Origin of the sequence: Bradyrhizobium sp. WSM1743 (assembly GCF_000473065.1) — a bacterium.
GTDB lineage: Bacteria > Pseudomonadota > Alphaproteobacteria > Rhizobiales > Xanthobacteraceae > Bradyrhizobium.
In genome coordinates, this window is the sequence record NZ_AXAZ01000044.1 from 1 (window position 1) to 57671 (window position 57671).

Sequence of the window (57671 nt, forward strand, 5' to 3'; positions counted from 1 at the left end):
GAAGTGAGGAGCCCATCGATGACGTAACCAACATCCCTTACCCGCCGAGGTCTGCGAGAGGATGAGACGACCATGGAGGACGGTCTTCCCGGCGCATGCGAACACTGGTGACCCGAATGGCCCGCTCGAGGCCTGTCCGCTAATCAGCTCGAATGCGCGCTGATATCCATGATGGCCCGGAGCCCAACACGCTCCAATCAGAGGCCGGATACATTGATGCAAGACCGCATCTGCCAGGTTGACGAAACCGCTTGCAACGCGCGGCCGGACCATACATCGGGTCACGACTTGACGCAGATTGACCTCGAGCGACAGGCCGTGAGATGCCAGTTTGTCTGGCGGGAATTTCTCCAAGTAAGCTTCCAGTTCATCAATGTTCGTGATGACCGTCTGTCCATGACCGCCGTCGCCCAACGGCTCCTTCACGCGAACCGGCCCTAGCGCCAATAGCCGCTTGACCGCCAGCCTGGCACCGCCGGCGTCAAACGCAGTGTAGCCCGGCAGAGCCGCATCACGGACACCGTCTCCGAAGGCAAATGACCAGCCGCGCGGCCGGGCCGCATGCTTGGCGACAAGGGGATGCGTGATGGCTTTCGTCCTGAGGCACCACGGCGCCGTAGAGTTGATGCGGAGACTGAATTCCGAGATCCCGCGCCTCCTCGAGCATGAGCGTGTCACTGGGAACAAAGAAAAGACCAGCGGCCATATGCGCCTTCGGGTCGTATTCACCCACAAATCGACAGCCTTTTAGCCGCGCGATGCTCTCAGCCACCGCGGAAAGCGTGACCTTCTCGTGGGTGTACATCGGCGCGCCCAGACGAGGGAAGAGGCAGGCGACCGCGCCGATACCGTGCTGTTCGCGCCCAATCTCACGAACCGCCGATGGCTGCGCGTGGCGCGATCTATGCTGAAGCAGATGAGGGAATATGGGTCGATCCATGCGCCACCACCTCGGCAACCGAGCATTGGTCAGTGCTTGGACGGAACCGTCTAACGGGGAGACTGCACATCCCCATTTAGATAACGTAGATCACTGCAAGATGTGCCAAGGGTCAAAGATCATATGCTCATCGTCAGCGCGCTGAAGCGCTTGCATGTCTCGGTCTCTTTCGAACTCGCGGATGGAGAATGTATTGCACTGCAAGGCCCATCGGGCGTCGGCAAGAGCTTGCTGCTCCGCGCCATTGCCGATCTTGATCCAAATGAGGGTTCCGTTGCGTTGGATGGGATGTCGCGGGAAACGATGTCGGCCCCTGTTTGGCGCAGGCAGGTGACCTATGTAGCTGCCGAACCTGGCTGGTGGGCTGACACGGTGCAGGAGCACTTTACCGACTGGGATCTGGCCGCTCCGTTGGTGGATCGGTTGGGGCTGCCAGCGAGTTGCGGAACCTGGCCGATCCGGAGACTTTCTACCGGCGAAAAGCAGCGCCTTGGCCTCGTACGGGCTCTGTTGCTGCAGTCGCGGGTGCTTCTGTTGGACGAGCCCACCTCGGCGCTTGACGCGGCATCGACCGCATCCGTGGAGGCCCTGGTTGCCGAGCGCGTGTTTGCTGGCACAAGCGTCCTATGGAGCACTCACAACAGTGGTCAGGCTCGTCGCGTCGGATCTCGTCTGTTGGTGATGGCGAGCGGCGGCCAGATCGAGGAGCACTCGCGTTGAGTTACATCCAGCTGGCTTACAGCGATCTCATATTGCCTGCGCTCCTTGTTGTCATGAATGGCGCGCTCTCGCTCGCGCTGCACCTGAAGCTTGAGCGGCAGCTTGCCCTCGCGAGCATGCGAATGGTGATCCAGCTCATACTCGTTGGATATGTGCTGACGTTTCTGTTTGCCGCGGTCTCTCCGTTCTGGACGGCACTCGCCGCCTTCATCATGGTCTTGTTCGCATCGCGAGAAATCGTCGCCCGTCAGAAGCGACGGCTGGAGGGTCTTTGGACCTACGGCTTGGGGGCAGGCTGCACCTTGCTCGCCGCCGGTACCGTCACGACGTTTTCGCTGCTCTCGCAACTTCGTCCTGAGCCCTGGTATCATCCGCGCTACGCGCTGCCGCTCCTGGGAATGATCCTGGGCAACACCATGACTGGAGTGAGCCTGGGCTTGGATGTACTGGTAAATGGGGTGATGCGCGAGCGAGCTGCGGTGGAAGCTTGCCTCGCGTTGGGAGGTACGCGCTATCAGGCGCTCCTCCCGGTGATCCGCGATGCACTGCGAAGCGGCTTCATGCCGACCATCAACGGCATGGCTGCAATTGGCCTGGTCTCTCTACCAGGGATGATGACCGGCCAGATCCTCGCGGGCGTCGAGCCCGTCGATGCCGTCAAATACCAGCTACTGATCATGTTTCTGATTGCAGGCGGAACGGGTTTGGGCACGCTTGCGGCAGTCATCGGCGGCGGACGTTTGCTAACTGATCATCGGCACCGATTGCGCCTGGATCGGATCGCCTCCGAAAAGTGATCGCGTTATCGTAGATCGAGGAGATCACGCAATACGTTCGGTATGGATTGCTCGCGCTCGAAGAGATCGATGATGTCATCGGCGGGGACTCGTCCGGTCTCCAGCCTGGCACGAAAATGATCGAGCGGCCGGCAATCGAAACCCCAATGGTCCAGCGCGCTCGGCGCCGTTGACAGGACTTCATGCGCGCGCTCCCGGGCGCCTTCTGCTTGGAGGCCAAATCGGGCAACCTGTCCCATGTCGTAGATCCGGGTTTGCTCCGTCGCGCGGCCCAAGATCTCTCGTCGAGGATCAAGGCAAGCCACAGCAGAAAGTACGCCTGATAGTCGAGAAGATATGACGTCATTTCGAGCGGTTTGAATTCGAGACGCAGGTTTTCCTTTGGATGAATGGAAATAGCCGGTGCAATGGTGCTGCGGTGATAGGTGCGGACAGATTTTCCGACGTTACCGCGGATGCGCCAAAGATCACCACGATATAACGGCGAGGCAACGGTGAGGGCGGTGAGGGCAGGGGCGTAATAATTCACCTTGGCATGGAGTTCGTGCAGGTCCAGTTGTGCCGCCACGTCAGGCGGAACGCTGACATTGATGTCCGGGCCGTAAGTCGTCATCGCCTCCATGGCCCATTGCCAATGGTCGTAACGGCGCTTGTTCTGCGGACCTTCGAAATGGTCCTCGATCGGATGAAAGGAGAGCGTTGCGGCGCGGTATCCGCGCTCCGACAAAGATCGTTGCATCCGGCCGTGAAGCGTGGCGAACGTGGCAACGCACTCCTCAACCGAGGTGCAGATCGGAGTCCGAATTTCGACGCCCTTTGGCAACAAAGCCGTTGGCTTCAAATCCGGGCCGGGAAGCTGATAGCCTTCGACCACGAACGGCATTCTCTTGCGGTGAAGCGGGATGAGGTCCAAGCCCTCTTGATCGAAATCGCTGACGCCAATCGCTTCCAGAGCGAGATTGAGCTCCTCGAATCGAAGTTCGGGATGCCACAGAGGACGGCACGAAACGGCTTCAACCAGCAGAAACTCTGCTTCCAAGCCGAAACGAAATCCTGAACCATGGCCGGTCATGTGCTTATCAATTCCACGAGGCGCGACATGCCTCATCCGCGAGACGTTGCCCTATCGCGTTTTGACAACGGCGACCTGAGGTCAGCTTCCCACTCGCAGAGATCAACTCGTTGTGAAGAGGTCGCGGTTGGGCCAAGACGCATTGCTATGCACAACGACGGTGTTTCGCATGTGCGTGGCGGAAGCCAGCCAACCTTCACGGCTCCAGGCCGATCTAGTCCAATATGACTTCATTTCGAACGATAGAACAGCGCGCGTCCTGTTCGAATGAGCTGGAGTAGAATATCGTAGTCGCCGACGTTCGCGGTCAGAACAACCAGGCCTAGCTTTTGCGCTTGAAGGAATACCGCGCAATCCTGTAGCGCGCGAAGCTTGCCATCCTTCTCGTAGCCTTGGAGGCGGCAGAGTATCCCCGACAACAGCGCAGCACGTCCGAGAACCTCGGTGTCCGGCGCAAAAATTCGATGTGGTGGCATTGCTCTGATCTGCTTGCCAATCACCTCAATGACAGTGGCGGTTCGCGTGTCGGATGGATCCAATACGCCGACCGTGCGCATCAGTTCCTGGATGGCGACAGTCGAATGATTGACCTGTCGCTGCGTGATCAGATCGTCCAGGATTTTTGGCGAGCGGCCTTGCATCTGATCGATGTATACGGAAGTATCAAGCAGGAGCCCTTGTCCGCCGATTGAGCTCGGATTGACGAACGGCAGGTCGTTGTCACTTCGTCGTGCCAGAGTTCTTTGCGGATCGAAGCGCGCCCACCGCTGGGCAGCGTCGAAATCAAACTCCGCCACCTTAAAAACCAAGCTTCAGCTTCGGGTCGACCTGGGCGCGAGACTCCTTGAACGCGTCCGCGAAGTTGTCTTCAAGCGCGACCGTCGCTAGAGCAAACTCGATCAAGTCTGTATCCGTCTCGATGCCCGTCTGCCGTTTGGCCTGCCTCACCAATGCTGCGCTCACCCTGCCGCCGATACGGCCGCCTTTTTCGTTCAGGAGGCCCGACTTTTCCGCCGCGTGCATAACCGCCTCGAATCGCGCCTTGCTCACGACAAACCGGCCCGTCGTGGCCTTCCGATGAGAAGACTTCTGCCCGAAGCCGCCTTTCGCCGCGCCTGCCGCTCGCTTGCCCTGGCGGGTTGGCGATTTACCCGCTGATCCCTTTGTCATGGCAATTGCCCATGTTCGACAAAATGCACTTTTGTCTAACACGGCGGGTTCCCGAATTTCAAGGCGCGTGCTGAAGCCTAAAGGCTCCGCCCAGCGAGCCACTGTGAGTGATTGTCCTATGGCTCAGCGATGAGACACTCGAACAGCGATCCTCAGTGCCACTCGCGGGTGGCTTCACTCCGCGCACGATCGACTTTCCATCCGATCTCAGCCCGTGGCGTCCTTAACCGCCGCTTCAAAGGTTTTTGCTTCAAAGGCTGGCATGCTTTGGATCCGGCCCAGACCCTGGTTGGAGTACCAGACGGAAAACGCAAGGACCGCCTCCGGCTTCGGGGCATCGACGACGTCGACGAAATCGTAGTAGCCCTGCGTGTAGTGGATCGACTCGATCTTGATGCCAAGTTTGTCGAGCTTCGCCTTGGCCTTGCCAACTCGCTCCGACTGCTTGCTTGCCCACTCCGGGCTCAGATTTCCGAGCAACACGTATTTCATGACCGCCTCCACGGCAGGTTGGTCGATTTGCGCGAAGGAGGCTTGGAATTATACGTCTTTTGACGAGGCGTGCCTACGGCCAAGACAGCCGCCCGTTCGCACGGCACTCTCCCAATCTGGGAACCCGAATGCTGTGGCGAAGGCGGACGGCGCCGTGCCACATCCGGGACGTCAAAACCGCGTGGCGGAGCGCTCATGGCGCTCGGGCCGTGGCTGAGCTCGATGCCATGGTCGATTTTCACGACATTAGCTCAAGATCCGACTTGAATGCGACCAGGAAGCGAGCGGCTTCGCCCCCGGTCACGATGCGATGGTCAAAGGTAAGCGACAACGGCAGCATACGCCTCACGGCGGGCTGGCCCCGATGCGCCACCGCCCGCGGGGAAATCCGCCCCGCTCCGATGATGGCCGCTTGCGGCGGCACGATGATCAGATTGGCAAACCGGCCTCCGATCATTCCGAAATTCGAAAGCGTAATGGTCGCGCCGCGCAGCTCTTCCGGGGGAATCGAGCGGGCGATCGCGTCAGCCCGCAGGCGGTCGAGACCGCCGCGCAAGTCCGGCACGCTGCGCTCTGCGACGTTGCGCAACACGGGGACGATAAGTCCGCCCTCTGTATCGACGGCAATCCCGAGATCGACGCGCGCAATCAGGCGACGCTCTCCCGTGGTGGAATTGTACCAGGCATTGAGCGCGGGTTGTGCCTTGCAGGCGACGGCGATGGCCCGCACCAGGCGGATTGTCACGTCCTCGCCCGTCGGCCAGTCGTCGATGTCGGCTTCATCCGTCACGGTGGCGGGGACGATTTGCGCATGGGCTGCCGTCATGCGTTGGGCCATCGCGCGTCGCATGCCGCGCATGGGCTCGGCGAAGCCGGATTCGGACGTGCTCTTCGCGGCCCGTTCGACGTCGGCCCGCGTGATCGTGCCGCCGGGCCCCGTGGCCTCCACGGTCTCGAGATCGACATCGAGCTTGCGCGCGAGTGCGCGCACAGCCGGAAACACATGAGGCTGCCCGGTCGGTCGCTCGACAGAAATTCCTGCGGCTGGCGGATGTTCGTCCCTGCCGAGTTCGCCGACAATCGTGCCGGTGTCCTGCTCGGCGCCCTCGGCAAACTCGACGAGCGGCGCGCCGACCTTCACGATGTCTCCCTTGTTGCCGAACAGGTGCTCGATGCGTCCGCTCGACGGCGATGGGATCTCAACGACCGCCTTGTCGGTTTCCACGGAGAGGAGCGGCTGATCGGTGACGACGTGATCGCCCTCGGTGACATGCCAGGTGACGATCTCCGCCTCTTCAAGGCCTTCTCCGAGGTCCGGCAGCACGAACTGGCGCATGGGACAACGTCCGTCGAGATTAGCTGAATTGGCACGCTTTGCGTGTAGCGGTCGTGATGCGTTCAACAGAAGGCATATAGTGCTGCTCGAGGCGTGCCATCGGAATGACGGTGTCGTAGCCGCTGACACGCATCACCGGCGCGAGCAGCGAGGACAGGGCATGCTCGGCGATCGTCGCGGCGATCTCGGCTCCAAATCCGCCGGTGCGCGCCGCTTCGTGCACAATGACGCAACGCCCGGTCTTGACGACCGAACTGAGCACGGTGCTTTCATCATATGGCTTCAGGGTGGCAAGATCGATGACCTCTGCAGCGATGCCCTCGGCGGAGAGCGCATCGGCCGCGGCGATGGTCTCCTTCAACACCGCGCCCCAACTGATCAATGTGACGTCGCGGCCTTCCCGCAAGACAAAGGCACGATCCAGCGGCAAGGCTTCGCCATTGTCCTCCACCTCGCCTTTCGCCGCACGGTACAGGCGTGTCGGCTCCAGAAACACCACCGGGTCCGGATCGCGGATCGCGGCGAGGAGAAGACCATAGGCGCGTTCGGGCGAGGAAGGCGTGACAACTCGCAGGCCGGGAATATGGGCGAGCATCGCCTCGGTGCTCTCGGAATGATGCTCGGGCGCGCGAATGCCGGCTCCATGCGGCGTGCGCAGAACCATTGGGCAGGTGAGGCGTCCCTGGGTGCGATTGCGAATTCTCGATGCATGGTTCACCAGCTGATCCAGGCAGGGATAAATAAATCCCATAAACTGGATCTCGCCGACGGGTTTGAGCCCCTGCGCCGCCATGCCGACGCAAAGACCGCTAATGAGAAGCTCGGCAAGCGGCGTATCCAGAACGCGCTCCGGTCCAAAGCGCTTCTGCAGGCCCACGGTGGCGCGGAAGACGCCGCCGTCGACACCGATATCCTCTCCGAGAACCACCACGCTCGGGTCATCCTCCATCGCGCGTCCGAGTGCCAGGTTGATGGCTTCCACCAGCGTTATCTCAGCCATCATGCTCTCCCGAGAGTTCACGACGTTGCGCGACGTAGGCCTCGGGCAGGTCGGCGTAGAGGTGATCGAACATCGTCTCGGGACGGCGTGGCTCTGTCGCCAGATAGCGCTCGACCGCCGCCTCGATACGCTCATGGCACTCGGCCGCCAGCTGCTCCTCGTCTGCCTTGCTCCACATTTTTTGGCGAACAAGATAAGACCTGAGCCGCGCAACCGGCTCTTCCTTCCAATGAGCCTGGACGTCTTCCGCCGAACGATAGCGGGATGCGTCATCGGAGGTCGTATGATCGCCGAGCCGATAGGTGACCGCCTCGATGAAGCGAGGGCCTTTGCCCTCGCGGGCCGCGGCCATGGCCTCTGCAGCCGCAGCGCGTAGCGCCACCACGTCATTCCCATCGACCTGCTCACCGGTGAAGCCCGCGGCGATGGCCTTTTGCGCCAGCGTTTCTGACCCGGTCTGCAGCCGCAACGGCACCGATATGGCCCATTGATTGTTGGTGGCGACGAATACAATCGGCAATTTGTGCGTGCCGGCGAAATTCATCGCTTCGTAGACGTCGCCTTTCGAGGTGGCGCCGTCGCCGAACATGCACACGGCGACACGCCGCTCTTTGCGCAGCTTGAAGGCATAGGCGACGCCGGCGGCATGCGGCGCCTGAGATCCGACGGGAACGCAAAACGGGAAATCATGCACCGGCCCCGAGAAGTCATTGCCGCGTTCGTCCCCACCCCAAAACAACAGAATTTCCTCCAACTTGACGCCACGCCAAATCAGGGCGCCATTGTCGCGATACGAGGGGACCAGCACGTCTTCTTCTTGCATCGCACTTGCAATCCCGACCGAGACTGCTTCCTGCCCGAGCGAGACCGCATACGTCCCGAGGCGGCCAGTGCGCTGCAATGCGACGGCCTTTCGGTCAAACTGCCGTAGCAGCACCATGGCGCGATACAGTGCGAAAAGTAGCTTGGAATCGGTGGCGAAGGCGGGGAGCAGTCGGTTTGCCGAGCCGTCTGGCGCAAGGTAATTGCGGCGGCGCACCTCGAAGCGCGCGATCACGGGGAGCTCTTCGCTTGCCCTTCTGCTGGCCACGCTCTCCCTCCTGGAGTGACGAGTGCCTGCGTCCCGGAGTTCATCTGGTGATTGGGCCGTGACGACGCAATACCGTGGCGAGTCCGCTTCGGCGCAGAGTCGGGGGAGTGGCGCGCGACCGCGACATAAAAATTTCCCGCTAAATGCGCCGCCGGCGCGACAAGGCACCCTAACCTTGGGTGAGCTCCGGCTAAGCTGCTGAAAATCAGCTGGAAAGGCCCGCCCTCCGAGCGCACCAAGGGTCCTTGGACCGCCTTTACCGCGCGCGGCGAAGCACTTTGGGGTCGGCGGCCCTGCGCGCGACGGGCTGCGCCTCAATCCAACTCGATCACCCCGGACGAAACCGATGGCCAGCGAGGCTTGTCCTGCGTCTTTCGCACCGAGTGGCTGCTCCTCACGCGCATGTCGCATAAGTGACAAGCGCATACTCGCGGCAAGAACGCTCAAAATTGATCGCCAGTGTCATGTGAGACTCTTGCAAGCCACCAGTGACATATTGATGTCAAGGAACGTTCGTAGACTACGTGCTTCTTGTGGCATCCAGGCCAGGGTTCGGGACGGTCGTCATTCGCCTCTCGCGATGCTGATGGCTTGCCGGAGCAATTGATCGGTGTCACGTCGCGTGCCGTATCTGGCTGTGTGTTTGATGTTTGCGGCCGTTGCAGCCGAAGCGGAGCCCAGCGGCGCAATCATTGGGTCGACGCGCGCGAACTCAGAAATGTCCGTGCCGATGTCGTTCGACATTCCGGCCCAGCCGCTCGCCTCCGCACTCGATCGATATGGCGATGCGACTGGCCGCGAAGTCCTCTACAATCCGGCACTTGCGCAGGGCCGCAGCTCTGAAGCCGTCAAAGGCAGCTTTGAGCCGGAGGTGGCGCTACAGCTGCTGCTTGCGGGCACCGGTCTTGCCGCCCGCTTCTTGAAAGACAATTCGTTCGTTCTGGTTCCGGCGCCAGTAGCCCCCGGACCGCCGGAAGGCAGTGCTGCCGCTCTCACGCGCCAATATTATGGTGTCGTTCAGGCGAGGTTGCGCGATGCTCTGTGCCGACCAACGAGGCGCGGCCGGGAAGCTATCGCATCGCGGCTCTGGTTTGGATCGCGCCATCGGGGACCGTAGCCAGGTTCGAACGACTTGGATCGGCTGGCACGGCCGAGCTCGACCGCGATATCGACAATGCACTTCGACATTTCAGTGTGGGTGCCCCGGTGCCCCCGGGCTTTGCACAGCCGGTACTGATCGTGGTCCTGCCGCAGGCTTCCGGCGTCACAATGAGTTGTGGTGTGACGGCCCTGCCGAAGGCGGCCGGAGGCGTGCGGTGACCGAAGCCTCCGTGGCGATGCTGCGCCGCCTGCTGCTCGACCGATATGACGATCTGAAGCGGGGGTTGACCCGCCGACTGGGGTCGTCCGAGATGGCGGGCGACGTCCTGCACGACACCTGGCTGCGCCTGGCCCGCACGGACACGACGATCGGCACCTTGCACAATCCGGTCAGCTACCTGCTGCGCATGCTCTTCAACGTGGCACATGACCGTCGTCGCGCTGAGAAGCGCCGTTTGACGAAGGTCGACATAGAGCATCTGCTCGAGGTCGCCGACGAGACGCCTGGTCCCGCGGAAGTCGCGGAGGCACGATCGGATCTGGACGCGATGGTCACCATACTCGCCGAGCTGCCGCCGCGCCGTCGCACCATCCTGCTCGCGGCCAGGGTCGACAACATGGCGCGGCAGGAGATTGCGGATCGGCTTGGCGTATCCTTGCGCCTCGTCTCAAAGGAGCTGCAACTCGCCCATGAGTATTGTCTGGCGCGGCAAAGGCAAATGAGAGAGACGGATTGCGCACCGGACCGGCGAAATTCGTCATTGAATCGAGACCTGTCGCCGCGACGCGGTGATCGCGACCATGATCTGGCTGAATGACTCCATGACTCAAGGACAGATACAAAGGCTCGATCTGCTGCAACGCGAGGCAATCGCGTGGGTCCAGCGCATCGATTCCGGAGATGCGACGTCAGCCGATGCCGAGACCTTGCAACGATGGTGTACCGCGAGCCCGGAGCATGCGGCTGCCTTCGCCACGGCGAGCGGGGTATGGCGCGATATCCGCCGGGCCGGCGCGAGCATCCCCCGAAGCCAATTCGAGGCGTTGCCGGTCCGGCAGACGTCACGCCCGGTACTCGACCGCCGCCTCGTTCTCGGTGGCGGGCTGGCCGCCGCCGCGGCCGCCTGTGTTGCTGTTGCGAACCCGCCGCTCGGCCTATGGCCGTCCCTTCGCGAACTGAATGCCGACTACAGAACGGCCGTCGGCGAACAGCGGCAGGTCAGGCCGGCAGAGAACGTCTCGGTCCGGTTGAATACGCAGACGAGCATCGCGGTCCATCCGGCTGACGGGGAGGGTGATCGCCTGGAGCTGCTTGCAGGGCAGGCGCTGTTCGAAATGGTCGAGAGCGTTCGCCCGCTCGTCGTGTTGGCCGCGGACGGGCGTTCGATCGGCAGCCATGCACGATTCGACGTACGTCGCATGAATGGTCCGGCTGGCGCGGTAGTGAGTGTCGCCTGTTTCGATGGCGAGGTGCGCATCAAGCGCAACGACGATTCTGCCATCCTCGGGCCCGCTCAGAGCGTGCGTTACGATGCCAATGGGGTCAGCCGGGTTGTCGCAATCGACGCGGAGGCGGAATCCGCATGGCAGCGCGGAATCGTGCTGTTCCGGGCTACCCCGCTCGCGGACGTCGTGGAAGAGGTCAATCGCTATCGCGCCGGCCGGATTGTCCTTGTCAATGCGAGCCTCGCGCAGAGGCCGGTCAGTGGCCGCTTCCGCATCGACCAGATGGAGGAAATCCTCGTGCGTCTCGAGCAGGCTCTTGATGTCAGGGCCCGCAAGCTGCCGGGCGGTCTGGTTCTGTTGGGCTGACATCCGCTGACAAGAAACTTTCACACAGAAATCGTGCGCGTTCGCCTACAGGCTTCCGTCTTAGAGCTAGATCGTCATCGCTCGGGGTGACGAGAGGCGACCCTTCATTGGGTCTAGCTGCGCTGCCAGAAGGAATGCCGTCTTGTCCCACCGCACCGTCCGTTTTCGCTCGTTCCGGTCCGTCAGACACGCGATGTTCCTCAGCGGTGCCAGCGTAGCTGCGTTGCTGGTGGGATCGGCTGCTGCCGACGCGCGCAACTTGGGCGGCGGAAGCGCGAGCCCCGTGGCAAACGTCGCCGTGACGACCAACGCGGCGGGGCAGGCGGGGGCGATCGCATCGGCACAGGCGATGAGCCGAATTAACGCCTCGCTTCAGGCGATGCGCGACGTGCAGGCGGCAGCGAGGGCCGGCGCACTGCTCGGTCCGGCTAATCTGGGTCTGGACAAGAATCATCCCGGCAAGCTGCTTCCGAATGTGCCGAACGGACTTGCCCCCGGAGGCCTCAATCCGACCAGCAATCCGACCGCGGTGATCGACGGGCAGCCTGCCTGGACCGGCGCCGCTCTGCCGACCCAATCGACCGGCTCGAATGGCCGGGTCCAGGTCGAGGTCGTGCAGAACCAGCAGAAAGCAATCCTGACCTGGAACAAGTTCAATGTCGGACGCGAGACCGACTTGTATTTCAACCAGTCCGCCGGGGGCGGTGGCGCCGCCAACTGGATCGCGCTCAACCGCGTGCTCGACCCCAGCCTCGTTCCCAGCCAGATCCTCGGCACCATCAGGAGCGAGGGACAGGTCTACATCATCAACAAGAACGGCATCATCTTCGGCGGCTCCAGCCAGGTCGATGTCGGCACCCTCGTGGCCTCTTCCGTCGCCTTGTCGAACGCGCAGTTCCTGGCCGGGATCAATACCTCCATCGTGCTCACCAACGATATGCACTTGCCGACGTTCGGCGAATACAATCCGCGGCTGGCCGATACGCAAAAGCCGGCCACGGATCCAAGCCAGCCCGCGCGGTTCACGCCGGATGGCGTTCCGGGTGACGTCACCATCCAGACTGGAGCTCAGATCAGCGCGAGGACCGGCGGCAAGGCGATGCTGTTCGCGCCGATCGTCTCGAACGCCGGCCAAATCAGCGTCCCCGACGGTCAGATCATCATGGCCGCCGGTGAACAGGTTTATCTGAGGACCAATCCGGGCGACGTGCGCGGTGTGGACGTCGCGGTGACGGCCCCGATGCCCTGGCTGTTCAACTACAACCATCTGATGGGTGCGATCGCCGGTTCGAACCTCTATTTGGAGAGGCCCTGGGGCGAGAGCGTTCGCGACATCCTGCTTCCCGAGATGTACGCGCGCGCCGCATCGGTCGGCTACAAGATCGTGAACACCGGCGTCGTGCAGTCCGATCGCGGCAACATCACCGCGATGGGGCGTGAGATCTTCCAGGGCGGCGTGATGCTGGCCGCAACCGCGCTCAACAACCGCGAAGGATCGATCCGGCTCGATGCCTACAGCCACGGCATGATGGCATCGAGCGGCAGCCTGGACGCCCAACTCGTGTATTGGAAGACGGGTGACCTGCATCTGTCGCCGGGCAGCGTCACCGCCGTTCTGCCTGACGCCACCGACACGAGCGAGATCGAGGAGACGGCGAAGGGCACCCGCTACAAGCCGGGGCGCGTCGAACTGCGCGGCAACCTGATCGATATTGGGGCGCAGGCGAATATCCTCGTTCCCGCCGGCACCGTCAGCATCGTGGCCAGCACTTCGCCCGCGCCCACCGAGGAGCCGATCAACGGCGAGACGCCTATTCGCGACGGCAGCCGGATCTATATCGGCGAGGACGCCTATGTCAGCGCCGCCGGCGTGCAGGATGTCCTCATTCCCATGTCGCGAAGGTTCGTGCAGGCCGAATTGCGCATCAACGAGCTGCGCGATTCTCCGCTGCTGCGGAATTCCTGGCTGCGGGGGCAGAAGATCATCATCGATCGCAGCGCCAGCGGTGTCTTCGCCGATGGTCCCATGGCCGGCGTGAGCTGGGGAGGCGCGGCGGGTGAATGGATCGGGACGCCGCTGGGCGACGTCTCGGCCTGGATCGGCAATAGCAAGACCACTCTCGCCGAACTGTCGACCATCGGCGGCAATATCACGCTCAAATCGGCCGGCTCGATCATTACCCGTCAGGGCTCGCTGCTCGATGTCTCGGGCGGTTCGTTTCGCTATCAAGACGGCATGGTCAGCTCGACGAAGCTGCTCGGCGCTGATGGCAAGATTTACGACATCGCCTTGGCAACGCCGGATAGGGTCTATGTGGGCTTCGCCGGCGGGTTCACTCGCACGCACAGCAACTGGGGCAAATCGGATTCCTGGAGCACGCCGTGGTCAGCGAGCCACTTCGAGCGTGGCTTTACCGAAGGACGCGATGCCGGTGCCATCCAGTTCTACGCTACCGAAGGCGTTGCGTTGGAGGGCGGCTATTGGGGCGGCGTGATCGTAGGCGAGCGTCAGTCCGCAAGCGGTAAGACTGCCAAGGCCGGCTCGCTGACGTTCGGCGGCAGCGGCGACGAAGACCGGCTGTGGCTGCTCGGCAAGCTCGTGATCTCCAAGGATCCGACGCAGCTGCCGACGAGTTTTACGGCCAGTTCGTCGCTCCCGTCCACCTGGTATTCGGGCACTCCCGGCAATCAGGATTCGTTCCGGTTGCGGACGACCTATCTCGACTCCGACGTGCTTGCAGATGCCGGGCTGAATACGATCGAGCTCTACGTTTCCAATAACGTCACGATCGAGAAGGGTACGACGCTCGAGCTGGCGCCCGGCAGCACGTTTTCGATCAAGGCCAATTCTACCGTTGCATACAGCCAGGATTTCAAGATCGACGGCGTGATTCGTGCTCCCGGCGGCACCGTCAACCTCCTGGGCGCGGAAAACGTCTCGTTCGGAGCCGGTGCAGCCATCGACGTCAGTGGCCAATGGGTGAACCAGGTGAAGGGCGCCGCCTCGGCGCTGCCGCCGGTCGTCAACGGCGGCAGCATCGCGCTCGACCAGGCCCACTATCAGCCGGGTGTCGTGCTCGATGTATCCGGCGGCGGCTGGTATCGGCTGCGCAACGGCAAGCCGCAAGTAAAATTCGGCGACGCCGGCACGATCACGCTCAACACCACCGATGTGACGGAGTTGGCAAACGCCGACATGCGCGCTTATGCGGCTGGCTCCGGCGGTAGCCTGGCCATGAATCTCACCACGGAGTCGTTGCAGATCGGCGGCGGCACGCCGACCTCCCCCAACACGATTCGACTGTCGGAAACCCTGTTCTCGGACCGGGGCTTCCGCTCGCTTCAGATCTCTACCGGCGGCGATATCACGGTTCCTGAAGGCGTGACCGTCACCCAGCTCCCCTACAACGTCGACCTCAAGGGCGTCGACGTCTCGGGCTTCAGCACGGGCACGCCGATCAGCGCGATGGGCCCGCTCGCCGTGTTGCCGCAGTCGCAGCGCTTGGCGCTCAAGCCGACGTCGCTCTCGCTCAGCGGCAGGTCCGTGACGGTCGGCGAGGGGGCGACGGTGCGGACGGACACCGGCGGCACGATCGCGCTGTCCCTGCTCGGTGCTTCGAACGGCACATTGCGGGTTGCCGGCAGGGTGGAGGCGTTGGCTGGCACGATCAATCTCAAGTCAAGCGCGGGATCGCTCGTCGTGGAAAATACCGGCGCGATCGTCGCGCGCGGTACGGCAGTCGGCGACATCGATGTCAAGGGACACCGGAGCGGCGTCGTCCGCAATGGCGGCTCGGTCGCGCTTGAGTCCGCCACGGTCAACCTCGAATCCGGCTCGCTGGTTGACGTCGCGGGCGCCAGCGGCGAATTCGACATCGAGTCGGACGACCGCCAGTTCGCGCCAGTCACCCTCGCCAGCAATGGCGGCTCGATCACCGTCAAAGCCCAGCACGGACTGGTCCAGGGTAAATTGCAGGGCCAGGGTGGAGGCAGTGGCGCGCGCGGCGGCAAGGTGAGGTTGGAGTCTGCCCTGTCGACCGTGGTCCTGTCCGATACGGCGGCTGCCCAGTCCGGCCTGGTCGTACGCACCTCGAGCCTCCAGGGGGCCGGGTTCGCCGATCTCGATCTGCCGTCGACGACGCGACTGGACGGTGTCGACCTCGCATTCGGCGGCTCGATCTCGATCACGGGATCGCTGATCAACGGCAATGGCGCCGGCTCGAAGTTCTCGGCGCCTTACATCTCGCTGTTCAGCCTGGCGCCGAGCAATCCGTCGCGCGCGGGTACGCTGACGCTGGCTGGATCCGTGATCGACATCGTGCAGGCGAACATCCGCGGCTTCGAACAAACCGTGGTCGAGGCGAGCGACGTCCGGCTGACGCAGAGCGATGTCAGCCAGTCCGCGTTCCTGGATGTCGACGGCACGCTGATCGTGAAGGCCGGCCAAATCTATCCCACCTCGCAGATCAACGCGACGATCAGGGCCAGCGACAAGCTCATCGTGCAGCAGAACGGCTTTGCCGGCCCGGCGCTGTCGGCCGGCGGCACCCTGACGCTTCAAGCACCGACGATCGAGCAGAACGGCACGCTGCGCGCGCCGTTCGGCCAGATCACGCTCAAGGCCGGCCAGCGCCTCACCCTCGGCGCCGGCAGCGTGACCTCGGTGACCGGCGATGGCCTCGTGCTGCCTTACGGTGCTCTCAGCAACAACGAAAACTGGACGGTGAAGAGCGGGTCGCTGCCGACCACGATCTCCAGCCTGCCGGAAAAGCGCGTGACGCTCGAGGCGCCGACGGTCGAGCTCGCCCCCGGATCGGTGGTCAACATCAAGGGTGGCGGCGACTTGATGGCGTGGGAGCACGTGCCTGGACCGGGCGGCTCGCATGACATGCTGGCGCTTCCGGGCCTGTTCGCGGTCATGCCGGCTTTCGCCGGTGCGACTGCACCCAGCTCGGCGTCGATCCGCACTGGCGACCGCATCTGGCTCGACGCCGGCAGCGGATTGCCGGCGGGCTGGTATACGCTGCTGCCCGCCTCCTACGCGATGCTCCCGGGCGCTTACGCGATCCAGGCGGTCGCCGGTTCGACGGGCCAGGCGAGGACGTCCGCGGTGCTTGCCGACGGTACGGCGATCGTGTCCGGCTATCGGGCCAATGCGCTCGACGGCAGCCGGGACCAGCAGTCGTCCTCGTGGCGGGTGATGTCGGGCTCGGTGCTCCGGCAATACAGCGAGTACAATGAAGCGTTCGCCAATACCTTCTTCGCCTCCGATGCGTTCAAGCTGACACAGTATCGGCTCACCGGTCAGCAAGTCGTCACGCCGCGTTTGCCGGTCGACGGCGGCTCGGTGGTGTTCAAGGCGACGCAGGATCTGATTCTGAAGGGCGAGCTGCGCTCCCAGGCCGCAGCGGGCGGCCGTGGCGGCCTGGTCGATATCGCCGCAAACAAGATCGCAATCCTGGGTGCCGACCAGAGCGCCGGCACGTTGCGGGCCGATGGTTATCTCGTCATCGATGCCGTTGCCTTGTCCGGCTTCGGCGCCGGCAGCCTGCTGGTCGGTGGGTTCCGCAGCGGCGACGTCGGCGGTCTGCGCGTGGATGTGCAGGCCCACGACATCGTTGTGCGCAACAGTGCAAATTCGGCGTTGACCGGGCCGGAGATCATCCTGGCCGCAAGCGACACGATCGACATCTCCGCGGGCAGCGTCATCGTCGCGCGCGGCGAGGCACCGACCGGAGCCGGCGATCTCGTCATGGCCCCGCAGGCGTCCGATCGCGACTGGGGCGCCTTGATCCGCTTGTCCAACGGCGACGCGGTGCGGGTCCGCCGCAAGAACGTCGATACGACCGTCGGCGGCCAGGTCAAGATCGGCGCCGGAGCCGTTCTCAATGGCGGCAAGACTCTTCTGATCGACGCGACGGGGAATGCACTCGTCACCCAGGCCAGCCTGACGGGCGCAGCGTTGTCCCTGGCGTCGGGCCAGATCGGCTTCGGCGGTGGCAGCGGACTGGTGCTCGACGCAGTGGCGCTCGCCGCGCTCAACAAGACCCAGCACCTGACCTTGCGCAGCTATTCCACCATCGACTTCCACAGCGCGGTGGACCTGTCGGGCCTCCAGGCCGTGACGCTCGACGCTGCAGGGCTGGTCGGCCGCGGCAACAACGAGATCGCGGTGAACGGCAATCGGGTCGTGCTGGAAAATACGGCGAGCACGTTCAGCGAGCCGGTCGGCGCCGGCCATGGCATCCTGAAGCTCACCGCGACCGAACTGGCTCTGGGCGAAGGCGCCAAGGCACTGCGCGGCTTCGACACGATCGTGCTGACGGGAACGACGCGCATTGCCGGCGAAGGCAAAGGCTCGCTCGATGTCGCCGGCGCGGCGCTGACCTTGTCCGCGCCGGTCTTGACTGGCCGGGGCGGTAGCCAGCAATCGATCACCACGACCGGCATCCTCACGGTTGCCGATCACGGGACGGCAAGCCCGGCGCGCGATCAGGACAGCCTCGGCTCCCGCTGGACACTCACCGGCCGCGCCATCGATTTCGCCGGACGCATTGACGCTCTGGGCGGAACGGTCAAGCTGAACGCCACCAATGGCAACATCAATCTGGCGGCGGGTTCGCGGATCGACGTCGGAGGCTTCGAAAAGAAGTTCTTCGACGTGTCCGAATATGCCGATGCGGGGACCATCTCGCTTGGCGCCCACGGCGGCTCGGTGCTGTTCGCGGCGGGCGCGACCCTCGACCTCGGCTCCGCCCGCGATTCCGAGGGCGTCCCATCGGGGGCGGCGCGGGCACGCTTGCGATCGAGCAGGATAGCGGCCAGGTCACGCTGGACGGCACGATCAATGCCAAAGCTGCGGCGGGCAAACGTGGCGGCTCCTTCTCACTCGACATCGCCGCGTTGTCGGATTTCGCCGGGCTGAACCAGCGCCTGAATGGCGCCGGCTTCACCAAATCGCGCAGCTTCCGGATTCGCTCCGGCGACGTCACGGTCGACGGCGCAACGACGGCCGAGGAGTTCGCGTTGGCAGCCGATCAGGGCAGCGTGATCATCGCAGGCACAATCGACGCGCGTGCGACTTATGGCGGCTCGATCTCGATCTATGGCGGCAAGGGCCTGACCATGACGAATACGGCGCTGCTGCGGGCAGGCGCGAACGACTCGGTGGACGGGCTCGGCTCCGGCCGGGTCACCTTGGGAATCTCCAACGGCGTGCTGAGGGTGCTGGGCGGCGTGATCGACGTGGCGGGCGGCGAGGGCGGCAAGGTGACCCTGCGTGCGCCCGTCATCGAGCAGCCAGGGGCCGACAAGGTGAATGTCAGCTTCGCCGGCGCGATCAACGGCGCGCGCGAGATCGTGCTGGAGGGCTACAAGCGCTTCGACCTCGCGGCTCTTGCATCCGATCCGCGCTTCGTCGGCGTTACAGTCAATGGCAGCGGTCAGGCCGAACTCGATCTCACGGCGGTCTCGGCCGGCAAGCTCAACGTGCTGGCGGATTACGGCGCCGGCACGCTGGTCGAGTTCGTGCGCGACCTCGACGTCAGCGCCGGCTACGCCGATCTTGGCTCGCTGACGAGCCAGTCGAACTTCCACGCGCGCGCGGGCATGGAGCTGAATTATTCCGGCGACATCGTGCTCAAGAGCAACTGGAATCTCGGCGCAGGTGTGGTCGACCAGGCCTCGGCGCTCGCGGCCGGTGTGATGGCCCTCGAACCGGTACTGGGGCGTCGACGAAGACCTGAATGTCGGTGGTCAGGTCTCTTTCGTCCTGGTCCGGTAGGTGCCAAGCTCTTGATCGAGCCCGCATTCGGCGATGGCCCTGCCGGAGTGGCGTGACTCTGGGCCGCCCGTCGCTTGGCCGCCCCTCATCGCGCTGAAATCTCGCGGTGGAGATGCGCCAATCAAGCGCTTCCCGCGGCCTTGCTTCCTGCGGCCTTCGAGCGATGCAGGAGTTCAGTAACTTCCTGATCCGAGGTTTGGCCGAAATCCCTGTAATGCATGCCGACCGCATAGAACGGATCGGGGCTGCTGAGACAGATGATCTCGTCCACCTCCGCGCTGAGATCGGCAAGCGAGTCGCGGGGAGCGACCGGCACTGCAAGTACGAGATGGCCGGGCTTTGACCTTGCCAGCGCCCTGAGCGCGGCTTTCACCGTTCCGCCCGTCGCGATCCCGTCGTCGACGACGATCGTGGTGCGCCCGCCAATCTCCGGCGGCGGTTCGTCCTCGCGATAAAGCCGCCGCCGGCGTTCGATTTCGGCGAGCTGGCGGGCGATCTCGGCCTCTAGGTAGGCCGTGCCCGGCTGGATCTCGCGCACGATCTCCTCATTGAGCACGACCTGCGGGTGGGCGCCATCGACGACCGCGCCGAGCCCGAGTTCCTCGTGTCCCGGCGCGCCGATCTTGCGCACCAGCGCGACGTCCAGTTGGGCGTGCAGCGCTTGCGCAATCTCGAACGCGACGGGCACGCCACCGCGCGGCAGCGCAAGCACGATCGCGCCGCTGTCTCTGAACTTCATGAGCGCCGAGGCCAGCCGGCGCCCGGCGTCTCGCCGGTCGGCAAAAACAAAATGATCATCGGTTACACCGTCCGAGCGCCGCGATGCCAGAAACCGGCGGAACCAGCGGATGGCGTGTTGCGTCACCCGTTCAAGTGCACCAGGCTCTTCAAACAAGTGTGTCGCCTCCGGCACGATCACGAGGTCTTTTGCGCAGAACAGCTCCGCAAAGGCCGAACGGTTGAGCGGGATCACCGGCAGATCGGCGCCGCCGACGATCAACAGGGTCGGTGCGGTGACGGCGTGCAGCGCCTCGCCAGCCAGATCCGGGCGGCCGCCGCGCGAAACCACCGCCGCGACGTCCTGCCGGCCCGCAGCCGCGACCAGCGCGGCCGCAGCACCGGTGCTCGCGCCGAAATATCCGATCGGAAGCGCTGCGAGCTCCGGCCTGTTGCGGGTCCAGTCCGCAGCCTCCGTGAGTCGCGATGCCAATAGCGGGATATCGAACACGTTGCCGCGGTCGCGCTCCTCCTCCGGGCTGAGCAGATCAAGCAGCAGCGTGGCGAAGCCTGCTTCTCGGAGCGCCGCGGCGACCTGGTTGTTGCGCGGACTCAGGCGGCCACTGCCGCTGCCGTGGGCAAAAATCACGATGCCGGTTGCGCCTTGCGGCAGCCCCAGAATGCCGGCGAGACGGTGCGGACCGACAACCACTTCGCCGAGCTGTTCCCTTGCGCTTGCCATGATCAAAACCCGAAGGGATACGTTTCTGCGGCACCCGATGCGGCGCGTGTCGCAAGCGCCGTCACTGCGTTGGTCTCCTCGAACCAGACGAAGGCATCGAACTGATCGGGTAGCACCGCCTCGAAATAGTGGCTGAGGCGCTCCGTCTCAGGCCGATAGACGACGCCGATGGCGCGCTCGAGCCTCGGGCCGGTCAGCCGGTCGCGCAGCTCGCCCCGGCCGGGGGGCCGAAAGTCGGTCAGCGAACGCGCCAGACCCGTGCGGTGGAACAGGTACTCGTAGCTGTCCTCGCGCGCGGGCCGAACCGATTTGATCTCCATCTCGCCGCCCCAATCGGTCGCCGCAGCCACCGTACCGCGATCGGTGCCGAAGCCGATCAGCACGGCCTCGTCGCCATAGGTGTTGCGTGCGAGCTCGCCGATGTTGAATTCGCCGGCCCAGCCCATGGAAGTTGCCGCGGCGTTGCCGATGTGCGAGTTGTGGGCCCAGACCACCGCCTTGGCCTGCGGCCCTCGTTGCTGCATCAGATATTGCAGCGTGTCGAACATATGACGGTCGCGCAGGTTCCACGACTCGGTAGAGCCGCGATACATGATGCGATAGTACTGCTCGGCCGCGCGCACGATCCGCGCATTCTGCGCGGCGTTGAAGAACGCCTCGCCGTCGCGTTCCGCATAGGAGAGGCGTTGCGCCAATAGCTCGCGCAATTGCGTGACCACCTCGTCCTCGCATGTGTCCCGTCCGGACAGAACGGCATGACCGTAGCTGGCGGGGTCGGCCTGCCAAGGAGTGAGGCAGGAATAGCGTTCGCGCGCCGCGCGGGCGCGCTCCGGGTCGACGCGCTCGAGATAGGCGATGACGGCGGCAATGGAGCTCCTCAGGCTATAGACGTCGAGTCCCCGGAACTGGACCTTCCGGTCCGCGCGACAGGCATCGTTGTGGAAGCGCAGGTAGTCGACGAACTGCTTCACCTCGATGTTGCGCCACATCCAGCTCGGAAAGCGTTCGAACGGCCGCTCGAGCGGCCGTTCGAACGGCAATTGCCGCACGAGCTGATCGACCGTCGCGGCGTCCGGCCAATCGGCCTCGACCGCGACGATGTTGAAACCGTGATGCTCGATCAACTGCCGGGTGATGCTGGCACGCGCGCGATAGAACTCGGATGTGCCGTGCGTGGCTTCGCCGAGCATCACAATTTTGGCTTCGCCGAACCGGTCGAAGAACGAGGTGAAGTCGTCCCGTTCGGCGGCGGGCAGATGCTCGCCCGCCTCGCGCAGGAGATCGACCAACTCGCGATTAGTCCTCTCGCGAACTTGCTCGGCAGCCGGTGAAAGGGTCATGGCCAGGTTCCCCTGGATGGTTGTGCGCGCTTCTTCGGCATGAGCGCGCGCACGGGCTTCAGGGATCATCCTAGGCGCGCGCGCTGGAAGCGCCGGCCAGCGCTACTCCCGAATCAACTCGAGCGCTGGTCCGACGTTCCTCGCCCGGTGAAAGCAATTCCCGGCTCTCCTCGGGTTGACGTTGCTTCAGCCGGTGGTCGCGCCGGCATGTTGCCCGCCCGGCTGCGAAATCCCGTGCAGGGCCGTAGCGGCGCCGTCACCCGGCTTGGAAACCGCGATGTCGCCAAGCGGCGTCTACTGCGGCTCGATTCCAGCCGCCTTGATGATCCGTTCCCATCTGTTGATCTCAGCTTTCAGGAAAGCTTCGAGGGCTTCCGGGGTCGCGCGCTCGGGCTCCACCGGAGCCATGCTGAGCTCGGCAAAGCGGCCGATCAGCGCGGGATCTTTCAACGCCGCCTGCAGCGCGCTCACGAGCTGCTCGACGACGGGTTTGGGCGTCCCGCGCGGCGCGTAGAGACCGTACCACGTCGTCACATCGAAGGCGGGAACGCCGGCTTCAGCCGAGGTCGGCACGCCAGGCAGCGTCGCCACGCGCTTCTTGCTGGTGATCGCGTAGCCTTTGATCGTGTTCGACTGGATATAGGACGTTGGTCCCGTCGCGGGATCGCAATAGACGTCGATGTGGCCGGCGATGACGTCGTTCAGTGCCGGCCCGCCGCCTTTGTAATAGATGGGCGTGAGCTTGGTATCTGTCGCGCTCATGAACATCAAACCGCAGAGCTGCGAGGCTGAGCCGAGACCGACATTGCCGAAGGTGATCTTGTCGCCGGCGTTGCGGATCTGCGCGATGAGCTCGTTGAGATCCTTGGCTGGAAAGTTCGGCCGCGCCACGAGGATCATCGGGACGTCGGTGACGAGCCCGATCATGGCGAAGTCCCCGACCGGATCGAACGGCAGCTTGGCATAGAGGGCAGGGGCGGTGGCCTGGCCGACATGCATCAGGAGCAGCGTGTAGCCATCAGGTGCTGCCCTGGCGACGCGATTGGTGCCGAGCGTGCCGCCCGCGCCGACGACATTTTCAATCACGATGGACTGCTTCAGCGTCGCGCTCATGGCGCTGCCAAGGATACGTGCGATGACGTCGCCGGGACCGCCGGCGGAGAAGGGGACGATGATCGTGACCGGGCGTGAGGGATAGTCGTCCGCGATGGCCTCGCCGCAGGGATAGAGCAGGACAAGCAGGATCAGCGATCGTACGAGATACGTCATCGAACACTCCCTGGCGGCGTTGTTTTAGTCGTCGGAAGGCACAGCCTCCTTGGCTGCCGACGATTTTTCGATCATGTCGAGCGCGGCCACCGCAGCCGCATTGATGTGGTCGACGCAGCAGCGCTCGGCGAGATCCGGATCGCCGTTCTGGATCGCGCGCCAGATCGCTGTGACCTCGCGCAGGCTCTTGTTGATCCGCTTCGGCTGCGACATCGAGGTGATCCGGAGCAGCTGGATCCGGTCATGCAGCGGCTTGAGCATGCGCTCGATGAAGGCGTTGCGGCAGCCGCCGATCAGCGCCGCGTAAAAGTCGGTCTTGGCTTCCAGGCATCCGACGAGGTCCTGCTTGGCTGCGGCGGCCTTCAGCCGCGTCAGGGCTTCGCCGATCCGGCGCGCCACTTCCGGGTCGTGAAGCCTGGCGCATTCACGGCCGGCGAAGCCTTCGAGCACCGCGCGCGCTGCGTACAGCTGCCGGGCCTCCTCGAGGCTGATCGTGGAAACCACGGGGCCGCGGTGAGGGACCGTATTGACCAATCCGTCGGCCTCGAGGGCACGCAGCGCTTCCCGGATCGAGGGGCGGCTGACGCCCATCATCTCGCAGAGCTCGCGCTCGACCAGACGCTGGCCCGGCTTCAGCGTGCCGGACATGATCGCCTCGCGCAGCTTTTGCGCCACCATCGCTCGGACGGTCGGGACGTCATCGATGCGGAGTGTCGACTGCAATTCGCGGCGTCTTTCCATGTCCGGGCCTTGGTTGGAATGATTCAGTACCGGTTTACAGGCAGAATCATCATTTCGGCAATTTGAACGTGGGCGGGCTGGTCAAGGGCAAAGGCGATCGAACGGGCGATATCGGCCGGCTCGAGCGCCATCCTGAACTGGTCGAAATAGTCCTTTTCCTTCTGCTTGTCGCCGCGGTAGCGGGTCAGGATGATGTTGGTCCTGGTCAGGCCGGGCTGGAGCTCGGTGACCCGGATCGCGGTGTCCGCCAGTTCGCCCCGCAGGGTCTCGGTGAACATGTGCACGCCCGCCTTGCTGGTGCTGTAGGCGGCCATATCAGGGACAATACGGACGGCGTTGATGGAGCTGATGTTGACGATATGACCGGCGTTGCGCCGGACCATGTCGGGCAGGAGCGCGCGGGTGACGCGCATCAGGCCGATCAGATTGGTCTGGATGATATTGGACCAGTCGTCCGCGGAGCCGACGTCGAAACGCGTCCGCCCGCCGATGTCGTGGCCGGCGTTGTTGATGAGGACGTCGACCGGGTTGAAATGCGCTGGGACGGCGTCCGGCAGGCGGTCCACGGCCTGTGCATCGCTGACGTCGAGCTGGATCGGAAACACCGCGCTGCCCGCCGTCGCCGCCAGTTCCTGAAGAGCCTTGGCGTCGCGATCGACCAGCACGACGCGACGGCCGCTTTCCAGCAGCGCCTTGGTAATGGCGCGTCCAATGCCGCCCGCAGCGCCGGTCAGGACGACGGTTTGGCCCGATCCTTCAGTCATCGCAACACTCCCATTTCATGCTCTCATGCGATGGACCAGCCGCCGTCGATCGGCAGGCTGGCGCCGGTGATGTCATTTGTCGCGGGACCGCAGAGAAAGACCACCATGGCCGCGACGGCATCCATTTCGATGAAGCGCTGCGTGGGCTGGCGCTCGCCGAGATACTCGCGCGTCACGTCATCAATCGGGCGATTGCTGCTCGATGCCATCGTCGCGATCTTGTTCAGGATCGCCGGCGTCGGCAGCGTGCCGGGGCAGAGCGTGTTGCAGGTGATGCCGCTGCGGGCGGTCTCGATGGCCACGGCGCGGGTCATGCCGAGAATTGCCGTCTTGGTGGTGACGTAGTCGATGCGGTCCTCGACCGCGCGGCTCGAATAGATCGAGCCCATATTGATGATCCGGCCCCAGCCACGCTGCTTCATCTCCGGCAGCGCCAGTCGGATGAGATGGAATGGCGCCGAAAGGTTGACGGCCAGCGCCTGTTCCCATTTCTCGGACGGGAATTGTTCGATCGCAGAGAAATGCCTGACGACGGCGTTGTTGACGAGGATGTCGATGGCGCCGCAGCAGCCGAGAAGGTCCGCCATCATGGCCTCGATTGCCTCGCGCCGGGATAGATCGACGCCGGCTGCGATCGCCTCGACGCCGAAGCGGGCGCGGAGTTCATCTGCGGCCGGTTTCGGTGCAACGAGATCGTGGAGGACAATGTTGGCGCCCGCGCCGGCCAGGCCTTCTGCCACGGCGAGGCCAAGTCCTGCCGCCGCACCGGTCACGAGCGCCCATTTGCCCTTCATCGCCGCAATGCTCCGTTATGCCTTGTCGAGCTCGGCGAAGACTTCCTTCGCGTTCCGGAACGCATCGACACCCGCCGGCACACCGCAATAGATCGCGACCTGCATGAAGACCTCGCGGATCTCCTCACGGGTCGCGCCGTTGGCGAGCGCGCCGCGGACATGGGTCTTCAGCTCATGCGGGCGGTTGAGCGCGCAGAGCATTGCCAGGTTGAGGAAGCTGCGGGTCTTGCGCGTCAGTCCCTCGCGCCCCCAGACGTAACCCCAGCAATATTCCGTGGTGAGGTCCTGCATCGGGCGGTTGAAGTCGTCCGCGGATGCGATTGCCTTATCGACGAACTCGTTGCCGAGCACGGCTTTGCGGATCTCGAGACCGCGGTCATAGGTCGCCTTGTCCATCTTGTTCTCCGTTTCCTGTTCGGGCGGGATCAGCTCTTCGGCCAGAACGGCTTTGCCAGCGCGAGCTCCGGCGGGAACACCGTCACTGGCACGCCGGATTGCCACTGCACGATGGTCATGCCGGCACCGACGCGGCGGCCTTTCTCGTCGAACTTGATCTCGCCCAGCGGGTAATATTTCGAGGGACCGGCATCCATGGAGCGCAGCGCTTCGCCGACGGCGACTCGGTCGGCCTTGCCGGCCTTCTCCAGCGCGTCCTTGATCACCCACATGTCGCCATAGGTGGAGATCGCGTTCTGCGTCATCCACGGCTCCTTGTAGCGGGTCTTCAATTCGGCGATGAGGGCCTCGTGGCCCTTGGCGCCCCAGCTCGCAACGCAGGTCAAGACGCCCTGGAGCAGTTCGGGGCTGACGGTCTGAAGCATGTCCGGTTCGGCGATGGCGATGCCGAACGAAATGGTCGGCACCTTGCCCTGGCCGAGGCCGAACTCGTTCATCTTCTCGAGCAGCAGCTTGGCGTCCGAGATCACCGTCGGCAGGAAGAAAAGCAGATCGGGTTTTGCCGAGCGGATCTTCTGCACCAGCGACGTCGCGTCCGCGAGCGGCGGCGTGAACGTCTCGTCGACGATCAGCTGCAGCTGGTTCTCCGCCAGCAGGCCTTCGCGCATCGATTTCGCCGAGGCGATCGACGCGGCCGTGTTGTCGGTGAGGATCGCGACCGTCTTCGGCCGCTTGCCGGATGCCGTCTCCGCCAGCTTGATGATCTGCGGCAAGGCCTGGCGTGCCTGGGAGCCCGCCGTGGCCGAGGTCTGGAACACGTATTTGAAGCCGCGATCCGTGATCAGGTCGGAGTAGGAGAGGGTGAGAACGGGCAGGTTGGCGCGCTCGGTGACCTCGGTCACCGCGAGCGTGAACGAGGACAGATAGGCGCCGCTTGCCGCGACCAGGTCGCTCTCCTGGGCTACCATACGCTGGGCGGCGTTCTTGGCCTTCTCGGTGGTGTCGCCGGAATCGAGCACGACGAGCTTCAGCTTGGCGCCGCCGAGCGCCTTGATGCCGCCTTGCGCGTTGATGTGTTCGACCGCCATCTCGGCGCCTTCGCGCATCACCGTTCCCGGACGAGCATAGAGCCCGGAAATCGGGACCAGCAGGCCGACCTTGACCTCCGAGGGTTGCTGCGCCCAGGCGCGGGATGCGATCAGCGAGCCGGAGGCGCCGGCGATCAGCGTTCGTCGGGTGATCGTGATCTTGCTCATGACAATTCTCCTCCCTGAAAAATCGCGCGAGGCTCTATGATGATTTCTTCGGCCAGAACGGCTGCGCCTGCGCGAGCTCGGGCGGATAAACGGTGACTGGCACGCCCGATTGCCACTGCACGATGACGACGCCGGCGCCGATCCTCCGACCCTTCTCGTCGAATTTGAGCTGGCCGCCCGGATAGTATTTCGACGGGCCTGCATCCATGGTGCGGAAGGCCTGCGCGACCGCGTTGCGGTCGGCCTTGCCGGCCTTCTCCAGCGCTTCCTTCATCAGCCACATGTCACCGTAGGTCGAGATGACGTTCTGCGTCATCCAGGGCTCCTTGTATTTGGTCTTGAGCTCGGCGATCAGAGCCTCGTGGCCCTTCGAGCCCCAGTTGGCGACGATGGTCATGATGCCTTGCACGGTCTCCGGGCTCACGCTCTGGAGCATGTCCGGCTCGGCGATGGTGATGCTGAAGGACACGGTCGGGATCTTGCCCTGGCCGAGGCCGAACTCGCTGATCTTCTCCAGCCCGAGCTTGGCGTCCGACACCGCATTCGGCATGAACAGCAGCAGATCGGGCTTGGCCGAGCGAACCTTCTGGATCAGCGGCGTCGCATCCGACAGCGGCGGGGTCCAGACCTCCTCGACGACGAGCTGGAGGCCTTCCTGCGCGAACAGCTTCTCCTTGAGCGCCTTGGCCGTGGCGACCGAGGTCGCGGTGTTGTCCATCAGCATCGCCACGGTCTTCGGCTTCTTGCCTGAGGCATTCTCGGCGAGCTTCATCAGCGTCGGCAGGCCGAGCTCAGACTGACGGCTCGCGGTCGCGGCGGTCTGGAAGATGTATTTGAATCCGCGATCGGTCAGCAGGTCCGAATAGGACAGCGTCAGCATCGGCAGTTCGGCCCGCTCGGTCACCTCGGTGACGGCGAGTGTGAAGGAGGAGAGATAGGAGCCGGTTGCGGCGACCAGATCGGACTCCTGCGCCACCATGCGCTGTGCCGCGTTCTTGGCCTTCTCGGTGGTGTCGCCGCAATCGATCACCACAAGCTTCAGTTTGGCGCCGCCGAGCGCCTTGATGCCGCCTTGCGCGTTGATGTGCTCGATGCCCATCTCTGCGCCCATCTTCATCACCTGGCCGGGGCGGGTGTAGATTCCCGACAGCGGCACGATCAGTCCGACCTTGATCTCGCCAGGGGCTTGCGCGCGTGCCACGCCGGCGAGGCCGACGGCGGCGGCGCCGGACAGCACGGTCCGCCGCGTCAAACCTGTCGATCTCTTGCCATTCGATCTATTGCCATTCGATGTCTTGTTCATCTTGTTTCCTCCCTGCTCATTGTTCTTGTGCTGGTCACATGCCGAGATAGGCCTTCCGCACGCGGTCGTCGGCGCGCAGCGTGGCGTTGTTGCCCTCGAGCACGACGTGTCCGGCCTCGAGGACATAACCGCGATCGGCGGATTCCAGCGCCTCTGCGACGCGCTGCTCGACCAGCAGCATGGTCAGCCCCGACTGCCGGCGGATCTCGATCAGGCGTTCGAAGATGAAGTCGGCGGTCGACGGTGCGAGCCCCATCGAGGGCTCGTCCAGCATCAGGAGCTTTGGCGAGGAGGCGAGGCCGCGGCCGATCGCGAGCATTTGCTGCTGGCCGCCTGACATCGTGCCGGCGAACTGATTGCGGCGCTCCTTCAGCACCGGCAGCCACTCGAAGATCCGCTCGATGTTGGCCTGCCAGTCGCGCCGGCCGCTTTCGGTCATCGCACCCATTTCGAGATTCTCCATCACCGTCAGCGACGGGAAGACCTGGCGGCCCTCGGGGACGTGGGCGATACCGAGATGGGCGCGCTGCGGCGGCGGCACCGCGAGGAGATCGAAGCCGTCGAACGTGATTGCCCCGCCGCTCGGCTTCACGATGCCGGAGATCGTCTTGAACAGCGTGGTCTTGCCGGCGCCGTTGGGCCCGACGATCGCAACGAACTGGCCCGCGCCGACACAGATCGAGACGTCGTTCAGGACGGGCTTGGCGGAATAGCCCGCGCTCAATCGCTCAATTCGCAGCATGGCCCACCCATTTCTTGCCGAGATAGGCCTCGATCACGCGGCTGTCGCGCGTCACGACTTCAGGCAGGCCCTCGGTGATGACGGCGCCGTGGTCGAGCACGAGAAAGCTGTCGACCAGGCGGACCATGGCCTGCATCGTGTGCTCGATGATGGCGATGGTCATGCCGTCGCGCGCGAGCTGCTGGATGACGGCGACGAGCTCGTCGGCCTCGCCATGGCCGAGGCCCGCGAGCGTCTCGTCGAGCAGCAGGATGCGCGGCTGGCCGGCGATCGCGCGGGCAAGCTCCATCAGCCGCAGCTCCTTGGTCGAGAGCTCGCCGGCGACACGCCCGGCGACCGCAGAGAGCCCGACACGGGCGACCGCATCGGCGGCAAGCTTGCGCGCCTCCTCGTCGGAGTGCGCGCGTACATAGGCGCCGACCACGACGTTGTCGAGGATCGACATGCGCAGGAACGGCCGCATCACCTGGAAAGTGCGGCCGATGCCGGCTTCGCAGATCACGTGTGGCCGCTGGCCGGACATGTTGCGGCCGTCGATCAGCACCTCGCCCTGGCTCGGCTTCAGGAAGCCGTTGAGGAGGTTGAACAGCGTGGTCTTGCCGGCGCCGTTCGGGCCGATGATGCCGAGGATTTCGTTCTTGTGCAGCTTGAAGCTGACATCCTGCACGGCTTTGAGGCCGCCGAAGGAGCGCGAGAGGTTCTTCACCTCGAGCACGACCTCGCCGGTCGCGGCGCGCTGCCGCGAGGCGGGCTTCAGCGCCGTGACGTTGGCGGCCGAGGTGTCGGGGATGTCGGCCGCGGCCGCTTTGGATGCCATCCGCTTGCGCAGGAGATCGCGCAACTTCCAGAACAGTCCTTCAGGCGCGAGCAGGATGACGCAGACGATGGCAAAGCCGAAGATCACGCCCTGAATGCCAGGGAAGCGCGCGCCGGCCTCGGCGTGCAGGATCTCGGCGAGCGGGATCAGGATCACCGAGCCGATGACCGGACCCCAGACCGTGCCGACGCCGCCGAACATCGCCACCGTCAGCGCTTGCGCGGACACCAGCATGCCGAATACCGATTGCGGCGTCACGACGAGCAGCACTTGCGCGTAGAAGCCGCCGATGGCGGCGGCGATTGCACCGCTCAGCGTGATGGCGCGCAGTTTCCAGGCCAAAGTGTTGATCCCGGCTGCCTCGGCCGCAGCCTCGTTCTGCTTGATCGCGAGCAAGGCCATGCCGAAGCGGGATCGCTCGATCACTTGCGTCAGCACGATGGTGGCAAGCATGATTGCGAGCCCCAGCAGCGTGTAAACGTGGGGATCGGCGAACTGCATATAGGCGATCGGCGCATCGCGCTTGATCGGAAGCGTCACCTCCTGGAAGCCGAGCCACTCGAACACGTAGAGGATAGCGAGCGGGTAGGCGAGCATCGCGAGGGCGAAGTAGTGGCCCTGCAGGCGGAAGGTCGGAAATCCGATCAGGAGCCCGGCGATGCCGCCGAGCATGGCGGCGACCGGGATCAGCAGCCAGGGGGAGATGTTGAAATAGATCTGGCCGAGCGCAGTCGCATAGGCGCCGATACCGAAGAACGCGGCGTGGCCGAACGAGATCAGGCCGGTGTAGCCGCTGAGCAGATTCCAGGACAGACCGAACACCGCCCACACCGGCACCAGCGTCAGGATGAGCTGGTAGTAGGAATTGGTGACGCCGAGCGAGAGCGCGGCATAGGCGATGGTGAAGAGCAGGGGAGGAAGAAAGGAATGCATCCGGAGCATGGTCACGTCCTCTCTACCATGCGCCCGAAGAAGCCTTGCGGGCGGAAGAAGATGATGAGGAGGAAGACGGCGAAGATCGCGGCGTTCTGCAGCTGTGTCGGCAGGATCAGCGTCGACATCTGCTGCACGAGGCCGATCGTCATGCCGCCCCAGAAGGCACCGATGATGCTGCCCATGCCGCCGAGCACGACGCCAGCATACATGACGATGACGTATTCGAGGCCGACGAACGGGTGGAAGGGATAGTTGGTGGCGAGGAGGCCACCGGCGATCGCGGTGATGCCGCAGCCGAGCGCGAAGGCGGTGCGGTGCGCGCGGTCGACGTCGATGCCCATATAGGTCGCGGCCGTCGGGTTGTCCGCGGCGGCGCGGAGCGACTTGCCGATCCGTGTTCGCGTGATCAGCAGCGAGAGCAGAACCATGATCGCCAGCGAAACGATCGCGTCGATGCTGCGCGCCTTGTTCAGGAAGATGCTCATGTCGAACAAGGGGCCGATCTCCCAGGCCGAGCTCGACAGCGGCGTGCGGATCGAGGCCAGCACGGAGCCGAACACGATGAGTCCGCCATTCTGCAGGATCAGCGCGATGCCGAGCGTGAGGATGAGTTGGGCGTAATGGCCTTCGCCTTCGAGCGAGGCTGTGCGCGTCCCGGACACGTGCGAGATCAGTGTGCGGTGGACGAAATAGCCGAACACGGCGAGCACGGGCCCGGCCAGCAGGATGGCGACGAATGGTCCCACCGCGTTGCCGAACAGCGCCTGCACGCCGGCCGCAGTAAACAGATAGAAGGCGGTGTACATGCCGAGCATCATGAAGTCGCCGTGGGCGAAGTTGATGACCCGCATGACGCCAAAGATCAGGCCGAGCCCGACGCACATCAGGCCGTACACTGCGCCGATCAAAAGGCCCGCGGCGAGCGCTTGCAGGAATCCTTCCATCAGCTCCGCCTCCGCGCAGCGTCTGCACCGGCTGACGATGCTACACTGGTCTCCAAGTCGACCATGTTTCCCCCATACTCTCCGGCATTTCTTACGATGCCGGTCGCAAAGTCCGTTCCGTTGCGTGCAGACGGCATTGCGCGGCGATGATTCCTGCATTGCCGAGCTGTTCGCAGTCGTCGATGAATTGCTCGAGCCGATGTGCGCGATCGTCACCGAGCACGCGGCTGGCGGCAGCGCGGAAGCGTGCGCGAATGTCTGAAGGCGTTGCGGCGATGACGTCGGGCAGGGCGTGCCTAATGGTCCGGCCATCGCGCAGATGCACGGTCACATCCGCGCCCTGCTTGCCGGGGAAGGCGGCGGTGAAGCCGGGATCTGCCTTCAGGTCCGTGACCCCAACCAGGCGGACGATGTCGGCATCGTCGAGCCCCGCATAATTCGCTTCCTCGATCTCGCCCCCCGCCAGCGTCGCCGCGACGCTGAACGGAATGCTCATCTTGGCCTGGAGCGCGTTGCGATAGGGCCCTTTTGAATCGCAACCGGGATAGCGAACGGCGGCGTCGGGCGCGCGAATGACGACGCGGTCGATCTCCTCAGTGCTGGAAAGCTCGTGCGAGACGCGAAGCGCGGCTTGTGCCGCCGTCTGCGCGAAATTGCAGGCTGGGACCGGCTTGTTGTAGACGGCCATGATCTCGCAACCGCCGTCCGGGAAGAGCGCGATGCTGTCGGGCGCAGCCTGGCGGCGATAGGCAGCGAACAGGCCGGCTTCGCCTTCGAGGATTGTCTCTGAACCGAACGCGCCCGCTGCGGCGAGGCCAACGGCCTTGATCGCGTTGCTGGCGGCAAAACCCGGATGGAAATACATGTCCGAGCCGCCGGCATGCGGCCACTCGTTCAGTCCGCTGGATGTATTGGCCGCGATTGCGATGGCGCTGGTAGCTTGGTCCTCGGAAAGGCCGAGCGCGTAACTTCCCGCGAGCGCCGCGCCCGGAGGCGTCACCAGGCCAGTCGGGCGATAGAGGCGCGCGAGATCGGACGTCAGGAGCGCGCGTCCGATCCGCGCGCCGGCCTCATAGCCGATGATGGCAGCCGCGAGCAGCCTGGCACCATGCAGCGGCGTCTGTTCCGACAGCGCAAGCAGCGTCGGCCAGATCACGACGCCGTGGTGCGCGATGCTCGCCGCATGCATGTCTTCCCGCACGAGACCATGTCCCATCACGGCGTTGGCAAAGGCCGCGTCGGCCGGGGACGAGAGTTGCGACGTCCCGATGATCGTTGCGCCGCCACCGCCTTGCGCGATCGCAACGGCCTGTCGGCTCCAGGGATGGTGGCCCGCCTCGACCGCGCAGGAGAGGAAGTCGAGCAGGCAGAGCTTTGCCTTGGCGACGACCTCCGGCCCGAAATCTCCGAGATCCAGCGCAAGCACGCTCCGCGCCATCTGGCGCGCGAGCGATACCTTGCCTGAACCGGTCGGGCCGATCGTCATCGCGGGTTGTTCTCCCTGAAGGCGCGCAATCAGCCGCGCATCTTGACCCCCGCCCACTCTTCGAGCACCTTGGCAATCGAGGTGAAATCGGACGACGCGCCGTATTTGGCGTTGGTGATCGCGAGCATCTGCCGCACGACCGCGCCGCAGACCATCGGCACGCCCATGGCCTCGGCTTCGTCCACGCAGAGACGGACGTCCTTGTAGGAAAGGCCGGTGGTGAAGCCGAAATCGAATGTGCCAGGCAGCACCGCGCGGGGGAACTTGTCCTCGGAGGCGCTGTTGCGGCCGCTGCTGGCGTTGATGATGTCGATCAAGACCTTGGCGTTGACGCCGCCCTTGACGCCCATGGCGACGGCTTCCGAGGTGATGACCAGCGCGGCGGCCGCCATCAGATTGTTGGCGAGCTTGGCGGTTTGCGCCACGCCGGGCTTGTCGCCGGTGTAGAACAGCTTGCCAAAGTTCTTCAGGATCGGCTGCACGGTCTCAAAGGTCGCCTGCGGACACGACACCATCACGGCCAGCGTGCCGTTGACGGCGCCCTTGATGCCGCCGCTCACGGGCGCATCGACCAGCGTCATGCCCTTGGCTTTCAGGCCTTCGGCGACGAGCTTCGCCGCGCCGGGCCCAGAGGTCGACAGGTCGATGATGATCTTGGCACGGTTGCCGCTGCTGATGCCGTCCTGGCCGAGCGTGACGGTCTTGACGATGTCGGGTGTCGGCAGGCTGGCGAGCACGATGTCGGCGCGCGAGGCGACGTCGGCCGGCGACTTGCCGAGCAGCGCGCCACGCTTGACCAGCGGCTGAGTTGCTTCGGCCTGCGTGTCAAAGACGACGAGCGAATGGCCCGCGTCCATCAATCGTCCCGCCATGGGACCGCCCATGCGGCCCGTGCCGATCACGCCGAGCGTCTCTCCCGCCATCGTTCACTCCCTGTCGCGCGGTCCCGTGACGGGCGCGCCTTATTTGTCTTCTGGTCGATCGTTCTCGGCGGCTGGCCGTGCCGACCGCCATCGTTGCGGCGACGGGATCCCGCGCCAGCGGGCGGGATTGTTATGATTGTCAGACAAGCTGTCAAGCATAACATTTGGGATCGACAGTTTGCCGCGGATCGGCATAAGGTCGAAAGAAAACGAGGAAGACGTCCCGCGTGCCGCAAGATCCGATTCCGAGTGTGAGCAAGACGCTCGCCGATTTCGTCGCTGCCTCGTCATGGGCGGACGTGGAGGCGCAGAGCCACGAGGCGCGGCGCTCGATTCTCAATTTCTTCGCAACCGCGCTAGGCTCTGCACGCGATCCGGTGGTCGAGGCCGCAATGCGGACCTTGTCGCCGTTCAGCGGCGCCGCGACTGCGACGGTCATCGGCCGTTCCGAGCGAATGGATGCATTGTGCGCCTCGTTTCTCAACGCCGTCTCGGCGAATCTGCTCGACTCCGACGACACCCATCCCGACACGATCATTCACCCGGCAGCACCGGTGGCAGCTCCCGTCCTGGCGCTTGCGGAGACGGGCCGGCTATCGGGGCGCGAGGTGCTCACGGCCTTCATCCTCGGTGTCGATGTGGAGTGCCGGATCGGCAATGCGGTCTCGCCGGGTCATTACGCGCGCGGCTGGCACATCACCTCGACTTGCGGAATTTTCGGCGCGGCGGCGGCGTGTGCGAAGCTGCTGGGCCTGCCGGCGGAAGCGATTGCCAATGCCATCGGAATTGCAGCGAGCCAGTCGGCCGGCAATGTCGAAAACCTGCCCAGCGCCGCAAAGAATGTCAGCGTGGGCAACGCTGCGCGGAATGGTTTATTTGCGGCGCTGCTTGCGCAGCAGGGCTACGAGGCGGCCCCCCGCGCGATCGAAGGTCCCCTCGGCTGGGCCCGCACCATGGGAGACGAACTCGATCACGCGCAGCTGTTCGATGGTCTCGGAAAGAGCTGGGAGATCGCGAAGAATACCTACAAGCCGTATCCCGCAGGAATCGTCTTTCACGCGGTCATCGACGCCTGCCTCCTGTTGCGGGAACGGATCGCTGGACGAGCCGACCAGATCGAGTCGGTCATCGTGCAGGGCTCGGCGCTGCTGCTCGCCCGCGGCGACCGCCCCGTCAACAACGAGCGTGATGCGCGCGTCAGTATCCATCATTGCGTGGCCTGCGGACTGCTGCTCGGCACGGCCGGAGTTGCCGAGTTCGCCTTCGAGACAGTGGTCCGGCGCGATATCGCGCAATTCCGGCAGAAGGTGAGGGCGGAGCTGGACAGCGAGATGCCCGATGGTGCCGCGCGCGTCATCTTGCGTCTGTTGTCCGGCGAGGTCCTCACCGAGACCGTCATCTCGCCGCGCGGCAGCCAGGCTGCACCGCTCGAAGATCGCGACATCGAGGCCAAGCTGCGCGACGGCGTGCGAAGCGGTCGAAGCGACTGGGACACAGAACGTGTCATCGACGCGATCTGGCGGCTCGAGGCGGCAGATGACGTCGCCAATCTCCTGCAATCGCTGCGGCCGCCCTCGGCGTCGCGCCACACGGATTCCAACCCTTAACTAGGATCTCTCAAGACCGGAAAGGACGATCATGAGCAAGACTGAACTATTCGAGAAGGGCCTCAAAGTCCGCAAGGAAGTGCTCGGCGAGGACTATGTCAACAAGTCGATCGCCGGCGCCGACGAGTTCACGCGCACGATGGCGGAGTGGTCCACCGAGTTCTGCTGGGGCGCTCTGTGGACCCGGCCCGGCGTCGACCGGCGCACGCGCTCGATCGTCAATCTCGCGATGCTCGGTGCGCTGAACCGGCCGCACGAGCTGAAGCTGCACGTCAAAGGCGCCCTCAAGAACGGCCTGACCAAGGAGGAGATCAAGGAGATCCTGCTCCAGGTCGCCGTCTATTGCGGCGTTCCCGCCGGCATCGACGCCTTCCGCAACGCGCGCGAGGCCTTCAACGAGGTCGACGCGGGGTCCTGAAAGCCCGCCGCCTGATTGGAAGACTCCATGGCTGACCCGGAATACGAGCTCTTCGCCATCCGCTATGCAACGCGGGAGGCGCAGCGCAGCGAGCACTTCATCGGCGGCGATCCGCATGACGGGCCGATGCCGATGGACTATTTCATGTGGCTGGCGAGGGGAGGCGGGCGCATCGTCGTCATCGATACCGGGTTCAACGCCGAGATCGCGAAGCAGCGCGGGCGGAATTTCCTGCGCTGCCCGGTGGAGACGCTTCGGGCGTTCGATATCGACCCGGCCGACGTCGAGGATGTGATCCTCACGCATCTGCACTACGACCATGCCGGCAATTTTGACCGGTTTCCGAACGCGCGGTTTCACCTCCAGGAGCGCGAGCTCGCCTATGCCACGGGGCGCTATATGCAATATCCGAGGCTGTCCCATTCGTTCGAAGTCGAGGATATCTGCGGAATTGTACGGCTGAACTACGCGCGCCGTGTGCTGTTCTATGATGGAGACGCCGAAATAGCGCCTGGGGTGACGGTCCACGCCGCAGGCGGCCATTCAGCCGGTCTTCAGTTCGTCCGCGTCAACACGCGCCGCGGCCCTGTCGTGCTCGCCTCCGACGTCAGTCACTTCTACGAAAGCATGACCAGCGAGCGTCCGTTCACGACGGCATTTCACGTCGGCGACATGCTGGTGGGTTTCGACAAGCTGCGGGCCGCGGCACCTGGCGCGGACCACATCGTTCCCGGCCATGATCCGCTGGTCATGAACCTCTACCCGGCACCGAGCCCGGACTTCAATGGCATCGCAGTCCGTCTCGACGTGGCGCCGTCAGGGGCCGCTCGGCGCGAGGACGTCCGGCGCACGCCAGCGTGACCGCACGTGGCGGGTTCCGAGCTTGCGTCGCGACCGTTGCGGTTCGGAACCAAAGCCGCCGCATTCGCATTCGCAACTGGTCGCCGGATGCGCTTGACGGTGGAGGACGATGAGGGACAGCACGTCGGAAGTGGCCCAAATCAGGGACGCCGTTCACCTCTGCGTCGACATGCAGAACATTTTTGCTCCCGGCGGTCTCTGGGCGACGCCCTGGATGGAGCGTGTCCAGCCGACGATCATCTCGGTCGTTTCGCGCCATCCGGTGAGAACGATCTTCACGCGCTTCATCACCCCCCAGGATCCGGAGGATCGCCCAGGACAGTGGCAGAGCTATTTTCACCGCTGGCACCAGGCGACGCGCAGGTATCTGCCGCCTTCCGCTCTTGAGCTCGTGCCGGCCTTGAGCCGATTCATTCCGCCAGCTGCCGTCATCGACAAGCCGGCCTATTCCGCGTTCAGCAATCCCGGTCTCGCGAGCCTGCTGCTCGAAAAGAAGGTCGGGACCGTCGTGATATCAGGCGCGGAGACGGACGTCTGCGTGCTCTCGACGGTGCTGAGCGCAGTCGATCTCGGCTTCAGGGTCGTCATCGTCGAGGACGCGCTGTGCAGCTCGTCCGATGTCGGGCACGATGCGCTCATGACGATGTATCGCACCCGCTTTCACGGCCAGGTCGACCTGGTGACAGCGGAAGAGCTGGCCGAGTTCTGGCGGGAATAGGATGCGCAGCGGAATAGATCCGCAATCTCCAGTGCGCGCAATGCGCCCACAGCACCCTCGAGGCGGGTCAAGCGACCGCGACGTCGGCCGTCGCCGACCTCGCATATGGCGGCCGCGCATTGTCCGCGCCGGATCGAATGCTCAGATAGGCCGGATCGAAACCGGCGAGCCGGACCAGGCCCGGCCAGTCCGTGATCGTCAAGGTCTTGCCCTGCCATTGCAGCAGATTGCGACGGCGCAGCTCCTGGATGGTGCGGTTGGCGTGGACCGGGGAGACGCTACAGGCCGCGGCAAGGTCGGACTGGGTGAAGGGCGAGGACAACCTGAAATCCTTGGCGAGCCCGACGATTTGCAGCCGAACGGTGATCTCGCATAGCAGATGTGCCACGCGCGTCAATGCGTCCCGGCTGCCGAGATTCACCGTCCAATTGCGCTGGATGGCGTGGTCGGCAAGCAGCATCAACAGCATCGCATGTGACATCGCCGGAGAACGCGCCGCGACTTCGCGAAAGAAGCGGTGCGGCACGAGGGCAACGATGGCGGAGCCGAGCGCAACCAGATTGCCGTCGATGCGCGGACGATAGAGGGTGTGCAGGTTGGCGATGTCGCCGGGAACGCAGATCGCGGTGATCTGGCCATCTAGGCTTTCGTGGGCTTGCCAGGACAGATACCCCTGGAGCAGCAGGCAGCATTGCGTAGCCTCATCGCCGTGCCGCAAGATGTTCTGATGCGTGCCGAAATGCGCAATGCTGCTCGGCATGTCCGCAAGCAAATCGAGCTCGCCGGTGGTCAATCCGGCGAGGCTCGTCAGCCGATCGGCGAGTTTCGAGAAAGCAAATCCTGCCTGCATGTGATGTCCGATGGCCGGCCGCCCGGCTCCGACTTTGACCGAGAAGGACGGTAAGAGGCATTAACCTTTGATAGGTTCGCTCCGGTGCGTCAGCCGATGCAGCAAAGCGCCCGGATAAAGACGTGTCGTATTGTTCATTGTTCCTATTGATCTGAGCGCAGCGTCTGCCGAGCAGGAACAGCCGACGTTCATGGCCGTTACTGGACGGGTGGTGCGGTGGAGGAAACAGAAAGCGGATGCGCGGGCGCTTCTGGCTGCTGTCGGCAATCCTCGTCGCGTGCGCAGTCGCTGCGGGGGTATGGTTCATCACCGCGCCGGAGCGCTTCGGTTCGAGCAAGGAGGCCGTATCTGACACGGCTGGCGACGTCGAGCACGGCAAGCTCGTGTTTGCGGCTGGCGATTGCGCCTCCTGCCATGCATCGCCGGGCCAGTCCGATCGTCTGCGCCTTGGTGGAGGACTGGCTCTCGCGTCCCCTTACGGGACTTTTCGTGCGCCCAACATTTCGACGCATCGGATCGACGGCATCGGGAACTGGACCGCCCAGGACCTCGCCAATGCGCTGCTGCGCGGAGTGTCTCCGGACGGAAGCCACTATTATCCGGTCTTTCCCTACGCAAGCTTTACGCATATGCGTCCTGATGACGTGCGGGACTTGATGGCTTATTTGCGCACGCTGCCTGCAGTGAAGGGGCGTCCGCCGAACCATGAGCTCAATCCGGTATTCGGGATTCGCCGTTTCGTCGGATTCTGGAAGATGCTGTATTTCAAGCCCGGCCCGATTGCGCCGGATCCGGCTCACGACGAAAAATGGAATCGCGGTCGCTATCTCAGCGAGGCGCTGGCCCATTGCGTGGAGTGCCATTCGTCCCGCGACATCTTCGGTGGCATCAAGGCGAGCACACGTTATGCTGGCGGACCGGATCCCGTCGGTACCGGTTTCTATCCCAACATCACGGCCGCACGCCTCGGCGACTGGTCGAAAGCGCAATTGGCGGCGATGCTGAAAACGGGGATCACGCCAAATCACGGCCGGGTCGGCTCGTCCATGGCCGGCGTCGTCACCAACACGGCGATGCTGCCCGAGAGCGATCGTGAGGCGATTGCCGCCTTCGTGAAATCATTGCCGGCGCGGCCGACGCCCAATCCCTGAACGTCTCACTGCGCGTAGAGGTAAGCCGCAACATCGCGCGCCTCGGCTTCAGTGATACCGGTCGCGGGCATTGCCGTCCGGGGCGAGAAGGCCTGTGGTGTCACGATCCACTGCACCAGATTGTCCGGCGCGTTGGCTGCAACGCCGGCGATGTAGACGCGCGTCCTGAGATCGGCGAGGGACGCACCGACCTGGCCGTCGCCGCCGGGAATGCCTGGGATGGTATGGCACCCCGCGCAGCCGTAGCGGCGGATCAGCGCCGGCGCGCGGGCCGGATCACCCCCCGTCATGGCGCGGGCGATGCTTTCATTTTGCCGGCGCTCACTGCGTACGAGGCCGGCCGCGACCGCCGCGGCGAGAAGGCTCGCCACTCCGATCGCTAGGGCCGCCCAACTAGAGCGCGTGAAGCGCATCGGCTCGCTCCGTAGCTTGGCCGGCCCGCCGGATCCAGAGCGCGATCAGCGCGAGGGCTGCGCCGGCATAGATCGTTCCTGCCGGCACCCACATGATGATGCCAGCCAATTGCTGGTCCTCGAGCGGCGTCAAGCCCCAGGCCGCCGCAGCATCGGCTTGCTGCCGATAGAGGAGGTGCGGGGCCAGTGCCATCAGCGCACCGAGAATGCTCGTGTGCAGCATGGTGACGAAGACATGCCAGGCAGCGCTGCCGATTGGGCTGCGCCGGAACACCGACCACCAGAACAGGATCGCGGTCAGAAAGAAGCTCAGATGCTGCACCCGGTGCAGGAGGATGTTCTCGACCGCGGCATCGAACAGCGCCGGCGCGTGCCAGGCCCAGATCGCGATCCCATGCAGCAGCGTGGCGTTGCGGCCAGCGCTCAGCAGGGTCCACAGCCGCATGGTGCACGGATGCCGCATCGCCCAGCCGATCGCGAGCCGCGCGCGCCGCGGCAGAGACCATAGCAACGGTCCAACCGGTCTTGCGAGCACAAGCAGCGGTGCCGCCACGGCCATCAGGATCTCGTGCTCGATCATATGGAACGAGAGCAGGCGCTCCCCGAGCCAATGCAGCGGCGACACCAGCGCGGCCACCAGTGCAAGCCAGCCCGCGCCGCAGATGACATCCTGCACGATGCGTTTGCGGCCTTTCCGTGCCAGCATGAGCCTGCCGATGCCGTGCATGAGGCCGAAAAGCACCAGCGGCGTGACGATCCACGGGTCGATCGCCCAGCTCGGTGCCGCAGCCTGGGGCGCCGAACCATGGGCATAGACCGCGTGCGGTATCGACCAAGCGACCGCGGCGAAGGTTATTTTTCGCATCCAGTCAACACCATTGCAGCGATGCCCTGCATCAGCAGAGCGAAAGTGAAGAGGCCCGCGGAGAGCGCACTGACGGCGCTGCCGAAATCGACATTGCCCCGGTGCTCCTCGATGTCGCCGATCACCATCCGCGGAGACAGCCACGATGCGAGGCCCGACGCGATCGTGAGCGCCGCACCGATGAACGAGGTAATGGCCGAGGCGTGCAGCTGCGAGCGGCAATCGGCATAGGGCAAGATCTGCCCGAGCTGCATGTTCGCCGCCCAGACCAGCGGCGCAATCCAAAGGCCGGCCCAGATCGAGAGATGGGTGAGGAGCTTTGACGCGCTCATAGTCGTGCCAGCCAATAGATGCAGCCATAGAGCGGAAGCCAGGTCGCGACGACAAAGTTCCAATACATGACATTGTCCTGGACGTCGCCGAACCTCCTTGCGCTCCGGCCGTGCCGCGTGAACATCAGTGCCGCCAGCACCAGCGTGTCGACGAGATCGGTGATGATGTGGGTGGTGTGGAGGCCAAGCAGGGTCCACACCACTGAGCCGTAGGCGTTGCTGTCCCAGCTCACCTTGAGGGCAGGAAATTCGAACACGCGCACGATCAGCGGGAGGGTGCCGAGGATCGACATGATCACCATCCCGATCCGCACCTTGCGCAGGTCCTGCTGCTCGGCCCAGCGCGAGAGCAGGATATTGGGGACGAGACTGGCTAGCAGGATCAACGTCACGAGCGTGCCCGGGAGCAGATCGGGCGGGGGCGCATTGATAGGCCAGGCCGTCGCCAGGCTCATCAGGTAGAGATAGACGGCGATGGCGAGCGCGAAGCCGGTGCCTTCGATCAGCATGAAGGCGAGCGTGCCCCACCAGGTGATGCTAGCGGTGCCCATCCCGTGCAGCGGCAGTTTGCCGAGATCGAGCACGATCTTCTCTCTCATGACCCATCCTCCGGTGTCCCCTTGGGCCAGAACCAGCCGATCAGCGCGAACGCGACGGGAATGGAGCCCCACACCACGGCCCACGGCGAGAAGATCGACCAGATCAGCATGATCGTGGTCGCAATCGCCGCCCACAGGGGCCAGATGGAATTCTGCGGTGAGGCCTCGCGCGCCTGCGGCTCGGCGGTTGCCAGCGTGGTTACGATCAGTTCGCGGCGATCGGTGCGTAAGCCATCGGCGATGGGAAGGGTGTCGCGGTCGTCCCACAATGGGCGCAGGCTGCCGACGATTGGAATCATCGCGAAATTGTAGCTCGGGGGAGGGGATGTCGTGGCCCATTCCAGCGTCGGCGCATCCCAGGGATTGTCTGGCGCAATCTCTCCGAAGCGCGCACTCCGGATGGCATTGACGAAGAACAGCAGGAAACCTGCTGTGAGGATCACCGCACTGAAGCTGACGAACAGGTTGAGCCCGTGCCAGGGCAGGTCGGGCTGATAGGTGTAAATGCGACGCGGCATGCCTTCGAGCCCAAGGATGTGCATCGGAAAGAATGTCGCGTTGAAGCCGACGAAGACCAGCCAGAATGACCACTGCCCGAGTGTTTCGCTCATCGTGCGTCCGGTCAGCTTGGGAAACCAATAGTGGATGGCGCCAAGCAACGGAAACACGGCGCCGCCGATCAGCACGTAGTGAAAATGCGCGACGACGAAATAGGTGTCGTGCACCTGGGTGTCGAACGGCACGGACGCGACCATCACGCCGTTCAATCCGCCGATGACGAACGTCACGATGAAGCCGACGATGAACAGGAGAGGTGTCTTGAACACCGGTGTTCCGTCCCACAGCGTCGCAAGCCAGCAGAAGACCTGGATGCCGGCGGGGATCGCGATCGCCATGCTGGAGGCTGTGAAGAAGCTGTCGCCGAGCCGCGGCAGTCCTGCCACGAACATATGATGCACCCACAGCCCGAAGGCGAGGATGCCGGTCGCGATCAGCGCCATCACCAGGCCGAGATAGCCGAAGGCCGGCCGACGCGCGAACGGCTCGATCATGGTCGACACCATGCCCGCGGCGGGCAGAAAGATGATGTAGACCTCGGGATGGCCGAAGAACCAGAACAGGTGCTGCCAGAGCAGCACGTCACCGCCCTCGGCCGGATTGTAGAAATGAGTGCCGACGAGGCGGTCGAGGATCAGGCTGGTGCTCGCGAGCACGATCGCCGGCATCGCCATGATCACCAGGAACGATGTCACCAGCATGGCCCAGACGAACACCGGGATGCGGTCGAGCGTCATGCCCGGCGCACGCTGCTTGAAGATGGTGACGACCAGCTCGACCGCGACCGCGAGCGCGGAGATCTCGGTGAAGGTGATCATCTGGGCCCAGATGTCGGCACGCTTGCCGGTGCCGTATTGCGGGCCCGATAGTGGCACATAGGCAAACCAGCCGACGTCGGGCCCCATGTCGAGCGCGAACGCGGTCCAGAGCAGCGCGCCGCCGGCAAGATAAATCCAGTAGGAGAAGGCGTTCAGGCGCGGGAAGGCGATGTTGCGCGTGCCGACCATCAGCGGCACGAGATAGACCGCCACCGCTTCCATCACGGGCACGGCGAACAGGAACATCATGTTCGCGCCGTGCATCGTGAAGATCTGGTTGTAGCGATCGGGACCGAGCAGGCGCGCCTCCGGCTGCGCCAGCTGAATTCGCATCAAGGCGGCGAGCACGCCGCCAAGGGCAAGGAAGACGAAGGCGGTGAAGATATAGCGGCGGCCGATGATCTTGTGGTCGACGGTCGCAAGCGCGCCCCAGAAGCCGGATGGCGTCTTCCACGTCTCCGCCAGCGCACCGGCGAGGAGCGTGCGGTCGCTATCGCGCGCATCGGGCGCTGGAGCAGGACGAGTCATTTCAGGCTCGCCAGATACGCGGACACCGCGCGCAGCTCGTCGGGCGTCAGCGGCACCATCGGCATGTTGTTGCCGGGCTTGATGGTCTGGGGATCGGCGATCCAGGCCGCGAGCGAGCCGCGTGTGGTCTCGAACACACCGGCGGCGATGGTGCGGCGGCTGCCGACATGGGTGAGTTCGGGCCCCGTGGTGCCCGCCGCGGCGGTGCCGCGGATGGTGTGGCAGGCCGCGCAGGGCTTTGCCAGGAAGGTTTGCAATCCCGTGGCGGTCTCATCCTCGGCGGGTTGCGCCGCGGTCTGCCGCTGTGTTGCCGCCCATTTGTCGAAATCGTCTTGCGGTTCGGCAATCACCAGCAGCGCCATATGGGCGTGCTGCATGCCGCAGAACTCGGCGCATTGACCACGGTAGATGCCGGCGTGCTCGGCGCGGATGGTGAGCTCGTTCGGACGACCGGGAACGAGATCCTGCTTGCCGGCAAGACTCGGGACCCAGAACGAATGGATCACGTCGAGGCCTTCGAGCTTGAGGCGCACCTTGCGGCCGACCGGAATGTGGATCTCGTTGGCGGTCTCGAACCGGCTCGACGGATCGGGGCCAATATATTCGAGACCCCACCACCATTGCAGGCCACGCACCCGGATCGTCAGATAGTCCTGTCCCGCGACGGTGAGCGCGTGGGTCGCGACGAAGCTCAGGATGGTGAAGGTGCCGATAATGAGAACGGTTGCGACGACGGCACCGGTCACGGCAATGGTCATTCGTCGCTCGCGTCCCGGTTCGGCAGACACCGGCTGCGCATCGCGGCTCCGGCACAACGCGGCGATCAGCGCGACCATCACTAGCATCCAGACCACGGAGCAGACCGAGACGATCAGGATGATGAGGTGCTTCAGGCTGATCGCCGAGGTGCCGTAGACGTCGAGCGCGGATTGCCAGTTGCCCGCGCAGCCGGCGAGCGGCGCGGCGAGCATTGCGCTCGAGCAGGCTCTGCGGGCGGCGCGGATCACGGCGTCGGTCCCTGATCCGGATGGACGGGCGAGGGGCCTTCATCGAACAGCAGCGCTGCCGGCGCGCGGTTCTCGGCGGGCCGGGTCTGCTTCTCGTCGTTGCGGCTCGGTGCGGCGGTCTTGCCTTGATAGGAGCCGATCGTCTGCACATAGCCGGCGAGCTGCCAGATCTGATCCGTCGTCATCTTGTCGCCAAACGCGGGCATGCCGTGCGGCCGCCCATCCCGGATCGAGGCGAAGATCGAGACCATCTCGGGCCCGTAGTACCACCAGCCGTCGAGGAAGCCGGGACCGCTGCCGCCCTGGCCGTCGCCATGGCAACTCTTGCAGCCGAACCAAGCATAGAGCCGCTTGCCCTGGCTGAGATTGTAGGCGTTGGCCTCATAGGGTTTGCCGAGCACGAAATAGACGTCCGGCGGCGCGCCGCTGATGCGGTTCGGCATCAGCGCTACTCTGTCGAGCGCATCGGCGATCGGCGGATCGAGCCGCAACTGCCGCTCTTCCCGCTGGCAGCCCGCCAAAGCAGTTGCAAGACCAAGGAGAACGCCGGCCATCCGCTGCATCTGATCGCTTGAAGTCAGGAACCTGCAATCTTCAATCGACTCGCCGAACCAAGGTTCCTCGGGCTCAATTGACGTTGTCGCCGAGCATGTTGCGAACGGCCGTGGTGACGGCGGCAAGGCCGCTCGCGCCGCGCATCAGCGCGATCTCGCCCTGCTGCTCGTGGCGAATGGCATGCGCCATAATGCGCAGGCGCAGATCGCCGCGGCTGTGCCACATCTGGTCCGCCATCTTGGCGGCACCCCGGTGATGCTTGCTCATGGTCTCGACGAACAATTTGTCGAACTGGTCCGGCGGCGCGGTCTTGACCTGTCGCATCTCGGCGGGCGTCAGAAAGCCCGGCATTGCCGCGCGCTCCTCCGTGCTGCAATCGGGCATCTCCGTGTCGAACCAGCTCAGCCACCAATTCTCGAAGATCCGGTTCTCGCCGGTCTGGCTCGCGACCATCAGCATCGCGAGCCTTCGCAGATGCGGATCTTGCGCGCGCTGCGCGGCCGCCCGCGCCAGCTCGATGCCCTGAGCATGATGCCCGGTCATGTGACGGAGGTAGGCCTGGTCTTGGTCCCTGTCGCGGCCCATCCGCGGCGGCTCGTAGCCGTGGCTGCCGAACAATGCGATCGCCCCGAGCACCGCAATCATGGCCAGCGCGCCGGTGATCCAGATGTTAGTGAACCGCACGTCGCTGTCAGGCGCACTCCCGTCTCTCCAGCGCAGGCGGGCGAACAGGGGATACATCACGGCCGAGGAGCCATGCACCAGCATCCCGATCCAGTAGGGCTGTTGCAGCGTGAACAGCGGCTGCCAGAACGGAAACAGCGGCACCAGCACGAGCCATTCCATGCCAGAAGAGAATACGGCCCAGGGCAGCGCCAGCAGCAGGATCGTCACCGGCCGCAAGTCGGCGGTCCAGCGCCCGAGCACGCCGAAGAAGACCAACGCCCAGGAAAAATCCGCCCATTGGTGAAAGAGGATCCCGGTCAGGATCGCGCTCCAGGAGGGCTCGCTGCTGATCGCCCAATCGCGCGCAGGAATGGCGGCGACCGTCATCCAGTCGACCGCGGCATCGCGGCCGATACGGGCGGCGAAGAGCTGGCTGACGATGGTCGAGAAAGTGCTGCTGATCAGGCCGAGCTCGGCGGCGGCGAGCCAGCGCGAACGTCGCCGTTCGCCGGTGGTGCGCCGCGCCCCGCTGGCAAGCGCTGGTCGCGGCTCGGCGTTCACGTCAGCTGCTTGAGCTTCTTCAGCGGATTGAGCTCGCTCGGCTTGTCCTGTTCGTCGCGCCCGCGCTCGGCTTGCGCCTTGCCGTCGTCGTGCAGATCCTGGTCGCCGATGATCTCGCCGACGGCCTGCTTGGTCTTGCCGGCGATCCGCTGCTGAAGACCTTTGGTCTTGCCCATGAGCTGCCTCCGATATGTCCTGCCGCCGGGCCCACGCCGCTACCCCGGCGCCTGAAGGGGGCGTGGGCGCCGGGGCTGCGGTCTTCCAAATTGCCTCCGGCGGCGGGGGGAGACGCCGGAAGCGTTGATGAGACTCTTCGGGACGCGGATGGTTCCTCCTGACGTCACCGAGGTTCGAGCGCGATGATCACGCCTTCGTTGCCCCGGAGCAGGATGGAAGCATCCGGCAATGGCTCGGTCGGCCGGTCCAGCTGCGTCGACATCAAGAGGCGGCCGCGACCCTGCCAGTGCCATGTCCGTGGTTCAGCCGCGATATTGAGCGCGATCAGAATTGCGTTGCGGCTGTCCGTCCGCCTGTAGGCAAGGACATCGTTCAGTGAGCGCAGCGGCTCGTAAGTGCCCCGTCGCAGGCCGGCATGCTCGCGCCGCAGCGCCATCAGTGCACGAAACAGCGCCAGGATTGAACGTTCGTCGCGCTGCTGCCCGGCGATGTTGCCCGCGCCATTGGGTGGCTCCAGCGGTAGCCATGGACGGCCCGTGGTGAAGCCGCCGTCCGGGCTGTCATCCCATCGCATCGGTGCGCGTTCGGGATCGCGGCACAGGCCATATCCGGGCACGAGCTGCTCGAAGGGATCGCTTACGCGATCGGGCGGGATCGGGACGCGCTTGCGGCCGATCTCGTCGCCCATGAAGAAGAACGGTGTCCCGCGCAGCGTCATCAGCAGCATCGCCAGCACGCGCATCTGCGCCTCGCCGATCTTGCTCGCAATGCGCTGCTTGTCGTGGCCGCCGATCACCCAGACCGGCCAGGCATATTCAGGAATGGCGTTGAGATAGGCGTCGATCGTCCCCTGCAGCGACAGGGCGTCCCACTGCGAATCCAGCAGGGCGAAATTGAGCGGCAGATGCAGGCGCGGCCGGTCGTTTCCGTAGAAGTGGCCGATGCGGTCGGTCTTGCCCTGAACTTCGCCGCACAGCATCCGTTCCGGATAGGCGTCGATCACCTCCCGCATGAACTCGATGCAATCCATCGTCTCGGGCCGGTCGTCGGTAAACACCGGTGTCTGCCGTTGCGGCGGCGGCTTGCTCTTGGCGTGCGGGTTCGGCGGATTGTCGCGCAGGAGCTCGTCCTTGATCAGGACCGCGCTGGCATCGACCCGAAAGCCGTCGACGCCGCGGTCGAGCCAGAACCGCATGGTGCCGGCGATCGCGGCGCGCACCCGCGGATTGCGCCAGTTGAGGTCGGGCTGCTCGACCAGAAAGGAATGATAGTAATATTGCCGCCGTGCCTCGCACCATTCCCAGGCGCTGCCGCCGAACCGGCTCAGCCAGTTGTTGGGCGGGCCGCCATTCTCGGCAGGATCGGTCCAGATGTACCAATCCGCCTTGGCGCTGTTGCGCGAGCTCGAGCTTTCGACGAACCATGCGTGATCGTTCGCGGTGTGATTGGGAACGAGATCGAGGATGAGCCGGATGCCTGCGGCGTGCAGCGCTTCGAGGAGGCGATCGAACTCCTCGAGGCTGCCGAAGGCGGGATCGACCGAGCAATAGTCGGAGATGTCGTAGCCGAGGTCGCGGAAGGGACTCTTGTAGATCGGCGTCAGCCACACCGCATCGACCCCGAGCCACTTCAGGTAATCGATGCGCGACATCAGTCCGGCGAGGTCGCCCTTGCCGTCGCCGTTCGAGTCCTGGAATGAGATCGGCGCGATCTCGTAGATGACGGCGGATTCCCACCACGCGGCTTCGTCACGGGACTCGCTCATCACCCTGCTTCACCTCGTTATGCCCAGCGTGCGCTGCGATCTGCCTTGCCGCGGTTCGGACGCTCTCGATACCCTTGGGGAAACCACTGCGGTTCGGATAGAGCCTACGCCATGCGTTGCGCGGCGGTCGCCGCGGCTTGGTGTCCTGCGCGGCGCGGTAGTCGAGCATGGCGATGCCGCCGACCATCAGCAGCGCCAGCGCGATGTTGCTCTTCTTGGGGTTGTCCGGCGTCAGCCCTGACAGCAGCGCGGCGGCGTCGAGGCCATCGCCGCCGACGCGGGCCCACAGGCCGGCGTTCTTGTCGACCGAGAGCGACATGATCCCGGCCAGGATCTCGCGCACGCCGAAGGTGCGGACCAGCGTCTCAGTGCCTTCCATGCCCAGCGTTTCCGTGACGCGTCTTGGCGCGAAAAGTTCGACGACGCCAAGACCGATGCTGAACCAGCCGAGCGCGCGCGCGAGCTGATCCGCGGGCTGCTTCAGGCTCGGGCCGCCCTCGACGATCTTCGGATCGCCCTTGGTGCGGACGATGTTGGAAAAATGAAACATAGGTCGGCTCCTTTAGGGCTTCAGCACGACCTTGACGCAGGAATCGCGCTTGTCGCGGAACACCTGGTACATCTCCGGGCCTTGGGCGAGCGGGACGGTGTGGGTGATGACGAAGGACGGGTCGATCTCGCCCTCTTCGATGCGACGGAGCAGGTCGTCGGTCCAGCGATTGACGTGGGTCTGGCCGGTCCGCATCGTCAGGCTCTTGTTCATGAAGGCGCCCATCGGCATGCTGTCGGAGAGGCCGCTATAGACGCCCGCGACGGAGATGATGCCGCCGGGCCGGCAGACATAGATCATCTCGCGCAGCACGTGCGGCCGGTCGCTCTCCAGCATCACCATCTGCTTGGCGCGGTCGAGCACCGTGTCGGGCTGCGATGGCATGACGTGCGCTTCCATGCCGGCACAGTCGATGCACTTTTCCGGTCCCTTGCCGTCGGTGAGCTCGTTCAGCCGCTCCACCACGCTCTCGGTCTCGAAGTTGATCGTGGTGGCGCCGCCGGCCTCCGCCATGCTGAGCCGCTCGGGCAGGCAGTCGATCGCGATCACCTGGTTGGCGCCGAGCAGGATGGCGCTGCGGATCGCCATCTGTCCGACCGGGCCACAGCCCCAGATCGCGACCGTGTCGGTCGGCTCGATGGCGCATTGCATGGCGGCCTGCCAGCCGGTCGGGAAGATATCGCTGAGGAACAGCAATTGCTCGTCGGGAATGCCAGGAGGCACCTTGATGTGGGTGGCATCGGCAAAGGGCACGCGGAGATATTCGGCTTGGCCGCCGGGATAGCCGCCGGTCAGATGCGTATAGCCGAACAGGCCGGCGCAGGAATGGCCGAATACCTTCTCTGCAAGGTGGCGCTTGCGGTTGGTCGTTTCACAGACCGAAAAATTCCCGCGCTTGCACTGGTCGCATTCGCCGCAAATGATCGTGAACGGCACGACGATGCGGTCGCCCTTCCTCAGCTTGCCGTCGACGTCCGAGCCGACCTCGACCACTTCGCCCATGGTCTCGTGGCCCATGATGTCGCCGGGCAGCATGCCGGGAATGAAATTGTGAAAGAGATGAAGGTCGGAGCCGCAGATGGCGCAGCTCGTGACCTTGATGATGGCATCACGCGGATCCTGGATCTCCGGGTCGGTGACGGTGTCGCACCTGATGTCCTCCTTGCCGTGCCAGACCAGCGCCTTCATCGTCCGTCCTCCCGATTGAACCACGTCGCATCTAAGTCCAGGAATGAACGATGGTTGCTATCGCCGCGCATATTCTTCGCACTGCGCAAATAGGAACGAGGGAGCAGGGCGGCGATTGAGCGTCATCATCGCAATTCCAAGACTTCAAATCCAAGGATTTGCCGCATGCCCGCCAATCAACTCGCCGTCGTGACAGGCGCCTCAACCGGTATCGGTCTGGAACTCGCCAGATGCTGCGCCCAGGCAGGATTCAATCTCGTGATCGCCGCGGACGAGCCTCAGATCGAGCGAGCGGCCGTCGATCTGCGCCGGCTCGGCGGCAGCGTGGAGCCGGTCGAGGCCGATCTCGCCACCACCGAGGGTGTGGACAAGCTCTGCGCCGCGGTCGCCGACCGGCCGATCGATGCGCTGCTGGCCAATGCTGGTATCGGCCTCGGCAAAGCCTTCCTCGACCAGGACTTTGCCCGGGTGAAACACCTCATCGACACCAACATCACCGGCACGCTGTATCTGATCCACCGCGTCGGCAATGAGATGCTCCGCCGCAATGCCGGTCGCATCCTGATCACCGGCTCGATCGCCGGCTTCATGCCGGGCAGTTTCCAGGCCGCCTACAACGCCAGCAAGGCGTTCCTGGATTCATTCTCGTTTGCGCTGCGCGAGGAGCTGCGCGACAGCGGCGTCACCGTGACCTGCCTGATGCCTGGTGCGACCGAGACGGAGTTCTTCCGCCGCGCGGACATGATGGACACCAAGGTCGGCACCGAGAACAAGGACGGTGCCTACGATGTCGCTAAGGCCGGCTTCGATGCAATGCTGCGCGGGGAGGCCGACATCGTCACCGGCCTGAAGAACAAGATCCAGGCCACGGTTGCGAGCGTCACGCCGAACGAGATGCTGGCCAAGCAGCATCGCAAGATGGCGGAGCCGGGTACCGCGAAGTCGTAGAGCGACATCATCGCAATCATGCGGAGCAGCGCGAACCGTGTTGCGGAGCGACAACAAAGCGCGACCGCCGATTCACATAGCCTAATGCGCAGTGGCCCCGAAACCGTCAAATTGCGCGGGCTGAAACAAGAGGGGGTTGTGATGGCGATGGATCGCATCGAACAGGCCTTTGTCGCGACTGCGGTCACGGGCTTTCTCGTGATGATGGTGGCAATCGTCTGGATGATGATGAGCTGAAACGGGGGAGCTTGCCGTCTTGCGCGTGGCGCTACCTTACGCTGCAATTATCCTGTGCCTGGCGGTGACCGCCTGGCTTGCTTTCGCGCATCTGTTCTGATCGAGGGTGGCTTTAATCTCTGGAATTGGCCATGAGCGCTGCGAGCTCTTGTGTCATGGACGCGAGATCGATCGGTTTTTCGAGCAGTGGAACGTCCCGGAATTCCGCAGCGATGCTGATCCTATCATACCCTGTGGTGAACACGAAAGGCACGTTGCGCGCCTTCAGTTCGCGGGCGATCGGATAGATCATCTCGCTGCGGATGTTCACGTCGAGCACGGCGGCATCCAGAGTGCCGCCTTCATGCAGGAGCTTGAGTGCGCTTTCGAGGTCGCCGACGGGCCCCGCAATAGCGGCGCCGAGCTTGCGCAGCGCCTTGCTGATGTCATCGGCGAGAAAATATTCATCCTCGACCACGAGAATGCGGCGCCCGGTGAACGAGGCGCGCGGATATGACGAGGCGCGCGAAGCCGTCATGTTGCCTCCAGCTCCAACGGCCCCTCGCAATCGGGGATCCCGTCAGGTGCAAACGAGGCGATATTAATCCAGTTCCATGCTTCAAGGTAGCATCATGACCGTCCATGGCTCGGCCGCAGCTCCGCGCCGCTGTGCAGGTGTGGCCAGCCTGCTGACCAGGCTTTTGCGGGCGGACCGATTGCCTCGCTTGCGACATTCCTCCCGTTGATCTCTTGGGATAATATCAACTCCCGCAACTTGCAGTGCGCCTCCCGATCCTGCGAACGAGGGCTATCAGAGCCATGAGCGAAGTCGGCGACCTGCCGGTCGATAGAGAGCGCCGGAGCAAGAACACCCCGCTGATCATCGGCGTCGGTGCCTCGCCAGGCGCGTTGGACAGTATCCAGCGCTTCTTCGCCAAGATGACGGTCGGAGCCGACCAGGTCATCGTGCTGGCGCTTCAGCATTATCAAGCCTTCGATGAGCCGCAGCTCCGGGAGGTCGTGGAGAATTCCAGCGGAGGCAAGGTTTCCGACGTTGGCGATGGCCATATGATCGAGGGCGGCAAAATCTACCTGTGCCCGGCGGCGACGATCACCACGATCCACGGGGACCGGTTCGCGGTCCGAAAGGCGGGGCAGGCTGAGGGCGAACGCGGCACGATCGACAGCTTCATGGTGTCGCTCGCTGAGGAGCGGGCCGAGCAATCCATTGGCGTGATCCTCGCCGGTACAGGTGGTGACGGCATGTTCGGCGTGGCGGTGCTGAAGGAGCGCGGCGGTCTCACCATTGTCGAAGGGATCATGAGTCAGGATGAAGTCGGCCGTCTGGGTGAGAACGATACGCCCGCCGCCATTGCCGACTACGTGCTGCCGCCGGAGGAGATTCCCGCACAAATCCAGGTTCATGCCCGTCATCTGCGGTTCCTGGAAAGGGAGCTGCGCGCGACGCGGGAGCGCCTTCACGCGACCGTCGAGGAGCTCGAGACCGCCAATGAGCAACTGAGATCCTCCAACGCGGACTACCAGGCGCTCAATGCGGAGTTGCGTTCGGCAAATGAGGAGCTCGAAGCCTCCCGCGAGGAGCTGCAGTCGGTCAACGAGGAACTGACCATGGTCAACGGCGAGTTGACCCACCGTGTCCAGGAATTGACCCGGGTGACAAGTGATCTCAAGAATTTCCTGGAGAGCACGCAGATCGCCATAGTCTTCCTCGACACCGATTTGAAGCTGATGAATTTCTCGCCGACGATCACGCAGGTCCTGCATCTCGCCGAAACCGACGTTGGCCGCCCCATTGCTGACATCAAGGCGCGCATCCCAATCGAGGAACTCCATCACGACGTCCGCCGCGTGCTGCGTACGCTCGCCAGCGTCGAGCGCGAGCTGAGCGCGTCTGACAGCGGCACCCGTTACATCGTGCGTATCCTGCCGTACCGCAGCATCGACAATTTCATCGCGGGCGTCGTCATCACCTTCATTGACGTCACCGCGATCACTCGCGCCGAGGAGCGCCAGCGCCTGCTGCTGGCCGAGCTGCAGCACCGCGTCCGCAACACGCTCGGGGTGGTGCGGTCGATCGCCCGCCGCTCGGCGGAAACGAGCTCTACCGTGGAGGAATACGCGTCTCATCTCGACGGCCGTCTCAACGCCTTTGCACGCACCCAGGCGCTGGTCACTCGCGATCCCGAAGGTGGCGTCGATCTCGAATATCTCGTGATCGAGGAGTTCCTTGCCTATAATGCCCGCGAAGGCGAGCAGATGCGGGTCTCCGGGCCGAAGGTGCGCTTCCAGCCCAAGGCGGCGGAAACATTCGCGCTCGCGATCCACGAGCTCGCGACCAATGCGCTCAAATATGGCGCCCTGAGCCAGCCGATCGGTCGCATCGAAGTGACCTGGCGCGTCGATGAGAGCGTCGAGCCGGCGGAGCTGGTGTTCGAATGGCGGGAGCGCGGCGGGCCGCCCGTGACCCCGCGGCCGCGAAAAGGATTTGGTGCCGAACTTCTGGAGCGTACGCTGGCGTTCGAGTTGAAGGGGCAAACCAAGATGACATTCAACCCTGCCGGGCTGCACTGCACAATCAGCATTCCCCTCAGCAAGCGCACCTTCCATACACCCGTGGTGGCGGCCTGATGCCGTGGTCGACGGTCGATCGCAGCGCACTAGAGCCGGTCATTCGCCGGCTGAGCGCGCTGAGGCCGTTGTCGACCGAGGCCCGCGCATCGCTCGAATATGCCATGCTCGAAGGCCTTCAGCGTGTCGGACCGGGCGAGGACCTGATCTCCGAGGGCGATCCCGTCGACAGCGTCCGCGTCGTGCTGTCCGGCTGGCTCTGCCGCTACAAGACGCTCGAGGACGGGCGGCGCCAAATCGTCAATTTCATCTTCCCGGGCGAGAGTTGCGACGCCCATGCGTTCCTGCTCTCGGTGATGGATCATTCCATCGCGACGATGACGCCGGTGGTCTACAGCGAGATCAAGCGCGCGCGCTTCGAGAGCCTGATGGCAGACGACCGTTCGCTCGCGGAGGCGTTCTGGTGCGAGACCCTCGTCAACATCGCCATCCAGCGCGAATGGGCGATCAATCTCGGTCGTCGCGTGGCGGTCGAGCGCGTGGCCCATCTGTTCTGCGAAACGTTCGAGCGGCTTCGCGCCGTGGGGATGGTCGACGGCAATTCCTGCGTCATGCCGGTAACGCAAATGGATCTCGCGGATGCCACGGGATTGTCCGTCGTTCACCTCAATCGGACTCTTCAGGAGCTGCGCGCGTCGGGGCTGATCATCCTGCGCGAGCGGATGCTGACCATCCCAGACCTCGATGCGCTCAAGAACGCAGCCCTATACTCGCCGAGCTATCTGCAACTCTATCGCAGGGCTGAAGCGGCGCGATGAAACCGGCCCTCCTTCGCCCGTGACGGGTCGTCGGTGGCACGCGGTCGCAGCAGGGCTGCTCTCGTGATCATCGCGGTTCGCGACGTTGTTGCTCGCCTGGCGCATCATCACAATGTTCGCTTGGAAAAGGCTCGTGAGTTCGTCGGCCCAGAAACGTATCCGGTGGGGAAAGCTCCAGAACTTTTCGTGCCTCACGAATGGCGTTGCGAACCTCCTCCACGTGGCTCTCGTCCAACTGCAATGGATAGTGGATTTGCTTCGCCATCAGGCGCCCCCCGGATCATGCAGGCGGGAGCACCGTTGGTCTCTCAGCCACCAGCGCCTACGGGCAGAGCCTCAGCCAGTGATGAAGCGACCATACATCCGCCGCAACGTTTGGGCCAGCGGAAACGGGGCGCCTGTCAATTCGGATTTCCGGCCACCGGCTTTTGGTTGAAGAACGTTCCACGAAGGTTGCGAACGCTTGATCCAGGTTAGTCAGCGAGGCTTTTTGAGCGTTTGGTGCGATTTGAGTAACCTATGCAAGAGCGTGCTCATGGGCTTTGTTGCATCATGGCTCATGGCTGACGCCCTGCTTGCCCGCGCTGCACGCGCTATTGAAGAGAGCCGCTCCCTCCGGGAGCAGCACAGAAAGGTTGCGGGTCACTACGGCGAAGCCGTGAAAGAGTTGCGCTTGGCCATCATGGACAGCGCCATGCTCCGCTCGGAGATCAAGGCGCGCCGGGACAACGAGGAACCGTAAACCCCGGTCTTTTCGCAGAAGCACCGCAACCGTTCCGCCTCCGGAACGTTAATGGTCTGCCGACCTGTGCGATTCGGCACAGGCAATGTCAGAACGCAACGGCGCGCTCGGCCTCATGCATTAGGGAGAACGCCTGATGACGACGCGACATCGGTTCAAGCAAGCAGAAACTCTGGAAGCGCGCCTGGCCGCCGAGGCGGAGCGGCTGCGCGAACAAGCCAGCTCATTACCGCCCGGCGCTGCGCGCGACGAGATGTTGCGCAAGGCGCGCCAGGCGGAAACAGGGTCTCAGATGAGCGAGTGGCTGCGGTCGCCGGGCCTGCAGCCGCCCGATTAGATTGTACGGGCCCGGCAGTGCCGTCGTTAACCTGCCGCCCGGCAGGGCACGCGAGATGTTGCTGCGACGCGCCAAGCAGAACGAGGTGACCTCGAACCTGACCAACTGGTTGAGCGCACCCGTCTCCCCAAGACGAGGACAATCATGATGGGGAGCATCAACGATCTGCCGCAGCAGGCTGCTCGCCAGTAGAGCCCAGGGAACCGCGCGCGGCGCGCCGGGTTGGTCGATGACCGACTTTGCCAGGAGCCAGTATGACGGACGCCGACGTTCGCAAGGGGATGCCGCCCGTCAAGCTGTCGCGCGAGGAGTTCGAGGGCCGCTACAAGCGCCAGTTCGTCGATCCCGCCTTTGCCCCGCTCGGGCGGGAGCTCGATGCCGTCACCGCTGCGGCCTGGGACGCCTACAGCCATTCGCGCAAGGCGCCGTTGACGCGGAAGGCGGGCGCAGGCTTCTCCGACCCCGACTACGATCTTGCCGTCGACTGGCTCGAGGCGCGCGCCGCCGTGCTGGAAGCGCAGCGGCGGCACGACGATGCGGGCGAGACGCCACGCATCCTCGTCATCAACGGCTCGGCCCGTAGCGAGCATACCTGTCCCGGCGAGATGTCCAAGACCTGGCGGCTGGTCAAGCTGGCCGAGCCCGTCTTCGTCGAGATGGGATTTGCCGTCGACATCCTCGATCTGTCGCGCCTCGCCTCGGAGTTCGGCAAGGCCATCCATCCCTGCAAATCCTGCGTCGCAACCGCGATGCCGCTCTGCCACTGGCCGTGCAGCTGCTATCCGAACTATTCGCTGGGCCAGACCGGCGACTGGATGAACGAGATCTATCCGCTCTGGGTCGCGGCCCACGGCATCCTGATCGTGGCCCCGGTGAACTGGTATCATGTGCCTGCCGGGCTCAAGGCGATGATGGACCGCATGGTCTGCGCTGACGGCGGCAATCCCGATCCGACCGCGACCCACGGCAAGAACGCCGCTGAAGCCAAGGCGATGGAGTTGAAGGGCTGGCCCTATCCGCGCCATCTCGCCGGCCGTCATTTCGGCGTCGTCGTTCACGGCGATGCGGTCGGCGCCGAGGGCGTGCGCCGGGCGTTGTCGGACTGGTTGACCGACATGCAGCTGATCTCGGCGGGCCGCTACGCCGAGCTCGACGGCTATGTCGGCTATATGGAGCCCTACGCCACCTCGCACCGCGATCTCGATGAGGACAGCGAATTCCAGCAGCAGGTGCAGAATGCGGCGCGCGCGCTCGGCAATGCGGTCCAGCTGGCAAGGAGCGGGCGCCTAGGCGATCCCGGTGCCGGACTTGCGGACCCGACCCCCAAATGAGCCGGCGCGCCGGGGTCGCC

The 57671-nt window shown here is 64.3% G+C and carries 53 protein-coding genes and 1 pseudogene; 18 read left to right on the plus strand and 36 right to left on the minus strand.

Translation table 11 applies throughout. From position 1 onward, the window contains the following. Positions 1-940 (minus strand): annotated as a pseudogene (locus YU9_RS51140) (DUF3182 family protein); the annotation flags it as partial. Between the two features lie 123 nt (positions 941-1063). Between YU9_RS51140 and YU9_RS0123935 the strand changes: the two are divergent. Further along, entirely contained in the window at positions 1064-1660 is a 597-nt protein-coding gene (locus YU9_RS0123935) for an ATP-binding cassette domain-containing protein (protein WP_027575072.1), read from the plus strand. Beyond that, a complete protein-coding gene (gene fetB, locus YU9_RS0123940) occupies positions 1657-2457 on the plus strand; it encodes an iron export ABC transporter permease subunit FetB (RefSeq protein ID WP_027575073.1) in 801 nt (266 codons plus the stop codon). The genes YU9_RS0123935 and fetB overlap by 4 nt, the downstream gene beginning before the upstream one ends. Here the strand turns inward: fetB and YU9_RS46115 are convergent. The 7 genes from YU9_RS46115 to pdhA form a co-directional block, all read right to left on the minus strand. Continuing rightward, the gene (locus tag YU9_RS46115; protein WP_198028291.1) at positions 2384-3529 is read right to left on the minus strand and encodes a glutamate-cysteine ligase family protein; all 1146 of its coding nucleotides are present in this window, start codon (positions 3527-3529) and stop codon (positions 2384-2386) included. The genes fetB and YU9_RS46115 overlap by 74 nt on opposite strands. Before the next feature lie 230 nt (positions 3530-3759). After that, positions 3760-4326, minus strand: coding sequence for a type II toxin-antitoxin system VapC family toxin (locus tag YU9_RS0123955; protein WP_027575076.1), 567 nt, complete (start codon positions 4324-4326; stop codon positions 3760-3762). Between the two features lies 1 nt (position 4327). Beyond that, positions 4328-4699, minus strand: coding sequence for a hypothetical protein (locus YU9_RS50125; protein ID WP_245266509.1), 372 nt, complete (start codon positions 4697-4699; stop codon positions 4328-4330). A gap of 207 nt (positions 4700-4906) precedes the next feature. Continuing rightward, entirely contained in the window at positions 4907-5191 is a 285-nt protein-coding gene (locus YU9_RS0123965; protein ID WP_027575078.1) for a GYD domain-containing protein, read from the minus strand. A gap of 238 nt (positions 5192-5429) precedes the next feature. Further along, positions 5430-6527, minus strand: coding sequence for a dihydrolipoamide acetyltransferase family protein (locus tag YU9_RS0123970; protein WP_027575079.1), 1098 nt, complete (start codon positions 6525-6527; stop codon positions 5430-5432). A gap of 19 nt (positions 6528-6546) precedes the next feature. After that, complete coding sequence (locus YU9_RS0123975; protein ID WP_027575080.1) at positions 6547-7527, minus strand: alpha-ketoacid dehydrogenase subunit beta; 981 nt, start codon at positions 7525-7527, stop codon at positions 6547-6549. After that, positions 7520-8584, minus strand: coding sequence for a pyruvate dehydrogenase (acetyl-transferring) E1 component subunit alpha (pdhA, locus tag YU9_RS0123980; protein ID WP_027575081.1), 1065 nt, complete (start codon positions 8582-8584; stop codon positions 7520-7522). The genes YU9_RS0123975 and pdhA overlap by 8 nt, the downstream gene beginning before the upstream one ends. A gap of 643 nt (positions 8585-9227) precedes the next feature. Between pdhA and YU9_RS42375 the strand changes: the two genes are divergently transcribed. The 5 genes from YU9_RS42375 (at position 9228) to YU9_RS0124005 (ending at position 19369) form a co-directional block, all read left to right on the plus strand. Continuing rightward, on the plus strand, positions 9228-9734 hold the full coding sequence (locus tag YU9_RS42375) for an STN domain-containing protein (protein WP_156952079.1): 507 nt from the start codon (positions 9228-9230) through the stop codon (positions 9732-9734). A 199-nt stretch (positions 9735-9933) separates the two neighbouring features. Next, positions 9934-10536 (plus strand): RNA polymerase sigma factor, encoded by a 603-nt coding sequence (locus YU9_RS42380; protein ID WP_027575082.1) that lies wholly within the window; start codon positions 9934-9936, stop codon positions 10534-10536. Beyond that, positions 10520-11530, plus strand: a complete 1011-nt coding sequence (locus YU9_RS0123995; RefSeq protein WP_245266510.1) for a DUF4880 domain-containing protein — start codon at positions 10520-10522, stop codon at positions 11528-11530. Before YU9_RS42380 ends, YU9_RS0123995 begins: the two co-directional genes overlap by 17 nt. 283 nt (positions 11531-11813) lie before the next feature. After that, on the plus strand, positions 11814-18455 hold the full coding sequence (locus tag YU9_RS0124000) for a filamentous hemagglutinin N-terminal domain-containing protein (protein WP_198028294.1): 6642 nt from the start codon (positions 11814-11816) through the stop codon (positions 18453-18455). Next, on the plus strand, positions 18434-19369 hold the full coding sequence (locus YU9_RS0124005) for a hypothetical protein (protein ID WP_027575085.1): 936 nt from the start codon (positions 18434-18436) through the stop codon (positions 19367-19369). Before YU9_RS0124000 ends, YU9_RS0124005 begins: the two co-directional genes overlap by 22 nt. A gap of 65 nt (positions 19370-19434) precedes the next feature. On the opposite strand, the gene YU9_RS51145 is transcribed toward YU9_RS0124005, so the two are convergent. The 14 genes from YU9_RS51145 to YU9_RS0124080 all read right to left on the minus strand — a co-directional run bounded on the left by YU9_RS51145 (position 19435) and on the right by YU9_RS0124080 (position 34483). Next, positions 19435-20772 (minus strand): phosphoribosyltransferase family protein, encoded by a 1338-nt coding sequence (locus YU9_RS51145; RefSeq protein ID WP_371259190.1) that lies wholly within the window; start codon positions 20770-20772, stop codon positions 19435-19437. 2 nt (positions 20773-20774) lie between these two features. Next, a complete protein-coding gene (locus YU9_RS0124020; protein WP_027575087.1) occupies positions 20775-22112 on the minus strand; it encodes an erythromycin esterase family protein in 1338 nt (445 codons plus the stop codon). Positions 22113-22406: 294 nt separating this feature from the next. Beyond that, positions 22407-23381 carry a tripartite tricarboxylate transporter substrate-binding protein gene (locus YU9_RS0124025; RefSeq protein ID WP_027575088.1) on the minus strand — a complete coding sequence of 325 codons (975 nt, stop codon included), beginning with the start codon at positions 23379-23381 and terminating at the stop codon, positions 22407-22409. Between the two features lie 24 nt (positions 23382-23405). Next, positions 23406-24122: a GntR family transcriptional regulator gene (locus YU9_RS0124030; protein WP_051380498.1), complete on the minus strand. Its 717-nt coding sequence runs from the start codon at positions 24120-24122 to the stop codon at positions 23406-23408. A 23-nt stretch (positions 24123-24145) separates the two neighbouring features. Then, positions 24146-24886 (minus strand): SDR family oxidoreductase, encoded by a 741-nt coding sequence (locus YU9_RS0124035; RefSeq protein WP_027575090.1) that lies wholly within the window; start codon positions 24884-24886, stop codon positions 24146-24148. A 23-nt stretch (positions 24887-24909) separates the two neighbouring features. Then, positions 24910-25680: an SDR family oxidoreductase gene (locus YU9_RS0124040; RefSeq protein WP_027575091.1), complete on the minus strand. Its 771-nt coding sequence runs from the start codon at positions 25678-25680 to the stop codon at positions 24910-24912. 15 nt (positions 25681-25695) lie between these two features. After that, entirely contained in the window at positions 25696-26076 is a 381-nt protein-coding gene (locus YU9_RS0124045; protein ID WP_027575092.1) for a carboxymuconolactone decarboxylase family protein, read from the minus strand. A gap of 29 nt (positions 26077-26105) precedes the next feature. Continuing rightward, complete coding sequence (locus YU9_RS0124050) at positions 26106-27332, minus strand: ABC transporter substrate-binding protein (RefSeq protein WP_027575093.1); 1227 nt, start codon at positions 27330-27332, stop codon at positions 26106-26108. 34 nt (positions 27333-27366) lie between these two features. Next, positions 27367-28635 (minus strand): ABC transporter substrate-binding protein, encoded by a 1269-nt coding sequence (locus tag YU9_RS0124055; RefSeq protein ID WP_027575094.1) that lies wholly within the window; start codon positions 28633-28635, stop codon positions 27367-27369. A 34-nt stretch (positions 28636-28669) separates the two neighbouring features. Then, entirely contained in the window at positions 28670-29377 is a 708-nt protein-coding gene (locus YU9_RS0124060; RefSeq protein ID WP_027575095.1) for an ABC transporter ATP-binding protein, read from the minus strand. After that, a complete protein-coding gene (locus tag YU9_RS0124065) occupies positions 29364-31136 on the minus strand; it encodes an ATP-binding cassette domain-containing protein (protein WP_027575096.1) in 1773 nt (590 codons plus the stop codon). The genes YU9_RS0124060 and YU9_RS0124065 overlap by 14 nt, the downstream gene beginning before the upstream one ends. Before the next feature lie 2 nt (positions 31137-31138). After that, complete coding sequence (locus tag YU9_RS0124070; RefSeq protein ID WP_027575097.1) at positions 31139-32074, minus strand: branched-chain amino acid ABC transporter permease; 936 nt, start codon at positions 32072-32074, stop codon at positions 31139-31141. 91 nt (positions 32075-32165) lie between these two features. Beyond that, positions 32166-33560 carry an MmgE/PrpD family protein gene (locus YU9_RS0124075; protein WP_027575098.1) on the minus strand — a complete coding sequence of 465 codons (1395 nt, stop codon included), beginning with the start codon at positions 33558-33560 and terminating at the stop codon, positions 32166-32168. 29 nt (positions 33561-33589) lie between these two features. Further along, positions 33590-34483 (minus strand): NAD(P)-dependent oxidoreductase, encoded by an 894-nt coding sequence (locus YU9_RS0124080; RefSeq protein WP_027575099.1) that lies wholly within the window; start codon positions 34481-34483, stop codon positions 33590-33592. Between the two features lie 251 nt (positions 34484-34734). On the opposite strand from YU9_RS0124080, the gene YU9_RS0124085 reads away from it, so the two are divergent. The 4 genes from YU9_RS0124085 to YU9_RS0124100 all read left to right on the plus strand — a co-directional run bounded on the left by YU9_RS0124085 (position 34735) and on the right by YU9_RS0124100 (position 38087). Next, positions 34735-36090: an MmgE/PrpD family protein gene (locus tag YU9_RS0124085; RefSeq protein ID WP_245266512.1), complete on the plus strand. Its 1356-nt coding sequence runs from the start codon at positions 34735-34737 to the stop codon at positions 36088-36090. A gap of 31 nt (positions 36091-36121) precedes the next feature. Then, positions 36122-36508: a carboxymuconolactone decarboxylase family protein gene (locus YU9_RS0124090; RefSeq protein WP_027575101.1), complete on the plus strand. Its 387-nt coding sequence runs from the start codon at positions 36122-36124 to the stop codon at positions 36506-36508. 27 nt (positions 36509-36535) lie between these two features. Next, positions 36536-37369 carry an N-acyl homoserine lactonase family protein gene (locus YU9_RS42390; RefSeq protein WP_036017976.1) on the plus strand — a complete coding sequence of 278 codons (834 nt, stop codon included), beginning with the start codon at positions 36536-36538 and terminating at the stop codon, positions 37367-37369. Positions 37370-37478: 109 nt separating this feature from the next. Then, positions 37479-38087, plus strand: coding sequence for a cysteine hydrolase family protein (locus tag YU9_RS0124100; protein WP_027575102.1), 609 nt, complete (start codon positions 37479-37481; stop codon positions 38085-38087). A gap of 67 nt (positions 38088-38154) precedes the next feature. Here the strand turns inward: YU9_RS0124100 and YU9_RS0124105 are convergent, their stop codons facing one another. After that, a complete protein-coding gene (locus YU9_RS0124105) occupies positions 38155-38937 on the minus strand; it encodes a Crp/Fnr family transcriptional regulator (protein ID WP_027575103.1) in 783 nt (260 codons plus the stop codon). A gap of 236 nt (positions 38938-39173) precedes the next feature. Between YU9_RS0124105 and YU9_RS0124110 the strand changes: the two genes are divergently transcribed. Further along, a complete protein-coding gene (locus YU9_RS0124110; protein ID WP_027575104.1) occupies positions 39174-40088 on the plus strand; it encodes a cytochrome c in 915 nt (304 codons plus the stop codon). Positions 40089-40093: 5 nt separating this feature from the next. Here YU9_RS0124110 and YU9_RS0124115 read toward each other — a convergent pair whose 3' ends face one another. The 12 genes from YU9_RS0124115 to YU9_RS0124170 all read right to left on the minus strand — a co-directional run bounded on the left by YU9_RS0124115 (position 40094) and on the right by YU9_RS0124170 (position 50670). Then, positions 40094-40501 (minus strand): cytochrome c family protein, encoded by a 408-nt coding sequence (locus tag YU9_RS0124115; protein ID WP_027575105.1) that lies wholly within the window; start codon positions 40499-40501, stop codon positions 40094-40096. After that, on the minus strand, positions 40482-41366 hold the full coding sequence (locus YU9_RS0124120; RefSeq protein ID WP_027575106.1) for a cytochrome c oxidase assembly protein: 885 nt from the start codon (positions 41364-41366) through the stop codon (positions 40482-40484). Before YU9_RS0124120 ends, YU9_RS0124115 begins: the two co-directional genes overlap by 20 nt. Continuing rightward, entirely contained in the window at positions 41354-41620 is a 267-nt protein-coding gene (locus YU9_RS0124125) for a hypothetical protein (RefSeq protein WP_156952080.1), read from the minus strand. Before YU9_RS0124125 ends, YU9_RS0124120 begins: the two co-directional genes overlap by 13 nt. A gap of 74 nt (positions 41621-41694) precedes the next feature. Beyond that, on the minus strand, positions 41695-42297 hold the full coding sequence (locus YU9_RS0124130; RefSeq protein ID WP_027575108.1) for a cytochrome c oxidase subunit 3: 603 nt from the start codon (positions 42295-42297) through the stop codon (positions 41695-41697). Continuing rightward, positions 42294-44201 (minus strand): cytochrome c oxidase subunit I, encoded by a 1908-nt coding sequence (gene ctaD, locus YU9_RS0124135; protein ID WP_027575109.1) that lies wholly within the window; start codon positions 44199-44201, stop codon positions 42294-42296. Before ctaD ends, YU9_RS0124130 begins: the two co-directional genes overlap by 4 nt. Beyond that, on the minus strand, positions 44198-45208 hold the full coding sequence (gene coxB, locus YU9_RS0124140; protein ID WP_036017979.1) for a cytochrome c oxidase subunit II: 1011 nt from the start codon (positions 45206-45208) through the stop codon (positions 44198-44200). The genes ctaD and coxB overlap by 4 nt, the downstream gene beginning before the upstream one ends. Further along, positions 45205-45762, minus strand: a complete 558-nt coding sequence (locus tag YU9_RS0124145; protein WP_156952081.1) for a c-type cytochrome — start codon at positions 45760-45762, stop codon at positions 45205-45207. Before YU9_RS0124145 ends, coxB begins: the two co-directional genes overlap by 4 nt. Before the next feature lie 73 nt (positions 45763-45835). Beyond that, on the minus strand, positions 45836-46990 hold the full coding sequence (locus tag YU9_RS0124150; protein WP_027575112.1) for a DUF305 domain-containing protein: 1155 nt from the start codon (positions 46988-46990) through the stop codon (positions 45836-45838). Beyond that, the gene (locus YU9_RS0124155) at positions 46987-47166 is read right to left on the minus strand and encodes a hypothetical protein (protein ID WP_027575113.1); all 180 of its coding nucleotides are present in this window, start codon (positions 47164-47166) and stop codon (positions 46987-46989) included. Before YU9_RS0124155 ends, YU9_RS0124150 begins: the two co-directional genes overlap by 4 nt. Before the next feature lie 164 nt (positions 47167-47330). Next, positions 47331-48932: an alpha-amylase family glycosyl hydrolase gene (locus YU9_RS0124160; protein ID WP_027575114.1), complete on the minus strand. Its 1602-nt coding sequence runs from the start codon at positions 48930-48932 to the stop codon at positions 47331-47333. Next, positions 48916-49482 carry a hypothetical protein gene (locus tag YU9_RS0124165; RefSeq protein WP_027575115.1) on the minus strand — a complete coding sequence of 189 codons (567 nt, stop codon included), beginning with the start codon at positions 49480-49482 and terminating at the stop codon, positions 48916-48918. The genes YU9_RS0124160 and YU9_RS0124165 overlap by 17 nt, the downstream gene beginning before the upstream one ends. A gap of 12 nt (positions 49483-49494) precedes the next feature. Next, positions 49495-50670, minus strand: coding sequence for a zinc-dependent alcohol dehydrogenase (locus tag YU9_RS0124170; RefSeq protein WP_027575116.1), 1176 nt, complete (start codon positions 50668-50670; stop codon positions 49495-49497). A gap of 165 nt (positions 50671-50835) precedes the next feature. On the opposite strand from YU9_RS0124170, the gene YU9_RS0124175 reads away from it, so the two are divergent. Next, positions 50836-51618, plus strand: a complete 783-nt coding sequence (locus YU9_RS0124175; protein WP_027575117.1) for an SDR family oxidoreductase — start codon at positions 50836-50838, stop codon at positions 51616-51618. 349 nt (positions 51619-51967) lie between these two features. Here the strand turns inward: YU9_RS0124175 and YU9_RS0124185 are convergent, their stop codons facing one another. Then, positions 51968-52372 carry a response regulator gene (locus YU9_RS0124185; protein ID WP_027575118.1) on the minus strand — a complete coding sequence of 135 codons (405 nt, stop codon included), beginning with the start codon at positions 52370-52372 and terminating at the stop codon, positions 51968-51970. A gap of 281 nt (positions 52373-52653) precedes the next feature. Here YU9_RS0124185 and YU9_RS0124190 point away from each other — a divergent pair, with 281 nt between their 5' ends. From YU9_RS0124190 to YU9_RS0124210, 5 genes are all read left to right on the plus strand, one after another. Next, the gene (locus YU9_RS0124190) at positions 52654-54483 is read left to right on the plus strand and encodes a PAS domain-containing protein (protein WP_027575119.1); all 1830 of its coding nucleotides are present in this window, start codon (positions 52654-52656) and stop codon (positions 54481-54483) included. Next, positions 54483-55241, plus strand: coding sequence for a Crp/Fnr family transcriptional regulator (locus tag YU9_RS0124195; RefSeq protein WP_027575120.1), 759 nt, complete (start codon positions 54483-54485; stop codon positions 55239-55241). Before YU9_RS0124190 ends, YU9_RS0124195 begins: the two co-directional genes overlap by 1 nt. A 535-nt stretch (positions 55242-55776) precedes the next feature. Beyond that, positions 55777-55983 carry a hypothetical protein gene (locus YU9_RS0124200; RefSeq protein ID WP_245266514.1) on the plus strand — a complete coding sequence of 69 codons (207 nt, stop codon included), beginning with the start codon at positions 55777-55779 and terminating at the stop codon, positions 55981-55983. Between the two features lie 136 nt (positions 55984-56119). Continuing rightward, on the plus strand, positions 56120-56320 hold the full coding sequence (locus YU9_RS0124205) for a hypothetical protein (protein WP_027575122.1): 201 nt from the start codon (positions 56120-56122) through the stop codon (positions 56318-56320). A gap of 254 nt (positions 56321-56574) precedes the next feature. Beyond that, positions 56575-57651: a flavodoxin family protein gene (locus tag YU9_RS0124210; protein WP_027575123.1), complete on the plus strand. Its 1077-nt coding sequence runs from the start codon at positions 56575-56577 to the stop codon at positions 57649-57651. Positions 57652-57671 lie beyond the last annotated feature (20 nt).

Excerpts from the sequence above, each read along its gene's own strand:
- YU9_RS0124060 (WP_027575095.1), bottom strand. The coding sequence starts at position 29,377 with ATGCTGCGAATTGAGCGATTGAGCGCGGGCTATTCCGCCAAGCCCGTC.
- YU9_RS0123975 (WP_027575080.1), bottom strand. The coding sequence starts at position 7,527 with ATGGCTGAGATAACGCTGGTGGAAGCCATCAACCTGGCACTCGGACGC.
- YU9_RS0124050 (WP_027575093.1), bottom strand. The coding sequence starts at position 27,332 with ATGAGCAAGATCACGATCACCCGACGAACGCTGATCGCCGGCGCCTCC.
- YU9_RS0124190 (WP_027575119.1), top strand. The coding sequence starts at position 52,654 with ATGAGCGAAGTCGGCGACCTGCCGGTCGATAGAGAGCGCCGGAGCAAG.
- YU9_RS0124020 (WP_027575087.1), bottom strand. The coding sequence starts at position 22,112 with ATGACCCTTTCACCGGCTGCCGAGCAAGTTCGCGAGAGGACTAATCGC.
- YU9_RS0124195 (WP_027575120.1), top strand. The coding sequence starts at position 54,483 with ATGCCGTGGTCGACGGTCGATCGCAGCGCACTAGAGCCGGTCATTCGC.
- YU9_RS0124040 (WP_027575091.1), bottom strand. The coding sequence starts at position 25,680 with ATGAAGGGCAAATGGGCGCTCGTGACCGGTGCGGCGGCAGGACTTGGC.
- YU9_RS0124075 (WP_027575098.1), bottom strand. The coding sequence starts at position 33,560 with ATGACGATCGGCCCGACCGGTTCAGGCAAGGTATCGCTCGCGCGCCAG.
- YU9_RS0123970 (WP_027575079.1), bottom strand. The coding sequence starts at position 6,527 with ATGCGCCAGTTCGTGCTGCCGGACCTCGGAGAAGGCCTTGAAGAGGCG.
- YU9_RS0124115 (WP_027575105.1), bottom strand. The coding sequence starts at position 40,501 with ATGCGCTTCACGCGCTCTAGTTGGGCGGCCCTAGCGATCGGAGTGGCG.
- YU9_RS0123935 (WP_027575072.1), top strand. The coding sequence starts at position 1,064 with ATGCTCATCGTCAGCGCGCTGAAGCGCTTGCATGTCTCGGTCTCTTTC.
- YU9_RS0123965 (WP_027575078.1), bottom strand. The coding sequence starts at position 5,191 with ATGAAATACGTGTTGCTCGGAAATCTGAGCCCGGAGTGGGCAAGCAAG.
- YU9_RS0124045 (WP_027575092.1), bottom strand. The coding sequence starts at position 26,076 with ATGGACAAGGCGACCTATGACCGCGGTCTCGAGATCCGCAAAGCCGTG.
- ctaD (WP_027575109.1), bottom strand. The coding sequence starts at position 44,201 with ATGACTCGTCCTGCTCCAGCGCCCGATGCGCGCGATAGCGACCGCACG.
- YU9_RS0124125 (WP_156952080.1), bottom strand. The coding sequence starts at position 41,620 with ATGCAGCTCGGGCAGATCTTGCCCTATGCCGATTGCCGCTCGCAGCTG.
- YU9_RS0124175 (WP_027575117.1), top strand. The coding sequence starts at position 50,836 with ATGCCCGCCAATCAACTCGCCGTCGTGACAGGCGCCTCAACCGGTATC.
- YU9_RS0124165 (WP_027575115.1), bottom strand. The coding sequence starts at position 49,482 with ATGTTTCATTTTTCCAACATCGTCCGCACCAAGGGCGATCCGAAGATC.
- YU9_RS0124210 (WP_027575123.1), top strand. The coding sequence starts at position 56,575 with ATGACGGACGCCGACGTTCGCAAGGGGATGCCGCCCGTCAAGCTGTCG.
- YU9_RS0124170 (WP_027575116.1), bottom strand. The coding sequence starts at position 50,670 with ATGAAGGCGCTGGTCTGGCACGGCAAGGAGGACATCAGGTGCGACACC.
- YU9_RS0124070 (WP_027575097.1), bottom strand. The coding sequence starts at position 32,074 with ATGGAAGGATTCCTGCAAGCGCTCGCCGCGGGCCTTTTGATCGGCGCA.
- YU9_RS0123995 (WP_245266510.1), top strand. The coding sequence starts at position 10,520 with ATGATCTGGCTGAATGACTCCATGACTCAAGGACAGATACAAAGGCTC.
- YU9_RS0124035 (WP_027575090.1), bottom strand. The coding sequence starts at position 24,886 with ATGACTGAAGGATCGGGCCAAACCGTCGTCCTGACCGGCGCTGCGGGC.
- YU9_RS0124065 (WP_027575096.1), bottom strand. The coding sequence starts at position 31,136 with ATGCTCCGGATGCATTCCTTTCTTCCTCCCCTGCTCTTCACCATCGCC.
- YU9_RS0124120 (WP_027575106.1), bottom strand. The coding sequence starts at position 41,366 with ATGCGAAAAATAACCTTCGCCGCGGTCGCTTGGTCGATACCGCACGCG.
- YU9_RS0124205 (WP_027575122.1), top strand. The coding sequence starts at position 56,120 with ATGACGACGCGACATCGGTTCAAGCAAGCAGAAACTCTGGAAGCGCGC.
- YU9_RS0124185 (WP_027575118.1), bottom strand. The coding sequence starts at position 52,372 with ATGACGGCTTCGCGCGCCTCGTCATATCCGCGCGCCTCGTTCACCGGG.
- YU9_RS0124100 (WP_027575102.1), top strand. The coding sequence starts at position 37,479 with ATGAGGGACAGCACGTCGGAAGTGGCCCAAATCAGGGACGCCGTTCAC.
- YU9_RS0124200 (WP_245266514.1), top strand. The coding sequence starts at position 55,777 with ATGGGCTTTGTTGCATCATGGCTCATGGCTGACGCCCTGCTTGCCCGC.
- YU9_RS0124025 (WP_027575088.1), bottom strand. The coding sequence starts at position 23,381 with ATGACGTATCTCGTACGATCGCTGATCCTGCTTGTCCTGCTCTATCCC.
- YU9_RS0124160 (WP_027575114.1), bottom strand. The coding sequence starts at position 48,932 with ATGAGCGAGTCCCGTGACGAAGCCGCGTGGTGGGAATCCGCCGTCATC.
- YU9_RS0124030 (WP_051380498.1), bottom strand. The coding sequence starts at position 24,122 with ATGGAAAGACGCCGCGAATTGCAGTCGACACTCCGCATCGATGACGTC.
- YU9_RS50125 (WP_245266509.1), bottom strand. The coding sequence starts at position 4,699 with ATGACAAAGGGATCAGCGGGTAAATCGCCAACCCGCCAGGGCAAGCGA.
- YU9_RS0124130 (WP_027575108.1), bottom strand. The coding sequence starts at position 42,297 with ATGAGAGAGAAGATCGTGCTCGATCTCGGCAAACTGCCGCTGCACGGG.
- YU9_RS51145 (WP_371259190.1), bottom strand. The coding sequence starts at position 20,772 with ATGGCAAGCGCAAGGGAACAGCTCGGCGAAGTGGTTGTCGGTCCGCAC.
- YU9_RS0124110 (WP_027575104.1), top strand. The coding sequence starts at position 39,174 with ATGCGCGGGCGCTTCTGGCTGCTGTCGGCAATCCTCGTCGCGTGCGCA.
- YU9_RS42390 (WP_036017976.1), top strand. The coding sequence starts at position 36,536 with ATGGCTGACCCGGAATACGAGCTCTTCGCCATCCGCTATGCAACGCGG.
- YU9_RS0124155 (WP_027575113.1), bottom strand. The coding sequence starts at position 47,166 with ATGGGCAAGACCAAAGGTCTTCAGCAGCGGATCGCCGGCAAGACCAAG.
- YU9_RS0124145 (WP_156952081.1), bottom strand. The coding sequence starts at position 45,762 with ATGGCCGGCGTTCTCCTTGGTCTTGCAACTGCTTTGGCGGGCTGCCAG.
- YU9_RS0124105 (WP_027575103.1), bottom strand. The coding sequence starts at position 38,937 with ATGCAGGCAGGATTTGCTTTCTCGAAACTCGCCGATCGGCTGACGAGC.
- YU9_RS0124055 (WP_027575094.1), bottom strand. The coding sequence starts at position 28,635 with ATGAACAAGACATCGAATGGCAATAGATCGAATGGCAAGAGATCGACA.
- YU9_RS46115 (WP_198028291.1), bottom strand. The coding sequence starts at position 3,529 with ATGACCGGCCATGGTTCAGGATTTCGTTTCGGCTTGGAAGCAGAGTTT.
- YU9_RS0124080 (WP_027575099.1), bottom strand. The coding sequence starts at position 34,483 with ATGGCGGGAGAGACGCTCGGCGTGATCGGCACGGGCCGCATGGGCGGT.
- YU9_RS0124090 (WP_027575101.1), top strand. The coding sequence starts at position 36,122 with ATGAGCAAGACTGAACTATTCGAGAAGGGCCTCAAAGTCCGCAAGGAA.